Annotated in this window: 56 protein-coding genes, 1 pseudogene and 1 riboswitch (1 of these 58 running past the window's edge); of the genes and pseudogenes, 50 read left to right on the top strand and 7 right to left on the bottom strand. The window is 72.9% G+C overall.

Annotated elements, in window-relative coordinates:
* The 4 genes from aroB to nusB form a co-directional block, all read left to right on the top strand.
* A protein-coding gene (aroB, locus tag AB0F98_RS26870) for a 3-dehydroquinate synthase (protein WP_357740649.1) crosses the window boundary here: on the top strand, positions 1-247 show its 3' end. It extends 833 nt beyond the left edge of the window; 247 of the gene's 1080 nt are visible here — the last part of the coding sequence; the start codon falls outside the window, past its left edge; the stop codon is at positions 245-247.
* The gene (gene aroQ, locus AB0F98_RS26865) at positions 244-681 is read left to right on the top strand and encodes a type II 3-dehydroquinate dehydratase (protein ID WP_357740646.1); all 438 of its coding nucleotides are present in this window, start codon (positions 244-246) and stop codon (positions 679-681) included. The genes aroB and aroQ overlap by 4 nt, the downstream gene beginning before the upstream one ends.
* Positions 682-1196: 515 nt before the next feature.
* Positions 1197-1754 (top strand): elongation factor P, encoded by a 558-nt coding sequence (gene efp / locus AB0F98_RS26860; RefSeq protein ID WP_076472889.1) that lies wholly within the window; start codon positions 1197-1199, stop codon positions 1752-1754.
* 23 nt (positions 1755-1777) lie between these two features.
* The gene (gene nusB, locus AB0F98_RS26855) at positions 1778-2188 is read left to right on the top strand and encodes a transcription antitermination factor NusB (protein ID WP_357740769.1); all 411 of its coding nucleotides are present in this window, start codon (positions 1778-1780) and stop codon (positions 2186-2188) included.
* Positions 2189-2379: 191 nt separating this feature from the next.
* Here nusB and AB0F98_RS26850 read toward each other — a convergent pair whose 3' ends face one another.
* Entirely contained in the window at positions 2380-2868 is a 489-nt protein-coding gene (locus AB0F98_RS26850; protein WP_013285505.1) for a helix-turn-helix domain-containing protein, read from the bottom strand.
* Between the two features lie 288 nt (positions 2869-3156).
* On the opposite strand from AB0F98_RS26850, the gene pyrR reads away from it, so the two are divergent.
* The 17 genes from pyrR (at position 3157) to AB0F98_RS26765 (ending at position 24060) form a co-directional block, all read left to right on the top strand.
* Complete coding sequence (gene pyrR / locus AB0F98_RS26845) at positions 3157-3741, top strand: bifunctional pyr operon transcriptional regulator/uracil phosphoribosyltransferase PyrR (protein ID WP_357740642.1); 585 nt, start codon at positions 3157-3159, stop codon at positions 3739-3741.
* Entirely contained in the window at positions 3738-4700 is a 963-nt protein-coding gene (locus tag AB0F98_RS26840) for an aspartate carbamoyltransferase catalytic subunit (protein ID WP_357740639.1), read from the top strand. Before pyrR ends, AB0F98_RS26840 begins: the two co-directional genes overlap by 4 nt.
* Positions 4697-5974, top strand: a complete 1278-nt coding sequence (locus tag AB0F98_RS26835) for a dihydroorotase (RefSeq protein ID WP_357740637.1) — start codon at positions 4697-4699, stop codon at positions 5972-5974. Before AB0F98_RS26840 ends, AB0F98_RS26835 begins: the two co-directional genes overlap by 4 nt.
* 61 nt (positions 5975-6035) lie before the next feature.
* Positions 6036-7268: a glutamine-hydrolyzing carbamoyl-phosphate synthase small subunit gene (gene carA, locus AB0F98_RS26830; protein WP_357740766.1), complete on the top strand. Its 1233-nt coding sequence runs from the start codon at positions 6036-6038 to the stop codon at positions 7266-7268.
* Positions 7268-10639: a carbamoyl-phosphate synthase large subunit gene (carB, locus tag AB0F98_RS26825; protein WP_357740634.1), complete on the top strand. Its 3372-nt coding sequence runs from the start codon at positions 7268-7270 to the stop codon at positions 10637-10639. Before carA ends, carB begins: the two co-directional genes overlap by 1 nt.
* Before the next feature lie 127 nt (positions 10640-10766).
* Positions 10767-11798, top strand: a complete 1032-nt coding sequence (locus AB0F98_RS26820) for a quinone-dependent dihydroorotate dehydrogenase (protein WP_357740763.1) — start codon at positions 10767-10769, stop codon at positions 11796-11798.
* 821 nt (positions 11799-12619) lie between these two features.
* Positions 12620-13459 (top strand): orotidine-5'-phosphate decarboxylase, encoded by an 840-nt coding sequence (gene pyrF / locus AB0F98_RS26815; RefSeq protein WP_357740631.1) that lies wholly within the window; start codon positions 12620-12622, stop codon positions 13457-13459.
* 173 nt (positions 13460-13632) lie between these two features.
* Entirely contained in the window at positions 13633-13950 is a 318-nt protein-coding gene (gene mihF / locus AB0F98_RS26810) for an integration host factor, actinobacterial type (protein WP_007458370.1), read from the top strand.
* A gap of 25 nt (positions 13951-13975) precedes the next feature.
* Positions 13976-14509 carry a guanylate kinase gene (locus AB0F98_RS26805; RefSeq protein WP_357740628.1) on the top strand — a complete coding sequence of 178 codons (534 nt, stop codon included), beginning with the start codon at positions 13976-13978 and terminating at the stop codon, positions 14507-14509.
* A gap of 103 nt (positions 14510-14612) precedes the next feature.
* On the top strand, positions 14613-14879 hold the full coding sequence (gene rpoZ / locus AB0F98_RS26800) for a DNA-directed RNA polymerase subunit omega (RefSeq protein ID WP_013285517.1): 267 nt from the start codon (positions 14613-14615) through the stop codon (positions 14877-14879).
* Positions 14880-14894: 15 nt separating this feature from the next.
* Complete coding sequence (gene coaBC, locus AB0F98_RS26795; protein WP_357740625.1) at positions 14895-16103, top strand: bifunctional phosphopantothenoylcysteine decarboxylase/phosphopantothenate--cysteine ligase CoaBC; 1209 nt, start codon at positions 14895-14897, stop codon at positions 16101-16103.
* Positions 16104-16190: 87 nt separating this feature from the next.
* Positions 16191-17384 (top strand): methionine adenosyltransferase, encoded by a 1194-nt coding sequence (gene metK / locus AB0F98_RS26790; RefSeq protein WP_357740622.1) that lies wholly within the window; start codon positions 16191-16193, stop codon positions 17382-17384.
* Between the two features lie 59 nt (positions 17385-17443).
* On the top strand, positions 17444-19576 hold the full coding sequence (locus AB0F98_RS26785; RefSeq protein ID WP_357740619.1) for a primosome assembly protein PriA: 2133 nt from the start codon (positions 17444-17446) through the stop codon (positions 19574-19576).
* A 263-nt stretch (positions 19577-19839) separates the two neighbouring features.
* Positions 19840-20823, top strand: coding sequence for an AAA family ATPase (locus tag AB0F98_RS26780; RefSeq protein WP_357740616.1), 984 nt, complete (start codon positions 19840-19842; stop codon positions 20821-20823).
* A 192-nt stretch (positions 20824-21015) separates the two neighbouring features.
* On the top strand, positions 21016-21579 hold the full coding sequence (def, locus tag AB0F98_RS26775; protein ID WP_357740613.1) for a peptide deformylase: 564 nt from the start codon (positions 21016-21018) through the stop codon (positions 21577-21579).
* Positions 21580-21586: 7 nt separating this feature from the next.
* Positions 21587-22513, top strand: a complete 927-nt coding sequence (gene fmt / locus AB0F98_RS26770) for a methionyl-tRNA formyltransferase (RefSeq protein ID WP_076472874.1) — start codon at positions 21587-21589, stop codon at positions 22511-22513.
* A complete protein-coding gene (locus tag AB0F98_RS26765) occupies positions 22510-24060 on the top strand; it encodes a transcription antitermination factor NusB (RefSeq protein WP_357740610.1) in 1551 nt (516 codons plus the stop codon). The genes fmt and AB0F98_RS26765 overlap by 4 nt, the downstream gene beginning before the upstream one ends.
* A 178-nt stretch (positions 24061-24238) precedes the next feature.
* On the opposite strand, the gene AB0F98_RS26760 is transcribed toward AB0F98_RS26765, so the two are convergent.
* On the bottom strand, positions 24239-25126 hold the full coding sequence (locus AB0F98_RS26760; protein WP_357740607.1) for a septum formation family protein: 888 nt from the start codon (positions 25124-25126) through the stop codon (positions 24239-24241).
* Between the two features lie 208 nt (positions 25127-25334).
* A pseudogene (locus AB0F98_RS26755) lies at positions 25335-25445 on the bottom strand (hypothetical protein); the annotation flags it as partial.
* An 80-nt stretch (positions 25446-25525) separates the two neighbouring features.
* On the opposite strand from AB0F98_RS26755, the gene rpe reads away from it, so the two are divergent.
* The 27 genes from rpe (at position 25526) to argH (ending at position 50997) form a co-directional block, all read left to right on the top strand.
* Entirely contained in the window at positions 25526-26206 is a 681-nt protein-coding gene (gene rpe / locus AB0F98_RS26750; protein ID WP_076472938.1) for a ribulose-phosphate 3-epimerase, read from the top strand.
* Position 26207: 1 nt separating this feature from the next.
* A complete protein-coding gene (locus tag AB0F98_RS26745; RefSeq protein ID WP_357740604.1) occupies positions 26208-27164 on the top strand; it encodes a response regulator in 957 nt (318 codons plus the stop codon).
* Positions 27165-27244: 80 nt separating this feature from the next.
* Positions 27245-27416: riboswitch (FMN riboswitch) on the top strand.
* Positions 27417-27579: 163 nt separating this feature from the next.
* Positions 27580-28641: a bifunctional diaminohydroxyphosphoribosylaminopyrimidine deaminase/5-amino-6-(5-phosphoribosylamino)uracil reductase RibD gene (gene ribD / locus AB0F98_RS26740; protein ID WP_357740601.1), complete on the top strand. Its 1062-nt coding sequence runs from the start codon at positions 27580-27582 to the stop codon at positions 28639-28641.
* Between the two features lies 1 nt (position 28642).
* Complete coding sequence (locus tag AB0F98_RS26735; RefSeq protein WP_357740598.1) at positions 28643-29317, top strand: riboflavin synthase; 675 nt, start codon at positions 28643-28645, stop codon at positions 29315-29317.
* Positions 29317-29475: a hypothetical protein gene (locus tag AB0F98_RS26730; RefSeq protein ID WP_357740596.1), complete on the top strand. Its 159-nt coding sequence runs from the start codon at positions 29317-29319 to the stop codon at positions 29473-29475. The genes AB0F98_RS26735 and AB0F98_RS26730 overlap by 1 nt, the downstream gene beginning before the upstream one ends.
* Positions 29472-30734, top strand: coding sequence for a bifunctional 3,4-dihydroxy-2-butanone-4-phosphate synthase/GTP cyclohydrolase II (locus AB0F98_RS26725; RefSeq protein ID WP_357740593.1), 1263 nt, complete (start codon positions 29472-29474; stop codon positions 30732-30734). The genes AB0F98_RS26730 and AB0F98_RS26725 overlap by 4 nt, the downstream gene beginning before the upstream one ends.
* A 2-nt stretch (positions 30735-30736) precedes the next feature.
* The gene (gene ribH / locus AB0F98_RS26720; RefSeq protein WP_357740590.1) at positions 30737-31237 is read left to right on the top strand and encodes a 6,7-dimethyl-8-ribityllumazine synthase; all 501 of its coding nucleotides are present in this window, start codon (positions 30737-30739) and stop codon (positions 31235-31237) included.
* Positions 31238-31330: 93 nt separating this feature from the next.
* Complete coding sequence (locus tag AB0F98_RS26715) at positions 31331-32020, top strand: alpha/beta hydrolase (protein ID WP_357740587.1); 690 nt, start codon at positions 31331-31333, stop codon at positions 32018-32020.
* A 100-nt stretch (positions 32021-32120) separates the two neighbouring features.
* A complete protein-coding gene (locus AB0F98_RS26710; protein WP_120331238.1) occupies positions 32121-32384 on the top strand; it encodes a phosphoribosyl-ATP diphosphatase in 264 nt (87 codons plus the stop codon).
* Positions 32385-32430: 46 nt separating this feature from the next.
* Positions 32431-33276 carry an ATP phosphoribosyltransferase gene (gene hisG / locus AB0F98_RS26705; RefSeq protein ID WP_357740584.1) on the top strand — a complete coding sequence of 282 codons (846 nt, stop codon included), beginning with the start codon at positions 32431-32433 and terminating at the stop codon, positions 33274-33276.
* A gap of 200 nt (positions 33277-33476) precedes the next feature.
* The gene (locus tag AB0F98_RS26700) at positions 33477-34370 is read left to right on the top strand and encodes a DMT family transporter (RefSeq protein ID WP_357740581.1); all 894 of its coding nucleotides are present in this window, start codon (positions 33477-33479) and stop codon (positions 34368-34370) included.
* A 301-nt stretch (positions 34371-34671) separates the two neighbouring features.
* The gene (locus tag AB0F98_RS26695) at positions 34672-35145 is read left to right on the top strand and encodes a PH domain-containing protein (RefSeq protein WP_357740578.1); all 474 of its coding nucleotides are present in this window, start codon (positions 34672-34674) and stop codon (positions 35143-35145) included.
* 414 nt (positions 35146-35559) lie between these two features.
* Positions 35560-36192 (top strand): translation initiation factor IF-3, encoded by a 633-nt coding sequence (infC, locus tag AB0F98_RS26690; protein WP_076472863.1) that lies wholly within the window; start codon positions 35560-35562, stop codon positions 36190-36192.
* Between the two features lie 20 nt (positions 36193-36212).
* The gene (gene rpmI, locus AB0F98_RS26685) at positions 36213-36407 is read left to right on the top strand and encodes a 50S ribosomal protein L35 (RefSeq protein ID WP_007458415.1); all 195 of its coding nucleotides are present in this window, start codon (positions 36213-36215) and stop codon (positions 36405-36407) included.
* Between the two features lie 31 nt (positions 36408-36438).
* Positions 36439-36831: a 50S ribosomal protein L20 gene (gene rplT, locus AB0F98_RS26680; RefSeq protein ID WP_355149756.1), complete on the top strand. Its 393-nt coding sequence runs from the start codon at positions 36439-36441 to the stop codon at positions 36829-36831.
* Between the two features lie 69 nt (positions 36832-36900).
* Positions 36901-37749 (top strand): RNA methyltransferase, encoded by an 849-nt coding sequence (locus AB0F98_RS26675; RefSeq protein WP_357740574.1) that lies wholly within the window; start codon positions 36901-36903, stop codon positions 37747-37749.
* Between the two features lie 170 nt (positions 37750-37919).
* Positions 37920-38990, top strand: a complete 1071-nt coding sequence (gene pheS / locus AB0F98_RS26670; RefSeq protein ID WP_357740760.1) for a phenylalanine--tRNA ligase subunit alpha — start codon at positions 37920-37922, stop codon at positions 38988-38990.
* Positions 38991-39029: 39 nt separating this feature from the next.
* Positions 39030-41576, top strand: a complete 2547-nt coding sequence (gene pheT, locus AB0F98_RS26665) for a phenylalanine--tRNA ligase subunit beta (protein ID WP_357740571.1) — start codon at positions 39030-39032, stop codon at positions 41574-41576.
* Positions 41577-41580: 4 nt separating this feature from the next.
* On the top strand, positions 41581-42048 hold the full coding sequence (locus tag AB0F98_RS26660) for a S26 family signal peptidase (RefSeq protein ID WP_357740568.1): 468 nt from the start codon (positions 41581-41583) through the stop codon (positions 42046-42048).
* A 285-nt stretch (positions 42049-42333) separates the two neighbouring features.
* Positions 42334-43335 (top strand): N-acetyl-gamma-glutamyl-phosphate reductase, encoded by a 1002-nt coding sequence (gene argC / locus AB0F98_RS26655; RefSeq protein WP_357740565.1) that lies wholly within the window; start codon positions 42334-42336, stop codon positions 43333-43335.
* Positions 43332-44504, top strand: coding sequence for a bifunctional glutamate N-acetyltransferase/amino-acid acetyltransferase ArgJ (argJ, locus tag AB0F98_RS26650; RefSeq protein ID WP_357740562.1), 1173 nt, complete (start codon positions 43332-43334; stop codon positions 44502-44504). The genes argC and argJ overlap by 4 nt, the downstream gene beginning before the upstream one ends.
* Before the next feature lie 58 nt (positions 44505-44562).
* Positions 44563-45450 carry an acetylglutamate kinase gene (gene argB / locus AB0F98_RS26645; RefSeq protein ID WP_357740559.1) on the top strand — a complete coding sequence of 296 codons (888 nt, stop codon included), beginning with the start codon at positions 44563-44565 and terminating at the stop codon, positions 45448-45450.
* On the top strand, positions 45447-46703 hold the full coding sequence (locus tag AB0F98_RS26640; protein ID WP_357740556.1) for an acetylornithine transaminase: 1257 nt from the start codon (positions 45447-45449) through the stop codon (positions 46701-46703). Before argB ends, AB0F98_RS26640 begins: the two co-directional genes overlap by 4 nt.
* A complete protein-coding gene (gene argF, locus AB0F98_RS26635) occupies positions 46700-47677 on the top strand; it encodes an ornithine carbamoyltransferase (protein WP_357740554.1) in 978 nt (325 codons plus the stop codon). Before AB0F98_RS26640 ends, argF begins: the two co-directional genes overlap by 4 nt.
* Entirely contained in the window at positions 47674-48189 is a 516-nt protein-coding gene (locus AB0F98_RS26630; protein WP_357740552.1) for an arginine repressor, read from the top strand. Before argF ends, AB0F98_RS26630 begins: the two co-directional genes overlap by 4 nt.
* Positions 48186-49391 (top strand): argininosuccinate synthase, encoded by a 1206-nt coding sequence (locus AB0F98_RS26625; protein ID WP_357740550.1) that lies wholly within the window; start codon positions 48186-48188, stop codon positions 49389-49391. The genes AB0F98_RS26630 and AB0F98_RS26625 overlap by 4 nt, the downstream gene beginning before the upstream one ends.
* A gap of 142 nt (positions 49392-49533) precedes the next feature.
* Complete coding sequence (argH, locus tag AB0F98_RS26620) at positions 49534-50997, top strand: argininosuccinate lyase (protein ID WP_357740757.1); 1464 nt, start codon at positions 49534-49536, stop codon at positions 50995-50997.
* Positions 50998-51093: 96 nt separating this feature from the next.
* On the opposite strand, the gene AB0F98_RS26615 is transcribed toward argH, so the two are convergent.
* The 3 genes from AB0F98_RS26615 to AB0F98_RS26605 form a co-directional block, all read right to left on the bottom strand.
* The gene (locus AB0F98_RS26615) at positions 51094-51447 is read right to left on the bottom strand and encodes an MmcQ/YjbR family DNA-binding protein (RefSeq protein ID WP_357740548.1); all 354 of its coding nucleotides are present in this window, start codon (positions 51445-51447) and stop codon (positions 51094-51096) included.
* A gap of 247 nt (positions 51448-51694) precedes the next feature.
* Positions 51695-52114, bottom strand: coding sequence for a DNA-binding protein (locus AB0F98_RS26610; protein ID WP_357740546.1), 420 nt, complete (start codon positions 52112-52114; stop codon positions 51695-51697).
* A 267-nt stretch (positions 52115-52381) separates the two neighbouring features.
* Positions 52382-53002, bottom strand: coding sequence for a DNA-3-methyladenine glycosylase (locus tag AB0F98_RS26605; RefSeq protein WP_357740544.1), 621 nt, complete (start codon positions 53000-53002; stop codon positions 52382-52384).
* Positions 53003-53227: 225 nt separating this feature from the next.
* On the opposite strand from AB0F98_RS26605, the gene AB0F98_RS26600 reads away from it, so the two are divergent.
* Both AB0F98_RS26600 and AB0F98_RS26595 read left to right on the top strand, forming a co-directional pair.
* Positions 53228-54367, top strand: coding sequence for an LLM class flavin-dependent oxidoreductase (locus AB0F98_RS26600; protein ID WP_357740541.1), 1140 nt, complete (start codon positions 53228-53230; stop codon positions 54365-54367).
* The gene (locus tag AB0F98_RS26595; protein ID WP_355149792.1) at positions 54364-54987 is read left to right on the top strand and encodes an FMN reductase; all 624 of its coding nucleotides are present in this window, start codon (positions 54364-54366) and stop codon (positions 54985-54987) included. Before AB0F98_RS26600 ends, AB0F98_RS26595 begins: the two co-directional genes overlap by 4 nt.
* 52 nt (positions 54988-55039) lie before the next feature.
* On the opposite strand, the gene AB0F98_RS26590 is transcribed toward AB0F98_RS26595, so the two are convergent.
* Positions 55040-55918, bottom strand: a complete 879-nt coding sequence (locus tag AB0F98_RS26590; RefSeq protein WP_357740536.1) for a universal stress protein — start codon at positions 55916-55918, stop codon at positions 55040-55042.
* Positions 55919-56210 lie beyond the last annotated feature (292 nt).

Below are 56210 nucleotides of genomic sequence, written 5' to 3'. Positions count from 1 at the left end.
GCTCGCCGGCCGGCTCGACGAGCCCACCGCCCGTCGGCATCGTACGGCGATGGCCGCGCTCGGCCTGCCCACCAGCTACCCGGCGGACGCCTGGCCGCAGCTGCTGGCCGCGATGCGGGTAGACAAGAAGGCCCGGGGAAGTCGGCTGCGTTTCGTGGTGCTGGACGGCCTGGCCCGCCCGGCGATCCTGGAGGGCCCGGACGACGCCCTGCTGCACGCCGCGTACGCGGAGGTGGCGCAGCCGTGAAGGTGCACGTGCTGAACGGGCCGAACCTCGGCCGGCTGGGCACCCGTGAGCCAGACGTGTACGGGGCGAGCACCTACGCCGACCTCGTGGCGCTCTGCGAGTCGACCGGCCGGGAGCTCGGCCTCGACGTCACGGTGCGGCAGACCGACGCCGAGCACGAGCTGCTCGCCTGGCTGCACGCCGCCGCGGACGAGGGCGCCGCAGTGGTGCTCAACCCGGCGGCGTGGTCGCACTACTCGTACGCCGTCCGCGACGCCTGCGCGATGCTGCGCGGGCCGCTGATCGAGGTGCACATCTCCAACATCCACACTCGTGAGGAGTTCCGGCACCATTCGGTGGTCTCCGCGGTCGCGACCGGGGTGATCTGCGGGCTGGGCCTCGACGGCTACCGCCTGGCCCTGCAGCACCTGGCCACCAGCACCGCCACCCGCTGACGCCCTGCCCGGTCCCCGGCCCCTCCGGCCCGGCCCCTCCGGCCCGGCCCCTCCGGCCCCGGCCCGGCCCCTCCGGCCCCGGCCTGGCCCCTCCGGCCCACGCCCACCGTCGAGGCCGCAATTCACGCACCGCGACTACCATGCGCCGTCACTTTGAGTGACGATCGCTGCGCCGCCGACCCCATGCTTCGCCGCCTTTGCTCTGCACCCCTATCCGCACCACCCCGATGACCTGGTGCTCAGCCGGGCGGGGTCGTCCTGGTCGGTGGATGGGCTGTCACCGTCCGTTACTGGCGCGTCGGTGGGTGCAGAGCAAAGGGAGCGGTGGATGGTGCCGGGCGGCGTGCGGTAAAGCACCCAGAGTGACATTGATCACGGGGGACGGGACGGGCCGGGCCGGGTTGGGCGGGCCGGGAACCGCGAGCGCAGCCGCGGGACGGGTGGAGCGAGGCCCTGCCCTGGCGGGACTAGTAGACTTTGCAGGTCTGTCCGCCAATTGATGATCAAGGCAGGAAATGGCCACCACCAACGACCTGAAGAACGGCCTGGTACTCAACCTCGACGGAGAGCTCTGGTCCGTTGTCGAGTTCCAGCACGTCAAGCCTGGTAAGGGTGGTGCGTTCGTGCGCACCACGCTGAAGAACGTGCTCTCCGGCAAGGTGGTCGACAAGACCTTCAACGCGGGCACCAAGGTCGAGACGGCGACCGTCGACAAGCGCACGATGCAGTACCTCTACGCCGATGGCGAGGACTACGTCTTCATGGACCTGGAGACGTACGACCAGATCACCGTCCCGGGCGGCACCGTCGGCGAGGCGGCCAACTACCTGCTGCCCGAGGCCGAGGCGACCGTCGCCACCCACGAGAGCGTGCCGCTGTACATCGAGCTGCCGACCAGCGTCGTGCTCGAGGTCACCTACACCGAGCCGGGTCTGCAGGGTGACCGCTCCACGGGCGGTAACAAGCCGGCCACCGTCGAAACCGGGGCGACCGTCCAGGTGCCGCTGTTCATCACCACCGGCGAGAAGATCAAGGTCGACACTCGGGACGGCCGTTACCTCGGCCGCGCCTGATGGCCGAGGGTCCCAAGCAGCAGATGCCGGCGCGCCGCAAGGCGCGTAAGCGGGCACTGGACGTGCTCTTCGAGGCCGACCTGCGCGACCGCCCGCCCGTGGAGGTGCTGGCCGGCTACCTCGAGCGCATCGAACGGCCCCACCCGGAGCACCTGGGTTACGCGGTGGGGCTGGTCGAGGGGGTCGCCGACCACCTCGACCGGATCGACGAGCTGATCGCCAGCTACGCCGAGGGGTGGACGCTCGAGCGGATGCCCGCGGTCGACCGCAACCTCGCCCGGATCGCCGTCTACGAGTTGCTCTACCTCGACGAGATCGACGACGCCGTGGCGATCAGCGAGGCCGTCGAGCTGGCTCGGCAGATGTCGACCGACGACTCCCCGCGCTTCCTCAACGGGTTGCTCGGTCGGATCGCGGAGTACGCCACCCGCTGACCGTCTCCCGGCCGAGCGGTTCGAACCGGACCGTTCCGGCCGGGACGCCGTTCGGGCTCCACCGGACATCCGGCCGACGTGAACCCCGGAATCAGGCGCGGATTGGCGGAACAGCGTGCAACGCCGCACCGGACAGCGGAACAGAAAGGGCCCGTGCCGTACGGCACGGGCCCTTTCTGCTGGTCAGGCGATCAGGATGCGAAGAACGCCCGGGGGTCGGCGACGAGCACGCCGTGTTCGGTGAGCCGCTCGATCAGACCGGACGGCGAGGCGTCGTAGACGATCGCCAGCGCGCGCAGGTCGTCGGCGCGGATCGAGAGCACCCGCCCGTTGTAGTCGCCACGCTGCTGCTGGATGGCGCGCGCGTAGCGGGCGACGTAGGCCAGGTCCTCAGAGGCCTCGTCGTAGAGCCGCTCCAGGTCCAGCACGATCTTGCTGGTGGGCTCGTGACGGACCCCACTGCCGTCGGGCAGCAGTTCGGACACCGGCACGCGGTAGAAGTCGGCCAGCTCGGCCAGGCGGGACACCGTGACGGCCCGGTCACCGCGCTCGTACGAGCCGACCACCACGGCCTTCCACCGCCCGTTCGACTTCTCCTCCACCCCCTGCAGGGACAGCCCCTGCTGCTGGCGGATCGAGCGCAGGCGGGCGCCCAGAGACTTGGCGTATTCAGAGGGCATTCGGACACTCCCAGTGCTGCGGGGGTTCTCCCAGCTATTCGCTACGGAGCGTGACGGTACGGGGATTGCGACACCTGGTCAAGTGTTCGTGACCTTACCGTTGGGGAGCGTGCGGGAAGTCTTCGCCGTTCCGCCACGCTGACCCGGTGGTCAGTGGCCGGCGGTGGCCGGCCCGGTGACCACTGGTAACGTGGCGTGAAGCTTTCGCGTGGGCCGTCCGTGGCCGGCGACGAAGGTGTCCGACGTCCTTTAACGACCCGTCCCGTGAGGCGGGGAAGGAGGTCTGCCGTGGCCTGCCCACCGGCTGCCGAATCACCACCTGCGCGGCAACCCTCGGTGAAGGTGATCCTCGCCAGCGCCGACGTCCAGCGCGTGGTCGACCGCATCGCCCACCAGATCCTGGAGAAGACCCAGGGCGCCGCTGACACCGTCCTGCTCGGCATTCCCACCCGGGGTGCCCCGCTCGCACGACGGCTCGCCGCCCGGATCAGCACCTTCGAGGACGTGGCCGTGCCGGTCGGTGTGCTCGACATCACTCTCTACCGCGACGATCTGCGCCGGCACGCCACCCGCGCGATCGGCCCCACCCAGCTGCCGGCCGGCGGCATCGACGGCAAGCGGGTCATCCTCGTCGACGACGTGCTCTTCTCCGGCCGGACGGTCCGGGCCGCGCTCGACGCGCTCAACGACGTGGGCCGCCCGGCCTCGGTGCAGCTCGCCGTCCTGGTCGACCGCGGCCACCGGGAGTTGCCCATCCGCGCCGACTACGTGGGCAAGAACATCCCGACCTCACTGGCCGAGAGCGTCAAGGTGACGCTCGCCGAGACCGACGGCACGGACGGGGTCAAGCTCTACGGAGGTACCACCTCATGATCCGGCACCTGCTCTCCGGCGCCGACCTCGACGCCGCCACCGCGACCCGGATCCTGGACACCGCCGCCGAGATGGCCACGGTCGCCGGCCGCGAGGTCAAGAAGCTGCCCGCGCTGCGCGGGCGGACGGTGGTGAACCTCTTCTACGAGGACTCCACCCGGACCCGGATCTCGTTCGAGGCGGCCGCGAAGCGGCTCAGCGCCGACGTGATCAACTTTTCCGCCAAGGGCTCCAGCGTCGCCAAGGGGGAGAGCCTGAAGGACACGGCGCTCACCCTCCAGGCGATGGGCGCCGACGCGGTGGTCGTCCGGCACCCCGCCTCCGGTGCCCCGCACCGGCTGGCCGAGTGGGTCGACGGTTCGGTGGTCAACGCCGGCGACGGCACCCACGAGCACCCCACCCAGGCACTGCTCGACGCGTACACCATGCGCTCGCGGTTGGGGCGGCTCGCCGGGCTGTCCGTGACGGTCGTCGGCGACGTGCTGCACAGCCGGGTGGCCCGCTCCAACGTGCTGTTGCTCTCCACCCTCGGCGCGAAGGTGACCCTGGTCGGTCCGCCGACGCTGATCCCGGTCGACTGGGCGACCAGGGCGACCGGGGCGAACACCTCGGGCGGAGGCGCGGCGCAGGCACCCGACATCACCGTCTGCTACGACCTCGACGCGGTGCTGCCGACGTCGGACGTGGTGATGATGCTGCGGGTGCAGCGGGAGCGGATGAGCGACTCCTACTTCCCCTCCGCCCGCGAGTACGCCCGCCGCTACGGGCTGGACGGGCAGCGGATGCGCCGGCTGCCCGAGCACGCGATCGTCATGCACCCCGGACCGATGAACCGGGGCATGGAGATCACGCCCGAGGTGGCCGACTCGGCCCGCTCCACCATCGTCGAACAGGTCACCAACGGGGTCTCCGTCCGGATGGCCGTCCTCTATCTGCTGCTCGGGGGGAACAACGCATGACCGCGTACCTCATCAAGGAGGTCAGCCTGCTCGGCGCCGCGCCGACCGATCTGCTGATCCGCGACGGCGTGGTCGCCCGGACCGGCGCCGGCCTGGCGGCCGACGGCGCCACGGTGATCGACGCCGCCGGGCTGGTCGCCCTGCCCGGCCTGGTCGACCTGCACACCCACCTGCGCGAGCCCGGACGCGAGGACGCGGAGACGGTCGAGTCCGGCTCCCGCGCGGCGGCGCTCGGCGGGTACACGGCGGTCTGCGCGATGGCGAACACCTCCCCGGTCGCCGACACCGCCGGCGTCGTCGAGCAGGTCTGGCGGCTCGGCCGTGAGGCCGGCCTGGTCGACGTGCAACCGATCGGCGCGGTCACCGTCGGGCTGGCCGGGGAGCGCCTCGCCGAGCTCGGCGCCATGGCCGACTCCGCGGCCCGGGTGCGGATCTTCTCCGACGACGGGCACTGCGTGGCCGACCCGCGGCTGATGCGCCGCGCGTTGGAGTACGTCAAGGCGTTCGACGGGGTCATCGCCCAGCACGCCGAGGAGCCGCGCCTCACCGAGGGCGCGCAGATGCACGAGGGTGCGGTCTCGACGCGCCTCGGGCTCACCGGCTGGCCGGCCGTGGCCGAGGAGGCGATCATCGCGCGCGACGTGCTCCTCGCCGAGCACGTCGGGAGCCGCCTGCACGTCTGCCACGTCTCCACCGCCGGCAGCGTGGAGGTGCTGCGCCAGGCCAAGGCCCGCGGCGTACGGGTCACCGCCGAGGTGACCCCGCACCATCTGCTGCTTACCGACGTCCGGGCCGAGACGTACGACCCGGTCTACAAGGTCAACCCACCGCTGCGCACCGACGAGGACGTCACCGCGCTGCGCGCCGCGCTGGTGGACGGCGTGATCGACATCGTCGCCACCGACCACGCGCCGCACGCGGTGGAGGACAAGGAGTGCGAGTGGGCGTACGCCCGGCCGGGCATGCTCGGCCTGGAGACGGCGCTGTCGATCGCGCTGGAGGTGCTCGGCCCCCGCTGGGACCTGATCGCCGAGCGCATGTCCCGCACCCCGGCCCGGATCGCCGGGCTGGAGTCCCACGGGCTCGACCCGGCACCCGGTGTGCCGGCCAACCTCACCCTGGTCGACCCGGCGGCGCGCCGCGTGGTCGAGCCCGGTGAGCTGGCCAGTCTGAGCCGCAACACCCCGTACGCCGGCATGTCGCTGCCGGGTCGCGTCGTGGCGACCTTCCTGCGCGGTGAGCCGACGGTTCTGGACGGAAAGGCTGTCAAATGATCCGAGCGAGGAGTGCAGCGGAGCGGAGCCCCGCAGTCCGGATCGAGGGGAACGCGGCATGGTGAAGCGCAGGCCGGCGATCCTGGTTCTCGAGGATGGGCGGACGTTCCAGGGCGAGGCGTACGGCAGCGTCGGGGAGACCTTCGGCGAGGCGGTCTTCAACACCGGCATGACCGGCTACCAGGAGACCCTCACCGACCCCTCCTACCACCGTCAGGTGGTGGTGCAGACGGCGCCGCACATCGGCAACACCGGGGTCAACGGCGAGGACGACGAGTCGTCCCGGATCTGGGTCGCCGGGTACGTGGTGCGCGACCCGGCCCGGATCGGCTCCAACTGGCGGGCCAGCGGCGGGCTCGAGGACCGGCTCGCCGCCGAGGGTGTGGTCGGTATCGCGGGCGTGGACACTCGGGCGCTGACCCGGCACCTGCGTGAGCGCGGAGCGATGCGGGTCGGCATCTCCAGCGTCGAGGACGACCCGCGGGCGCTGCTGGCCCGGGTCCGCCAGGCTCCGGAGATGGTCGGCGCGGACCTCTCCGCCGAGGTGACCACCGCCGAGCGGTACGTGGTGCAGGCCGAGGGCGAGCACCGGTTCACGGTCGCCGCGCTGGACCTCGGCATCAAGCGCAACGTGCCGCGCCGGCTGGCGGCCCGCGGGGTCACCACGCACGTGCTGCCCGCCGCGTCCACCATCGACGAGCTGCTCGCGACCGGCGCGGACGCGGTCTTCTTCTCACCCGGGCCGGGTGACCCGGCGACCGCCGACGGTCCGGTGGCGCTCGCCCGCGAGGTGTTGAGCCGGCGGATCCCGCTCTTCGGCATCTGCTTCGGCAGCCAGATCCTCGGGCGGGCGCTCGGCTTCGGCACCTACAAGCTCGGTTACGGCCACCGGGGCATCAACCAGCCGGTGCTGGACCGGTCGACCGGCAAGGTCGAGGTCACCAGCCACAACCACGGCTTCGCGGTCGCCTGGCCGGGCCGCGAACAGGAGCTCAGCGCGGTGCAGGTGCCCGGAGCCGGGTCCGGCGCGGTGGTCCCCGACCAGGTGATCGACACCGAGTTCGGCGGAGTCGAGGTCTCGCACGTCTGCCTCAACGACAACGTGGTCGAGGGGCTGCGGGCCAAGGACGTGCCCGCGTTCACGGTGCAGTACCACCCGGAGGCGGCGGCGGGTCCGCACGACGCGGACTACCTCTTCGACCGCTTCGCCGAATTGATCGAGGGCCGTGCCCTCGGCCAGGGGCGCAGCGAGGGCCGTGGCCTCTACCGGAACCACAGCGAAGGCGGAAACTGATGCCCAAGCGGAGCGACCTGAAGCACATCCTGGTCATCGGCTCGGGGCCGATCGTCATCGGGCAGGCCTGCGAGTTCGACTACTCCGGCACCCAGGCGTGCCGGGTGCTGCGCAGCGAGGGGATCCGGGTCAGCCTGGTCAACTCGAACCCGGCCACGATCATGACCGACCCGGAGTTCGCCGACGCCACGTACGTCGAGCCGATCACCCCGGAGTTCGTCGAGCTGGTCATCGCCAAGGAACGTCCGGACGCGATCCTGCCGACCCTAGGCGGGCAGACCGCGCTGAACACCGCGGTCGCCCTGCACGAGGCCGGGGTGCTGGAGAAGTACGGCGTCGAGCTGATCGGGGCCAACATCGACGCGATCAACCGCGGCGAGGACCGGCAGCTGTTCAAGGACATCGTGGCGAAGGCGGGTGCCCGCCTCGGCTACGCGGACCCGTCGACGCTGGTGCCGCGTTCGCGTGTCTGCCACTCCATGGACGAGGTCCGGGAGACCGTCGCCGAGCTGGGCCTGCCCGTGGTGATCCGGCCGTCGTTCACGATGGGCGGCCTCGGCTCCGGTATGGCCCACACGCAGGAGGACCTGGAGCGCATCGCGGGCGACGGCCTGGCCGCGAGCCCGGTGCACGAGGTGCTCATCGAGGAGAGCGTGCTCGGCTGGAAGGAGTACGAGCTCGAACTCATGCGCGACCGCCACGACAACGTGGTGGTGGTCTGCTCGATCGAGAACGTCGACCCGATGGGCGTGCACACCGGCGACAGCGTCACCGTGGCCCCGGCCATGACGCTCACCGACCGGGAGTACCAGCGCCTGCGTGACCTCGGCATCGCCGTGCTGCGCGAGGTCGGGGTGGACACCGGTGGCTGCAACATCCAGTTCGCGGTGAACCCGGCCGACGGGCGGATCGTGGTCATCGAGATGAACCCGCGGGTGTCGCGCTCCTCGGCGTTGGCGTCCAAGGCGACCGGCTTCCCGATCGCGAAGATCGCCGCGAAGCTGGCCATCGGCTACACCCTGGACGAGATCCCCAACGACATCACGCTGAAGACCCCGGCGGCGTTCGAGCCGACGCTGGACTACGTGGTCGTCAAGATCCCGCGATTCGCGTTCGAGAAGTTCCCGGGCGCGGACGCGGAGCTGACCACCACCATGAAGTCGGTGGGCGAGGCGATGAGCCTCGGGCGCAACTTCACCGAGGCCCTGAACAAGGCGATGCGCTCGATGGAGACCAAGGCGGGCGGCTTCTGGACCGTGCCGGACCCGGTGGGGGCCACCAGGGAGAACACCCTCGCCGCGCTGCGTACGCCGCACGACGGGCGGCTCTACACCGTCGAGCGGGCACTGCGGCTGGGCGCCTCGATCGCCGAGGTGGCCGCCGCGTCCGGCGGGATCGACCCGTGGTTCCTGGACCAGATCGCCGGCCTGGTCGAGCTGCGTGCGGAGATCGTGGACGCGCCGGTGCTCGACGCCGAGCTGCTGCGCCGCGCGAAGCGGGCCGGCCTCTCCGACCGGCAGCTGGCCGCACTGCGTCCGGAACTGGCCGCCGAGGACGGGGTACGGACGCTGCGGCACCGGCTCGACATCCGGCCGGTGTACAAGACCGTGGACACCTGCGCGGCCGAGTTCGAGGCGACCACGCCGTACCACTACTCGTCGTACGACCTGGAGACCGAGGTGGTCGGGTCGGCGCGGCCGAAGGTGCTGATCCTCGGCTCCGGACCGAACCGGATCGGGCAGGGCATCGAGTTCGACTACTCCTGCGTGCACGCGGTCCAGGCGCTGCGTGCCGCCCCGGCGGGTGGTGCCGGCACCGGCGGCTACGAGACCGTCATGGTCAACTGCAACCCGGAGACCGTCTCCACCGACTACGACACCGCCGACCGGCTCTACTTCGAGCCGCTCACCTTCGAGGACGTGCTGGAGGTCTGGCACGCGGAGGACACCTCCGGCAAGGCGGCCGGCGGGCCGGGCGTGGTCGGCGTGATCGTGCAGCTGGGCGGGCAGACCCCGCTGGGGCTGGCGCAGCGGCTCAAGGACGCCGGAGTACCCGTGGTGGGCACCTCCCCGGAGTCGATCCACCTGGCCGAGGAGCGGGGGGCCTTCGGCGCCCTGCTGACCCGGGCCGGGCTGCGCGCGCCGTCGTACGGCATGGCGACCTCGTACGACGAGGCGAAGGCGATCGCCGACGAGATCGGCTACCCGGTGCTGGTCCGCCCGTCCTACGTGCTCGGCGGGCGCGGCATGGAGATCGTCTACGACGACGCGACGCTGCGCGGCTACATCGGACGGGCCACCGACATCTCGCCGAACCACCCGGTGCTGGTGGACCGGTTCCTCGACGACGCCGTCGAGATCGATGTGGACGCGCTCTGCGACGCCGACGGTGAGGTCTACCTCGGCGGTGTCATGGAGCACATCGAGGAGGCCGGCATCCACTCCGGAGACTCGTCCTGCACCCTGCCGCCGATCACCCTGGCCGGCTCGCACCTGGCCGAGGTCCGCCGGTACACGGAGTCGATCGCCCGGGGCATCGGCGTACGCGGCCTGCTGAACGTGCAGTACGCGCTCAAGGACGACGTGCTCTACGTGCTGGAGGCGAACCCGCGGGCCTCGCGTACCGTCCCGTTCGTCTCGAAGGCGACCGCCGTGCCGCTGGCCAAGGCGGCGGCCCGGATCGCGCTCGGCGCGACGATCGCCGAGTTGCGTGCCGAGGGGTTGCTCCCGGCGACCGGGGACGGCGGCACGATGCCGGCGGACGCGCCGATCGCGGTGAAGGAGGCGGTGCTGCCGTTCAAGCGGTTCCGGACGCCGACCGGAAAGGGCATCGACTCGCTGCTCGGCCCGGAGATGAAGTCCACCGGCGAGGTGATGGGCATCGACACGAACTTCGGGCACGCCTTCGCCAAGTCGCAGTCGGCCGCGTACGGCTCGCTGCCGACCGGGGGCCGGATCTTCGTCTCGGTGGCCAACCGGGACAAGCGCGCCATGATCTTCCCGATCAAGCGGCTGGCCGACCTGGGCTTCGAGATCGTCGCCACCACCGGCACGGCCGAGGTGCTGCGCCGCCACGGCATCGCGTGCGAGCAGATCCGCAAGCACTACGAGGCGGGTGAGGGCGAGGACGCGGTCTCGATGATCCTCGGCGGTGACGTGGCCCTGGTGTTGAACACCCCGCAGGGCTCCGGCGCGAGCGCCCGCTCCGACGGCTACGAGATCCGCAGCGCGGCGGTCACCGCGGACATCCCGTGCATCACCACGGTGCCCGGCGCGGCGGCCGCGGTGATGGGCATCGAGGCCCGCATCCGGGGCGACATGCGGGTCCGTCCCCTCCAGGAGCTGCACGCCGCCCTGCGGGCGGCCCAGTGACCCCACTGACCCCCGCACCCACCGCCCCTCCCCGGCCAGACCCGTTGATCATGAAGTTGTTGTCGCGACACGCCGCACCGGCGGGCGACAACTTCATGATCGACCGGATTCCGGGCGGTCGGGCATGGTGATGTTCGAGCGCGTCGTACGGCCCGTGCTGTTCCGGATCGGGGGCGGGGACGCCGAGGCCGCGCACGAGTGGACGCTGCGCCGGCTGGCCGTGGTGTCCCGCCGGCCGGCGTTGCTGGCGGCGATGCGGGCCCGGTACGCGGCACGCGCCCCGCGCACCGTGTTCGGGGTGGAGTTCCCCAACCCGGTCGGCCTGGCCGCCGGGATGGACAAGGACGGTGTGGCGCTGCCCGCATGGCCGGCGCTGGGGTTCGGCTTCGTCGAGGTCGGCACGGTGACGGCCCACGGCCAGCCGGGCAACCCGCGACCCCGGCTGTTCCGGCTGCGCGACAGCGAGGCGATCGTGAACCGGATGGGATTCAACAACTCCGGGGCCGAGGCGCTGGCCGCCGGCCTGGCGGCGTTGCCCCGGCCGCTCGGCGTGCCGTTGGGGATCTCGCTCGGTAAGTCCAAGGTGACCCCGCTGGACGAGGCCGTCGAGGACTACCTCGCCTCCTACCAGGCGCTGAAGGGGTACGGCGACTACTTCGCGGTCAACGTGTCCTCACCGAACACCCCGGGTCTGCGGTCCCTACAGGACCGGTCCCATCTGGACGCGCTGCTCGCCGCGTTGGTGGGGGAGAAGCCGGTGCTCGTGAAGATCGCCCCGGACCTCACCGAACCGGCGATCGCCGAACTGCTGGAGGTCTGCCTCGCGCGGGGCGCTGCCGGGGTGATCGCCACCAACACCACTCTCGCCCGGGGCGGTCTGGCCGACGCCGACCGGGCGCGAGGCGCGGAGACCGGCGGTCTCTCCGGGCGGCCGCTCGGGGCGCGGGCCCGGGAGGTGGTCTCCTTCGTGCATCGCGAGACGGGTGGACGGCTGCCGGTGATCGGGGTGGGCGGTGTCCTCGACCCGGACGACGCGGCGCGGATGTTCGACGCCGGCGCCAGCCTGGTCCAGCTCTACACCGGCTTCATCTACCGGGGCCCCGCCCTGGTCCGTGCCGCGGTGCGCGCGGCGACACCGGCGCGGCTGCCGGCTCGATGAGCGCGGGCGCGACGCCGGTGCCCCGCCGGGCAACCCCCGGACACCGGCTCGCGCCGTACGCTGCCCGGCCCGCGCCCCGCGGGGGTTGGCTCGTGCGGGGTGCGGGTCGGCTGGCGTCCAGCGGGCGCACACCGGGCGCGAGCCGACCCGCGCCCAGCGGGTGCCGCCTCGCGCCCGCACGGATCGGTCCGGGCGGCGTCCGGCCCGGCACCGTGATCGCCGCCGTGCCGGGCGGCGTGACGCCGGCTGTGCTTCCGGTCGGCAGAGCCGTTGCCGACCGCACCGGCGTCGTCGTCGTACGCCGTGCCCCGGCGGCCCGCCCTCGGGAGGCCCGCCGACGGAATGCACGACCCACGTCGACGCCCGGTTATCCGGCAACCGGCTCGCCCGCGTCGCCCGGCGGTACGCCGGGTGGGCGACGGCGCCGGCCGGCGGTCGAACGGCGGGGTGGCCGACGGCGGTGGTCGGCGGTCGGACGGCGGCATGGGCGATGGCCGGCGGTCGGCGGCGGGGCGGCGGGCGGGGGCCGCGGTGGCCGGCGAGCGGCTCCGGCAGCGCCCGTGCGAGGTCTTGTCCATGCCGGGCGGCCGCGCTTGCCGACCAGGGATCGCGCCCTCGTGAGGGCGGTGGCGGCCGGTCCGGCGGGCGCGGAGCGGACCGGACGTCCGCACGGGCCGGCGAACGGGTCGTGCGGGCCGCTCAAGCGGCCGTGGAGCAGCGTGGCCGGGCGGGGCGCGATGCGGGCCGCCGGGGCGGCGGAGAGGCGTACGCGGGCGGCATCGGGCCGTCCGTGGTGACCACGAGAGAGGGGAAGCAAGGGGATGGAGACCTTCGGCGCCCGGTTACACCGGGCCGTGGCGGAGCGGGGGCCGCTCTGCGTCGGAATCGATCCGCACCCCGGGCTGCTGGCCCGGTGGGGGCTGTCGGACGACGTGGACGGGCTCGACCGGTTCGCCCGGACCGTCGTTGACGCCCTCGGTGACCGGGTTGCGGTGGTCAAGCCTCAGTCGGCATTCTTCGAGCGATTCGGTGCCCGAGGTGTCGCGATTCTTGAGTCAACTATCCGACAGTTGCGGGATCGCGGCTCGCTCGTTCTCCTCGACATCAAGCGCGGCGACATCGGCTCGACCGTCCGCGCGTACGCCGAGGCGTACCTCGACCCATCCAGGCCGCTGTATGTCGACGCGGTGACCGCGAGCCCCTACCTGGGAGTAGGTTCGCTGGCTCCGATGTTCGAGCTCGCCGCCGAGCACGGCGGCGGCGTCTTCGTGCTCGCCCTCACCTCGAACCCGGAGGGACCCGAGGTGCAGCATGCCCGCACCTCCGACGGGCGGACCGTCGCGCAGACCGTGATCGACGAGATTTCCCAGCTCAACGCCGGTGCGGAGCCGCTCGGCAGCTTCGGGCTGGTGGTCGGGGCGACCATCGGCGACACCGGTCACGACCTGTCCCGCGTCGGCGGTCCGTTGCTCGCGCCGGGCCTCGGCGCGCAGGGCGCGACCGCCGCCGATCTGCGTACCGTCTTCGGCGCGAGCCTGCCCGCGGTGCTCCCGTCGTACTCCCGCGAGGTGTTGGGCGCGGGCCCGGACGTGGCCGCGCTGCGCGCCGCGGCGGACCGCGCGCTGGCCGCGTGCAAGGCCGTTCTACCCGTCGCGGGCTGACTGACGGCTCGGTCACTTTGCGATGATCATCGCGCGTCCACGTTGCCGAAACGTCCGGCGACCGCTAGTTTTCCCCGCGCTGGGAACCACGGACCCCTTGGTTCACAGCGACACCACGTTTCACAGTGCGGTGGTGCGTCCCGCCCGCCGCTATAGGGACCTGAGGAGAACTGGTGCCGCTCCCGTCACTGACCCCCGAGCAGCGCGCTGCCGCGCTGGAGAAGGCCGCGGAGATCCGCAAGGCCCGTGCTGAGCTGAAGGAGCAGCTCAAGCAGGGCAAGACCACCCTCGGAGCCGTTCTCGAGCGGGCCGAGTCCGACGACGTCGTGGGCAAGCTGAAGGTGTCGGCCGTCCTGCAGGCGATGCCGGGCATCGGCAAGATCCGGGCCACCCAGATCATGGAGAAGCTCAAGATCGCCGACAGCCGCCGCCTGCGGGGCCTCGGCGAGCAGCAGCGCAAGGCACTGCTTGGAGAGTTCGCCGCCAACTGAGTGCGGCAGCGTGTAGAAACAAGCAGTGAGCACGGAAGGCGCGGCGCGTCCGGCGGTTTGGCTCACTGTCCTGGCCGGCCCGTCGGGCATGGGCCGGGAGAGTGTCGTCGAGCTCGTCCGGGCGCGCTCGCCCGCTGTGTGGCGGCCGGTTCCGGCGACCACCCGACCCCGCCGCGACGGCGAGGTCGACGGGGTGGACCGGGTCTTCCTGACCCCCGCCGGGTTCGACCGGCTGATCGCCACGGGTGGCCTGCTGGAGTGGTCCCGGGCCGGCCCGTACCGGCGCGGCACTCCGTACGAACCACTGCGCTCCCGGCTCGCCGCCGGGCAGCTGGTGTTACTGCCGCTCGACATCCCGGGCGCTCTGGCCGTCCGGGAACGCCTCGCCGACACCCGGCTGGTACTGCTCGGCCCCCCGGGACACCGGCCGGATCCGGCCGTCGCCGCCGCCTTCGAACTCGCCCTCACGCACGACCTGACCGATCGCGTGGCAGATGAGCTGGTAGGCTTTCTCGGTTCTTCTTATCCGACTCCGGCCGGCCCGCGCGTGCGGGGCTAGGAGCCTCTCGCGCCGCGCGGACCGGAGTCGGCCGCGGTTCACGAGTCGGCCGCGGTCGCCAGTCCGCACCGCTTGCGCGGTTCGACAGACGCAGAGGTAATTCGTGGGATCCATCGCCACCAACCCCGAGGGCATCACCAACCCGCCGATCGACGAACTCCTCGAAAAGACGACGTCGAAGTACGCGCTCGTCATCTTCGCGGCCAAGCGGGCCCGTCAGGTCAACGCGTACTACAGCCAGCTCGGTGAGGGCCTGCTGGAGTACGTCGGCCCGCTGGTCGAGACCACCCCGCAGGAGAAGCCGCTCTCCATCGCCATGCGCGAGATCAACGCCGGGCTGCTCACCGCCGAGCCGACCGACCAGCCGTAGTACCACCGCACCGCGATGTCCGCCGAGATCATCCTCGGGGTCGGTGGCGGCATCGCCGCCTACAAGGCGTGTGAGCTGCTGCGGCTCTTCACCGAATCGGGCCACCGGGTCCGGGTCGTGCCGACCGCGTCGGCGCTCCGCTTCGTCGGGGCGCCGACCTGGGCGGCGCTCTCCGGGCAGCCGGTCGCCGACGACGTCTGGTCCGACGTGCACGAGGTGCCGCACGTGCGCCTCGGGCAGCACGCCGACCTCGTCGTGGTCGCGCCGGCCACGGCCGACCTGCTCGCCAAGGCCGCACACGGCCTCGCCGACGACCTGCTCACCAACACGTTGCTCACCGCTCGTTGCCCGGTGGTGCTGGCCCCGGCCATGCACACCGAGATGTGGGAGCACCCGGCCACCGTGGCCAACGTCGCCACGCTGCGCTCCCGGGGCGTCCTGGTCGTCGAACCGGCGGTCGGACGCCTGACCGGCGTCGACACCGGCAAGGGCCGCCTCCCCGATCCGGCCGAGATCTTCGCGGTCGCCCGCCGGGTGCTGGCGCGGGGCGTCGGCGCCCCCGCCGACCTGGCCGGGCGCCGGGTGGTGGTCACCGCCGGCGGCACCCGTGAGCCGCTGGATCCGGTCCGCTTCCTGGGCAACCGTTCCTCCGGCAAGCAGGGCTACGCGTTCGCCCGCACGGCGGTGGCCCGCGGTGCCCAGGTGACCCTGATCTCGGCCAACGTGTCGTTGCCCGACCCGGCGGGGGTCGATCTCGTCCGCGTGGGCACGACCGCGGAGCTGCGGGAGGCCACAATGAAGGCGGCCGCCGAGGCCGACGCGGTGGTGATGGCCGCGGCTCCGGCCGATTTCCGCCCGGCCGTCTACGCGCCTGGCAAAATCAAGAAGGCGGACGACGGCAGCGCGCCCACCATCGAGCTCGTCACCAACCCGGACATCGCCGCCGAGCTCGGCGAGCGCCGCCGGCCGGAGCAGGTGCTGGTGGTGTTCGCCGCGGAGACCGGTGACGCCGAGGCGAACGGCCGAGTCAAGCTGGCCCGGAAACGAGCCGACCTCATCGTCATCAACGAGGTGGGTACGGACAAGGTCTTCGGTGCCGACACCAACGCGGCGACCGTCATCGGCGCCGACGGATCGGTCACCCGGATGCCCGAACAGTCCAAGGGGGACCTCGCCGACGGCGTCTGGGACCTCGTCGTGACGCGGTTGCCCGGTCGCCCGTGAGGGTGGAATCGGACACGACCGACTCCGCCGCCACGGACCGTGGTGACTAGACTTCCGCCGAACGACTTCCACACGCTTAGGAGTGCCGTGACACGCCGCCTCTTCACGTCCGAATCGGTCACGGAAGGCCACCCGGACAAGATCGCCGACCAGATCAGCGACGGCATCCTCGACGCGTTGCTCACCCAGGACCCGCGCAGCCGGGTCGCGGTGGAGACCCTCATCACCACCGGCCAGGTGCACATCGCCGGTGAGGTCACCACCAAGGCGTACGCGGACATCCCGACCATCGTCCGCAAGACCATCCTCGACATCGGTTACGACTCGTCGAAGAAGGGCTTCGACGGCGCGTCGTGCGGAGTCAGCGTCTCCATCGGCGCCCAGTCGGAGGACATCGCGCAGGGCGTCGACAACGCCTTCGAGCTGCGTACCGGGGCGTCGGAGAGCGCGCTGGACGCGCAGGGCGCCGGTGACCAGGGCATGATGTTCGGCTTCGCCTGCTCCGAGACGCCGGAGCTGATGCCGCTGCCGATCGCCCTCGCCCACCGGCTGGCCCGCCGGCTGGCCGCGGTACGCAAGGACGGCACGATCCCGTACCTTCGGCCGGACGGCAAGACGCAGGTCACCATCGAGTACGAGGGGCTGCGCCCGGTCCGGCTGAACACCGTGGTGGTCTCCAGCCAGCACGCCGCGGACATCTCGCTGGAGTCGCTGCTCACCCCGGACATCCGCGAGCACGTCATCGCTCCGGAGCTGGAGAGCCTGGGCCTGGACACCGAGGGTTACCGGCTGCTGGTCAACCCGACCGGCCGGTTCGAGATCGGCGGCCCGATGGGCGACGCGGGCCTGACCGGCCGCAAGATCATCGTCGACACCTACGGCGGGTACGCCCGCCACGGCGGTGGGGCGTTCTCCGGCAAGGACCCCTCGAAGGTGGACCGTTCGGCCGCGTACGCGATGCGCTGGGTGGCCAAGAACGTCGTCGCCGCCGGCCTCGCCGAGCGCTGCGAGGCGCAGGTCGCGTACGCGATCGGCAAGGCGCACCCGGTCAGCCTCTTCATCGAGACGTTCGGCACCGAGACCGTGCCGGTGGCCTCGATCGAGAAGGCCGTCTCCGAGGTCTTCGACCTGCGCCCGGCCGCGATCATCCGAGACCTGGACCTGCTCCGCCCGATCTACCAGCAGACCGCGGCGTACGGCCACTTCGGCCGGGAGTTGCCGGCGCTGACCTGGGAGAGCACCGAGCGGGCCGCCGACCTCAAGTCGGCCGCAGGAGCCTGACCAGAACCACGCGCAACGACCGGCGACCCGCTGACGGGTCGCCGGTCGCACGCGTCTGCGTGGACGTCCCCCTGGCCCATCTGGACCGGCTCTTCGACTACCTGGTCCCGGCCGCGCTGGACCAGCAGGCGGTGCCGGGCACCCGGGTGAAGGTCCGCTTCGCCGGGCAACTGGTGGACGGCTGGCTCCTGGAACGGGTCGACAGTTCCGACCACCCCCGCCTGGCGTACCTGGAGAAGGTCGTCTCCCCGGAGCCGGTGCTGTCCCCGGAGGTGGCCCGACTGGCCCGGGCGGTCGCCGACCGGTACGCCGGAAGCCTCGCCGACGTGCTCCGACTCGCCGTACCGCCGCGGCATGCCCGGGTGGAGAAGGAGGCACGCCCGGAGCGCGCCGCCGGGCCGGAGACGACCCCGCCCGCCGGGCCGGAGACCGAGGCGGCCCCGGCCGTCACGCCGGTGCCGGCGGCGCGTGATCTCGGGGTGGCCCTGTCCGTGTCGGGCCTGCCCGCGCCCGTGTCGGCCCTACCCGCGCCCGCGCCCGTGTCGGCCCTGCCCGATGCCGAAGAGTCCGCGACCGGCCGGCCCGCTCCGGACGTGTCCGCGCCGGTCCCGCCCGCACAGCGCAGACCTCCTACGGAGCCCGGGCACGGCGGGTGGCGCGACTACCCGGCCGGTCCGGCCTACCTGCGGGCGCTGGCCGACGGGCGGGCGCCCCGGGCGGTCTGGTCCGCGCTGGCGGGGGAGGACTGGGCGACCCGCTACGCCGAGGCGGTCGCCGCGACCGTCGCCGGCGGCCGGGGCGCCGTGGTGGTGGTCGCCGACAACCGTGACCTCGACCGCCTCGACGCGGCGATGGGCGCCGTGCTCGGCCCGGGGCGGCACGTCTGTCTCTCGGCGGCGCTCGGCCCGGCCCGCCGTTACCGGGCCTTCCTCGCGGCACGGCGGGGCGACGTCCCGGTGGTGATCGGCACCCGGGCCGCGATGTTCGCCCCGGTCGAGCGGCTGGGCCTCGTCGCGATCTGGGACGACGGGGACGACCTGCACGCCGAACCACGGGCCCCGTACCCGCACACCCGCGAGGTGCTGCTCACCCGGGCCCAGCTGGCCGAGGCCGGTGCGCTGGTGGGCGGGTTCGCCCGCACGGCCGAGGCGCAGCTGCTGCTGGAGACCGGGTGGGCGCGGGAGGTGGTCGCCGACCGGGCCACCGTGCGGACGCGTACGCCCGCGATCGCGCCGACGGGCGACGACCCGCAGCTGGCCCGTGATCCCGGAGCGGCCACGGCGCGGCTGCCCAGCCTGGCCTGGACGGCGGCCCGGGAAGCGCTCCGTGCCGACCTGCCGGTGCTGGTGCAGGTGCCCCGCCGCGGCTACCTGCCCTCGCTCTCCTGCGCGCAGTGCCGCATGCCGGCCCGTTGCCCGCACTGCGCCGGTCCGCTCGCGCTGCCCTCCGCGACGGCCCCGCCCGCCTGCCGCTGGTGCGGCCGGGTCGCCGCCGCGTACGCCTGTCCCGAATGCGGTGGACGGCGGCTGCGGGCCGCGGTCACCGGCGCCCGGCGCACCGCCGAGGAGCTGGGACGGGCCTTTCCCGGCGTGCCGGTCCGCACGTCCGGTCGCGACGAGGTGCTCGCCACCGTGCCCGGCGGGGCGGGTCTGGTGATCGCCACGCCGGGCGCCGAACCGGTGGCCGAGGGCGGCTACGGGACGGTGCTGCTGCTCGACTCGTGGGCGCTGCTCACCCGGGCCGACCTGCGCGCCGGGGAGGAGGCGCTGCGGCGCTGGCTGACGGCGGCGGCGCTGGCCCGACCCGCCGGAGCCGGCGGCCGCGTGGTGGTGGTCGCCGACGGCGCGCTCGCGCCGGTGCAGGCGCTGCTGCGATGGGACGCCGGCTGGTTCGCGGCCCGCGAGTTGGCCGAGCGGCGCGAACTGGGCTTCCCGCCCGCCGTCCGGATGGCCAGCGTGACCGGGCTGCCCGCGGCCGTGGCCGACCTGCTCGACGAGGCGCGACTGCCCGACGAGGCGGAGGTGCTCGGTCCGGTCCCGGCCGACGGTGAGCGGGAACGGATGCTGGTGCGGGTGCCCCGCGCGCGGGCCGCCGCGCTGGCCGGCGCGTTGCACGCCGCCGTCGGCGCGCGCAGCGCCCGTAAGGCCGCCGACCCGGTCCGCCTCCAGGTCGATCCCCTCGACCTCTTCTGACCCCATCCGGTTCCTCCGCCTCCCGCTGGGGCACTTGTTCCCGGAAGGTGTGGCCGTTCGGCGCTGAACAGCCACGCTTTCTGGGAAGGTGCGCAGGAGGGTGGGCCAGGCAATGTCGCACGCCGCGTCCGGCGGGAGCCCGATTATTGGGTGGTAGCATCGCCCGTCATGCCGGGCGGACCATGGCACGACGATGGGGGAATGCGTCGAGGCCACGCCAGGACGATGAGTTCGAGTCTCCGGTGATCAGGGGTGGACCAGTCGTGACCGTTCGTCAGTCGATCGTCTTCAACGGTGACCTCGGCAGCGGAAAGAGCACCGTGTCGATCGAGATCGCCAAGCGGCTGGGCCTGCGCCGGGTCAGCGTCGGCGACCTGTACCGGCAGATGGCGCAGGAGCGGCAGATGACCGCCCTCCAGCTCAACCTGCACGCCGAGCTCGACCAGGCGGTCGACGGCTACGTCGACCAGCTCCAGCGGGACATCGCCGCCTCCGGTGAGAGCCTCGTCATGGACTCCCGCCTGGCCTGGCACTTCTTCACCGACGCGCTCAAGGTGCACATGATCACCGAGCCGGGCGAGGCCGCCCGCCGGGTGCTCGCCCGCCCGTCCGGGCCGGCGGAGAGCTACGCCTCGCAGGAGGAGGCCAAGGCCAAGCTCCGCGAGCGCAGCGAGAGCGAGCGGGGCCGGTTCATCATCCGCTACGGGGTGGACAAGGCGCGGCTGCGCAACTACGACCTCATCTGCGACACCACCCGGGCCACGCCCGAGGAGGTGATCGAGCACGTGATCGCGGCGTACGAGGGGACGCTCGGCGCCGACGTGCTGCGGGACGAGCCGCCGCTGCTGCTGCTCGATCCGGCCCGGGTCTACCCGACCGAGGACATCGCCACCCTGCGCGGACTCTGGGACTCGGAGTTCGTGGGCAAGGTTGCCGGTGCGGGCGACGAGGCGATGGAGCCGCTGCGGATCGGCTACACCGGTGAGTACTTCTTCGTGGTCGACGGGCACCGGCGGCTCAGCGCCGCACTACAGAGTGGCTTCAACCTCGTGCCCGCGCAGCTCGTCGCCGAGGTGGACGAGCCGGTCGTCGGCGGCATGAGCGCGGTGGAGTACTTCACCGCGCAGGTCAGCCCCGGCAAGGTCTACGACTGGGAGGCCGCGCACGGCATCGAGCTGCCGCTGCCCGAGCACGCCCTGCTCGGCGGGGACGCGGTGCTCGCCGGCGAGCCGGGCCACGGCGCCTGACCGGCGGAAGGCACGGCCGCCCGGCTCCCGCCGCGCCGGCCTGGATCGACGGATTCCCGCGTCCGACGCCGCCGGACGTGACGCTCTGCACACCCGCGCCGATCGATCACCGTACGCCGGCCGGGTCCGGCGGCGGCACTCCGTAGACTGGTACGGCCTCGATGATCGTCCCACCCTAAGGAGCCGTCCCGCGTGACCGTCCAGCCCATCCGTCTGTTCGGGGATCCGGTGCTGCGCACGCCGGCCGACCCGGTGGTCGACTTCGACGTCGAGCTGCGCCGGCTCATCGCCGACCTGACCGACACCATGCGTGAGCAGAACGGCGCCGGCCTGGCCGCGCCGCAGCTCGGGGTGGGTCTGCGGGTGTTCACCTTCGACGTCGACGACGTCCTCGGCCACCTGGTCAATCCGGTACTCGAGTTCCCCGACGAGGAGGAGCAGGACGGCCCGGAGGGCTGCCTCTCCATCCCCGGGCTCTACTTCGACACCAAGCGCCGGCAGAACGTGATCGCCAAGGGCTTCAACGGCTACGGCGACCCGATGCAGATCGTCGGCACCGGGCTGATGGCCCGCTGCGTGCAGCACGAGACCGACCACCTCGACGGCGTGCTCTTCGTCGACCGGCTCGACCAGGCCGGGCGCAAGGAGGCGATGAAGGCGATCCGCCAGGCGGAGTGGTACGACCCTGCCGCACCGCCGGTGGTCAAGCTCAACCCGCACGGCTCGGCCGGCAGCCCCTTCGGCCTGGGTGGGTGATCGTCCGATGCGTGTGATCTTCGCCGGCACACCGGCCGTCGCGGTCCCGTCAGTGGCCGCCGTCGCCGCCTCCCGGCACGAGTTGGTGGCCGTGGTCACCCGTCCCGACGCGCCCGCCGGGCGCGGGCGGGGCCTGTCCCGATCTCCGGTCGGGGCATGGGCGGACGAGCACGGCGTCGAAGTGCTCACGCCGGCCCGTCCCCGCGAGCCCGAGTTCCTGGCCCGTCTGCGCGAGCTCGCGCCGGACTGCGTGCCCGTGGTCGCGTACGGGGCGCTGGTTCCGCCGGCCGCGCTGGAGATCCCCCGGCACGGCTGGGTCAACCTGCATTTCTCCCTGCTGCCGGCCTGGCGTGGCGCGGCGCCCGTGCAGCACGCCGTGCTGCACGGCGACGAGCTGACCGGGGCCAGCGTCTTCCAGCTCGAGGAAGGGCTGGACACCGGACCGGTCTACGGCACGCTGACCGACGAGATCCGCCCGACCGACACCTCGGGTGACCTGCTCGATCGGCTCGCCGTTTCCGGATCGGGTCTGCTCGTCGCGGTGCTCGACGCGATCGAGGACGGCAGTGCCCGGGCCGAACCGCAGCCGGCCGACGGGGTCTCGCTGGCCCCGAAGCTGACCGTGGACGACGCCCGGGTGCGCTGGACCGACCCGGCCTTCGCGGTGGACCGGCGGGTCCGCGCCTGCACCCCGGCGCCCGGCCCGTGGAGCACGTTCCGCGGCGAGCGGATCAAGCTGGGCCCGGTCGTTCCGGTGCCGGACGCCCCCGCGCTCAAGCCCGGTGAGCTGCTTGTCGAGAAGTCGCGCGTGCTCGTCGGCACCGCCACCACCCCGGTACGGCTGGGCGAGGTGCGGGCCGCGGGCAAGCGGGCCATGCCAGCGACCGACTGGGCACGCGGTGCCCGGGTCGCGGCCGGAGAGGACCTAGCATGAGCAGCCCCGGACCGGTACGCGACGAGGGTTCGCCCGACGAGCGGTCGGACCTCCGCCCGGCCAGCCCCGGCGATGGCCAGTGGGGCGCACGCGGTCGACGTGACCGGCCCGCCGGCGGGCGACCGGCCCCGGGCGGGCGCTGGTCCGCGCGTGCCGGCACGGACCGGCGCGCCGGCCGCGGTGGCCGGCCGGCCGTGGACCGCCCGCGGCAGGCCGCGTACGAGGCGGTCGCCGCGGTGCACCGGGACGACGCGTTCGCCAACCTGGTCCTGCCGGCCATCCTCCGCGAGGAGGGGCTGGTCGGCCGGGACGCGGCGTTCGCCACCGAACTGACGTACGGCACGCTGCGCCACCTCGGCACCCTGGACGCGATCCTGACCGCGGCAGCCGGGCGGGACGTGCAGCGGATCGACCCGCCGGTGCGGGACGCGCTGCGCCTCGGGGCGTACCAGCTGCTGCACACCCGGGTGCCGGCGCACGCGGCGGTCTCCTCCACGGTCGACCTGGTCCGCATGGTCGGGCCGGGCGCCACCGGCTTCGCCAACGCGGTGCTGCGGGAGGTCGCCGAGCGGGACGCCGACGCCTGGGTGCAGCGGCTCGCACCGAGCATGGAGAGCGACCCGATCGGGCACCTGGCGCTCGCCTACAGCCACCCGCAGTGGGTGGTGCGGGCGTTCGCCGAGGCGCTGGGCGGTGACCTCGGTGAGACGACCCGGCTGCTGATCGAGGACAACGAGCGGCCGCCGGTGCACCTGTGCGCCCGCCCGGGGCGTGTCGACGCGGTGGAGCTGGCCGACGAGGTCGGTGGCGCGCCGGGCGCCTTCTCGCCGTACGCCGTGTACCTGAGCGGCGGCGCCCCCGGTGACCTGGCGGCGGTGGCCGACGGGCGGGCCCACGTGCAGGACGAGGGCTCCCAGCTGGTGGCGACCGCGTTGACGCTCGCGCCGCTGGACGGCCCGGACGGTCGCTGGCTCGACCTCTGCGCCGGGCCGGGCGGCAAGGCCGGCCTGCTCGGCGCCATCGCCGCCGAGCGCGGTGCCCGGTTGACCGCCGTCGAGGTGGCCGAGCACCGGGCCCGGCTGGTCGCCCAGGCCACCCGGGATCTGCCGGTGACCGTGCTGCACACGGACGGCCGTACCGTCGGGCAGGACCCGAAGCTGCCGGAGGAGCACTTCGACCGGGTCCTGGTCGACGCTCCCTGCACCGGCCTGGGTTCGTTGCGGCGTCGCCCGGAGTCCCGCTGGCGCCGGCAACCGTCGGATCTCTCCGCGCTGACCCGGCTGCAGCGCGAGCTGCTCGGGGCGGCGCTGCGTGCGGTACGCCCCGGCGGCGTCGTCGCCTACGTCACCTGCTCGCCGCACACGGTGGAGACGCACGTGACGGTGACCGAGGCGGCCCGCCGTTCCGGTGTCCCGGTCGACTTCGTCGACGCCCGCCCGCTGCTGCCGGCCGGCATGCCGGGGCTGGGTGACGGCCCGACCGTGCAGTTGTGGCCGCACCGGCACGGCACCGACGCGATGTTCCTGGCCGTCCTCCGCCGCGGCTGACCCGCCGCGCACCTCCACGGCGGCTCCGCCGCCGCCTCTCTCCCGGCGCGCACCTGCACGGCGCGCACACCTGCACGGCGCGCACCCGGCGCGCACTTTCACGGAAAGAGTGGCCTCCGCATCCGCGAAGGCCACTCTTTCCGTGAAATAGGCCGGTGCCGGGTGGGGACGGCAGCGGTCAGCGGACCGGGAGGCCCTTGTTGCCGGCGCCCTTCATCGAGCGGGTGAGGGCGCGGTCACTGACCCAGAGGAAGCACTGCACGCCACGGTTGCCGTTCTTCCAGGCTTCCTCGAACGGGTGGTAGAAGATCGTCCCGGCCCGATACTGCATGTCGGAGTCGTTCGGCACCTTGACGTACGAGGCGATCAGCTTCCGGCACGCCTTGTGCGCGTTGAGGGTGGTGCCGGTGAACTCGTCGTAGCTGATGTCCGGCGCCTGGTAGACGCCGACGAACTCGGCGTGGTGCTTGGCGGTGCAGGCCTTCGGGACCATCTCCTCGATCTCCTCCTTGACCAGCTTCGGGTCGAAGCAGCCGTACGCCAGCTTGGAGGTGCCCTTCAGGGCGCCTCGCAGGCTCCCCGAGCGGACGTCGATGTCAGGCTTGTCGAGGCTCGCGATCTCGCTGACGTCGCACCGGAACCACCGGGCCCCGCCGGTCCACGCATCGGGTGACGGGAAGACCACGTCGACGTTGAGCCGGCCGGAGCGCCAGTCGGCGCCGACCGCCTTGTTGACCTCCCGGTCGCATTCGGTGCGGGCGGCGCGCATGCCCACCGAGCCGGTCGGTGGCGGCGTGCTCCGCTTCGCGCCCGCACCGGTGAGCGTGCCGACGTGCAGCGTCTCCGTCCGGTGCGACTCGCCGCACTCGACGGGGTTGTAGGCGCTGAGATAGCCGACGTCCTGGATGGCGAGGTGGCAGACTCCCGGCTCGGGGACGAACGCCTCGGCCGCGGCGAACGTGGGCCAGTCATCGGTGAGTTCCGTGTCGAGACCGGCCGGGGCGCACCCGGCGAGTCCCAGTACCGCCACCGTGCTCACCACGGCCGCCGTCCACCACCGTCGCATCCGCCGACCTCCCCGCCGACCGTGGTCACACCCACCGGCGATCATCGACCGGTTGCGCCACGGCGCAGGAGCATACGGCACCGGCACTCAGATCGCTGGTGATCCCTGTGGCCCCACCCCGCGCATCGACCGGGTGAGCCGATCGGCGCGCCGCGCAGACTGGCGGCGCGGATGGTCGGGCGGGTGTTGTCGATGCTGTTGGTACCGCTCAGCGGAACCAGCGGGCGCCGCCCGTGCACGCCGCCTCGGACGGGAGTGCGACGTTCGGCGTCACCCGGGCGGCGTGCCAGTGGCCGCCGAGCACCTCCCGCGCCCGCTGGTCGCACTCGGCCCGCGCTCCGCGCGGCGCCGGGGAGCCGTGCTGGCGGTGGGCGGCCGCGGCGTTCGTACACTTGCCCGGTGACCGTACCGCCGCCGATCGTCGCGCCGAGCATCCTCGCCGCCGATTTCGCCCACCTCGCCGATGAGGTCCGTGCCGTCGAGGGTGCCGCCGACTGGCTGCACGTCGACGTCATGGACAACCACTTCGTGCCGAACCTGACCATCGGGCTGCCGGTGGTGCAGAGCCTCCGGGCGGCCACCGAACTGCCGTTCGACGTACACCTGATGATCGAGGATCCGCGACGGTGGGCACCCGGCTACGCCGACGCCGGGGCGTACAACGTCACCTTCCACGCCGAGGCGTGCGACGACCCGGTGGCGCTGGCCAAGGACCTGCGCTCGGCCGGGGCGAAGGCCGGGCTGGCGATCGACCGGGACACCCCGATCGAGCCGTACCTCGACCTGCTGCCGAGTTTCGACACCCTGCTGATCATGACGATCAAGGCCGGTTTCGGCGGGCAGCGTTTCATTCCGCAACTGCTGGAGAAGGTGCGCGCCGCCCGCCGGCACGTCGCCGCCGGGCACCTGGAACTGCGCATCGAGGTCGACGGCGGGATCGCCGCCGACACCATCGAGCAGGCCGCCGCGGCCGGGGCCGACGCCTTCGTGGCCGGCACCGCGGTCTACGGCGCCGACGATCCCGCCGAGGCCGTACGCCGGCTGCGGGCCCTCGCGGAACGCGCGACCTCCGGGGCCTGACGTGGACACGGCGGAGGAGCGACCGGACGTCATCCTCGTCGTCGACGATGACGAGGACATCGCACGCTTCGTCGAGTTCAACCTCCGGTTGCACGGCTTCGAGGTGATCCACGCCGCGGACGGCCAGGAGGCGCTCGAGGTGATCGAGCGGCAGCGGCCGGACCTCGCGGTGGTCGACCTGATGATGCCCCGGATCGACGGGCTCGAGCTGACCCGGCGGCTGCGCGCCGACCCGATGACCTCGGCGCTGCCGGTGATCATGCTGACGGCCAAGGGGATGACCGTCGACAAGGTGCACGGCCTCAGCGCGGGCGCCGACGACTACCTGGTCAAGCCGTTCGACACCGCCGAGCTGGTGGCCCGGGTCAGCTCCACCCTGCGCCGCAACAAGGAGTTCCGCGAGGTCTCGCCGCTGACCGGCCTGCCGGGAAACAGCCGGATCCGGCGGGAGATCTCCGACCGGGTACGCAGCGGCGCCGACTACGCCGTCGGATACATCGACATCGACCGGTTCAAGAGCGTCAACGACCGGTACGGCTTCGTCCGTGGCGACGACTTCATCTCGGCCCTGGCGCGCAGCGTGCACCGGGCAGTGGTCTCCGTCGGGCTGCCGCCGGCGTTCCTCGGTCACGTCGGCGGCGACGACTTCGTCATCGTTTGCGCCCCGGACCAGATCCGGCCGCTGACCTCGCAGGCCGTGGTGGATTTCGAGAAGGCGGCCGACTCGCTCTACGACCCGATCGACCGGGAGCGTGGCTACGTCGAGCTCAAGGACCGGCGGGGCAACATCCGCCGGGCCGCGCTGGTCACCCTCTCGATCGGCGTCTCCCTCTCCGACGCCGGCAGACGCTTCACCGACCCGCTCGAGGTCATCGCGGTCGCCAGCGAGATGAAGTCGGTGGCCAAGAGCCAACCCGGGTCGTACGTGGCGGTCGACCGGCGCCGTGGGGTCACCTGAGCCGGCCCAGCCCGGTGTGAACTACCTCGCGCAGGTGGCGGCGGCAGCCGCTCGGCGTGTAAGACTTCCCTGTACCCACCACGCGCTGGCGGGACTCGGTGAAATTCCGAACCGGCGGTGATCCACGGCGAGACCGTGGTCAGCCCGCGACCCGGTCGGCTCTGCCGCCCGGTGGACCTGGTGTGAATCCAGGGCCGACGGTTGGGAGCGGGACATCCCGCCCCCAGACAGTCCGGATGGGAGACAGCGCGCGGGACGGACGGGTGTGCCCGGCCGCCGATCTCGGCGTGCCGTGTCACCCCTGCGGGTCGGCTGCGCCGTACCCGGATCTCCGCCGCCGCACGCCCGCGGCCCGATGCCGCCTCCCGACCCCGCCCGCGCGCCAACGGCGAGCGAGAAGGCAGGGACAAGGCGAATGGCGAGCGTCTCCGTCGACGAGGCGATGCGTCGTGCGATCGAACTCGGTGCGCGTGGACTCGGCACCACCAGCCCCAATCCGGTGGTCGGGTGCGTGCTGCTCGACGCGGACGGCGAGGTCGTCGGTGAAGGTTTCCACGCGTACGCGGGCGGCCCGCACGCCGAGATCGTCGCGCTCGCGCAGGCCGGCGAACGCGCCCGGGGCGGCACCGCGGTGGTCACGCTGGAGCCCTGCGACCACACCGGTCGCACCGGCCCCTGCAGTCTCGCGCTCATCCAGGCCGGGGTCGCCCGGGTGGTGATCGCCGTGCCCGATCCGAACCCGGTGGCCTCGGGCGGCGCCGCCACCCTGCGCGCCGCCGGCGTCCGGGTCGACCTGGGCGTACGCACCAACGAGGCGGAGGCCGGCAACATCGCCTGGCTGACCTCGATGCGCCGGGGCTGGCCGTACGTGACCTGGAAGTACGCCGCGACGCTGGACGGGCGGTCGGCGGCGGCCGACGGCACCAGCATGTGGATCACCTCGGAGGCCGCCCGGATCGACGTGCACGCGCTGCGTGGCACCGTCGACGCGGTCGTCGCCGGGGTGGGCACCGTACTCGCCGACGATCCCCGGCTCACCGCCCGGAACCTGCGCGACGGCAGCCTCGCCATCCGCCAGCCACTGCGGGTGGTGGTGGACAGCGAGGGACGTACCCCCGCCGACGCCCGGGTCCGCGACGGCGCGGCCCGGACCTGGATCGCCACCGTGGCGGAGGTCGGCGCCGGCAAGGACGGCCGGGTCGACCTGCCGGCGCTCCTCGCCGAGCTGCACCAGCGCGGCGTGCGGGCGGTCCTGCTGGAGGGCGGTCCCCGGCTGGCCGGTGCGTTCCTGGCGCAGGGGCTGGTCGACAAGATCGTCGGTTACGTCGCGCCCCGGCTGCTCGGCGCCGGACCGGCCGCGCTCATCGACGCGGGTGTGACGACCATCGCTGAGGCCATCGATCTTGAGTTGATCGACGTTACGCAGATCGGTCCGGATCTACGGATCACCGCGCTGCCCCGTAAGAGGGAGGGCTGACATGTTCACCGGCATCGTCGAAGAGCTGGGTGAGGTGGTCGCTGTGACGGCGACCGCGGGCGACTCGGCGCTGGTCGCCGTCCGCGGCCCGCTGGTCACCGAGGACGCCCGCCACGGTGACTCCATCTCCGTCAACGGCGTCTGCCTGACGGTCGTCGACGTCGACGAGGGAGTCTTCACGGCGGACGTGATGGGTGAGACCCTGCGCCGCTCCGCGCTCGGCACGCTGCGCCCCGGCGCCCCGCTGAACCTGGAGCGGGCCGCGACGCTGGGCAGCCGGCTCGGTGGGCACCTGGTGCAGGGGCACGTCGACGGAGTCGGCGAGGTGCTCTCCCGGGAGCCGGCGGAGCAGTGGGAGACGGTCCGTTTCCGGCTTCCCGCGCACCTGTCCCGGTACGTGGTGGAGAAGGGCTCGATCACGGTCGACGGTGTGTCCCTGACCGTGGCCGCCGTCGGCCCGGACTGGTTCTCGGTGGGGCTGATCCCCACGACGCTGAAGCTCACCACCCTCGGCGCACGCCAGGTGGGCGACCCGGTGAACCTCGAGGTGGACGTGGTGGCCAAGTACGTCGAGCGACTGCTCGGCGACCGGTTGGCCGCCGGCGAGCCCGCGACGCTGCCCGGCGTCTCGATCACCGGCCCCGACGGGGTCGGCTCACCCGGCAAGGTCGGCTGATGAGCGCGCGGGGTTCGCTGCTCGACGCGCGGGCGGCCGAGTACCGCAACTACGGCGCGTTCTGCGTCTGGGGCTTCGCCAGCCGGTGGCGTACGTCGCAGGCGCTGCGGCCGGTCCGCTCTTCGATCCCGTCCACCTACCCGGAGGCCGTGGCATGACCACCTTTGGCACCATCGAGCAGGCGATCGCGGACATCGCCGCGGGGCGGCCCGTCGTCGTGGTAGACGACGCCGACCGCGAGAACGAGGGCGATCTGATCTTCGCGGCCGAGCTGGCCACTCCGGAGCTGGTCGCGTTCATGGTCCGGCACACGTCCGGTTTCATCTGCGTACCGCTCGTCGAGAGCGAGGCCGACCGACTCGACCTGCCGCCGATGCACCACACCAACCAGGACCGGCGGGGCACCGCGTACACGGTGACCGTGGACGCCCGGGAGGGGGTCACCACCGGCATCTCGGCGGCCGACCGGGCACACACGATCCGGCTGCTCGCCAACCCGAGCACCGGGCCGGCCGACCTGGCCCGGCCGGGGCACGTGGTGCCGCTGCGGGCCCGGCAGGGCGGGGTGCTGCGCCGTCCCGGGCACACCGAGGCGGCCATCGACCTCACCCGGTTGGCCGGCCTGCACCCGGCCGGCGTGCTCTGCGAGATGGTCAACGACGACGGCACCATGATGCGGGTGCCGGACCTGGAGAAGTTCTCCGCCGAGCACTCGCTGACGATGATCACCATCGCCGACCTGATCGCGTACCGGCGGCGGACGGAGAAGCAGATCGAGCAGGTCGCCGACGCGCGGATGCCGACCCGGCACGGGGTCTTCCGGGCGATCGGGTACCGCAGCACGCACGACGCGGCCGAGCACGTCGCGATGGTGTACGGCGAGATCGGCGACGGGCAGGACGTCGTGGTCCGGGTGCACTCCGAGTGCCTCACCGGAGACGTCTTCGGCTCGCTGCGCTGCGACTGCGGTCCGCAGCTCGACGCCGCGCTGGCCCGGGTCGCCCGGGAGGGACGCGGAGTGGTGCTCTACATGCGCGGCCACGAGGGGCGGGGCATCGGACTGCTGCACAAGCTTCAGGCCTACCAGCTTCAGGACCTGGGCCGGGACACCGTGGACGCCAACCTGGACCTCGGCCTGCCGGCCGACGCCCGGGACTACGGCACCGGCGCGCAGATTCTCTACGACCTCGGGGTGCGGTCCATGCGGCTGCTCACCAACAACCCGGCGAAGCGGGCCGGGCTGGAGGGGTACGGCCTGACGATCACCGGCCGGGAACCGCTGCCGGTGCGTCCCCACCCGGAGAACGTGCGGTACCTGCGTACCAAGCGGGACCGGATGGGACACCTGTTGGAGTTGGACGACGTCACGGAGGCACCGGTCGGCAAGGTGCCTGCCGGTGACGAGATCGGAGCATAGACATGGCGGGATTCGGGGAGCCCACGACGGCGCCCGTCGACGCGGCCGGAATGACGGTGGGTGTGGTCGCCGCGCGTTGGCACGGCGAGTTGACCGACCACATGGTCGAACGGGCGGTCGCCGCCGCCGAGGCGTGCGGTGCCCGCGCGGTGGTCGCCCGGGTCGCCGGGTCGGTCGAGATCCCGGTGGTGGCTCAGGCCATGGCGCGGCGCTTCGACGTGGTGGTCGCGCTCGGCGTGGTGATCCGCGGCGCCACCGCCCACTTCGAGTACGTCTCCCGTTCGGTCACCGACGGGCTGACCCGGGTCGCGCTCGACGAGGGCAAGCCGGTCGCGCACGGTGTGCTCACCGTGGAGAACCTGGAGCAGGCCCGGGACCGGGCCGGCCTGCCCGGCTCGGCGGAGGACAAGGGCTGGGCGGCCACCGTCGCCGCGCTCGACGCGGCGCTGGCCGTCCGGTCGGTCGGCGCCGCCAACGGCCACCGGGTCGGTTTCACGGGCTGACCGGCCCGGCAACGCGCGTGCGGCGGCCTCGGGGGAACGATCACCCGGGGCCGCCGCTCGTCGCGTCCCGGTCGGCTCTGCCAGACTCGCGGGATGAGCCGGATCGAGTACGCCCGGCTGCCCGCCCTGCGGGTGGCGTACCGCGTCTGGGGCCCGGCCGACGGGCGGGCACTGGTCGCGCTGCACGGCGGTGGGACGACCGGCGCGACCTGGTCCGGGCTGGCCGGCGCACTCGACGGCGTCCGGACGTACGCCCCGGACCTGCGCGGTTTCGGGGCGACCGACCGTCCCGGCCGGTACGGGCTGGAGTTGATGCGCGACGACCTGCTGGCCTTCCTCGACACCGTCTCACTGCCCCGGGTCACGGTGCTCGGGCACTCCTCCGGCGCGGTGGCAGCCTACCTGCTCGCGCAGGCGCACCCGGAGCGGGTCGCCGCGCTGGTGCTGGCGGAGCCGCCACCACCGGTGCCGCTGGGCCTGCGGCTGCCCGACCGTCCCGCCGTGGACCCGCCGTACGACTGGGCGGCCCGGACGGCGGTGGTGGCCGAGTTGAACGACCCGCCTCCCGAGTGGTGGGAGAGGTTGACGCAGATCACGTCGCCGACGCTGCTGGTCTCCGGCGGGGCCACCAGCCATCTGCCGCAGCGTGAGCTGGCTCGGATGGCCGGCCGGATTCCCACCGCCCGGCTGGTCCGGATCGACGGCGGGCACGCGGTGCACACCGCCCGCCCGGCTGAGTTCCGCGAAGTGGTGCGGGATTTCCTCGCGTCGACGGCGGGCTGACACCGGACAGGTCCGAGCCGCCGGGCGCGGGGACGTCAGGAAAACGCCGTGCGTCGACCCGGGGCACGCCAACGGTTCGGGAAGCTGGAACAATCGCGGCGTGAAGACGTTCGAGGAGTTGTTCGCCGAGCTGCAGGCCAAGGCCGCCGCCGGCACTCCCGGCTCGGGCACCGTCGCCGCGCTCGAGCGGGGCGTGCACTTCATCGGCAAGAAGGTCGTCGAGGAGGCGGCCGAGTCGTGGATGGCCGCCGAGCACGAGGGCCGGGAGCGGGCCGCCGAGGAGATCTCCCAGCTGCTCTACCAGACCCAGGTGCTGATGCTCGCCACCGGTCTCGAACTGAAGGACGTCTACCGACATCTGTGAGTGCGTCCCGTCGTCGACCGGAACCGACTGCTAGGAGCACTCCGTCATGCTGCGTGTCGCCATTCCCAACAAGGGCACCCTCGCCGAGCCGGCCGCCCAGATGCTGCGCGAGGCGGGCTACCGCCAGCGCACCGACCCGAAGGACCTGGTCTGCCGGGACGAGCCCAACGACATCGAGTTCTTCTACCTGCGCCCGAAGGACATCGCCACCTACGTCGGCTCCGGTGACCTGGACCTCGGCATCACCGGCCGGGACCTGCTCATCGACTCGGGCGCGGTGGCCGAGGAGGTGATGGACCTCGCCTTCGGCCAGGCCACCTTCCGGTTCGCCGCCCGCCCCGAGGACATCGACTCCGTGCAGGACCTGGGCGGGCACCGGGTCGCCACCGCGTACCCGGGGCTGGTCCAGCGGCACCTCAGCGAGCTGGACGTGAAGGCCGACGTGATCCGGCTCGACGGCGCGGTGGAGAACGCCGTACGGCTGGGGGTCGCCGACGTGGTGGCGGACGTGGTCGAGACCGGTGCGACCCTGCGCCAGGCCGGCCTCGTCGTCTTCGGCGAGCCGCTGCTGCGCTCGTCGGCGGTGCTCGTACGCCAAGCCGGCGCCGCCGCGCACCCGCAGGCCGAGCAGCTGCTGCGCCGTCTGCACGGGGTGCTGGTGGCCCGCCGCTACGTGATGCTCGCGTACGACGTGCCGGCCGGTCTGCTGGACCGGGCGAGCTCGCTCACCCCGGGCATCGAATCGCCGACCGTGTCACCGTTGCACCGGGAGGGCTGGGTCGCGGTGCAGGCGATGGTGCTCCGCGACGACGTACACCGGATCATGGACGAGCTCTACGAGCTCGGCGCCCGGGCGATCCTCGTCACCAACATCCACGCCTGTCGGCTGTGACCGCGACGCCTCCGGCGGCCCTGCCGGAGCCGACCCCGTCCTGGCCGGCACCCGGCGCGGCGTCGCCGCCGGCGCAGCCCGGTCCACGGTCGCCCGGTCCGGAGCCCGTGCCGCCGGCCGGGTCCGGTTCGGCACCGGCCGTCCCGGGCGTCGCGTCGTCGCGACCGGTCCCGCCGGCCACGAGGCCGCTGCCGGTGTGGGTGGCCCTCTCCCTCGTGGCCGTCGCCGGTGTCGCGTCGGCGGCGCAGGGCGCGGCCAACGGTGAGTTGGGCGTCCGGGTCGGCGCGCCGACCCTTGCCGCGGTGGTCAACAACCTCGGCGGCACCCTGCTGGTGGCGCTCGGGTTGGTGGTCCTGCCGTCGATGCGTACCGGGCTCGCCGCGCTGCGCCGGGCGCGGCTGCCCTGGTGGTCCTACCTGGGTGGGTTGGGGGGCGCGGCGATCGTGGTGCTCGGCGCGTACGTGGTGCCCGTGCTCGGCGTCGCCGTCTTCACCATCGCCCAGGTCGCCGGCGGAAGCCTGGGCGGGTTGGCGGTGGACCGGGCCGGCCTCGCCCCGGTCGGCCGGCTGGCGCTCACCGGGCCCCGGATCGCCGGCGGGCTGCTCGGCGTGGCGGCGGTGGCGCTGGCCCAGGTCGGTCAGCCGGTGGGGGAGCTGGCCGTCGGGCTGGTCCTGCTCGCGGTCGCCGGTGGGGTCGGGGTGGCGCTGCAGTCCGCGTTGAACGGTCGGGTCTCCGCGGCCGGCTCAGCCGCCGCCGGCGTGGCGGTCAACTTCGTGGTCAGCACGCCGGCGGTGCTGCTGGTGGCGGCCGTCGCCGGCGCGCTCACCGCACCGCCCGCCAGCTGGCCGGACGCCTGGTACCTCTACACGGGCGGCCTGCTGGGCGTGGGCATCGTGGCCGGCCTGGTGGTCGGGGTCCGCTCTGCGGGGGTGCTGCGCACCGGACTGGCCCTGGTGGCCGGTCAGCTCGGCGGGGCGTTGCTGCTGGACGAGTTCCTGCCCGGCGGCCCCGGCGCCAAGCCCGCCGTGCTGGTCGGGGCCGGGCTGACCCTGCTCGCGGTCGTCGTCGCAGGTCGCCGCACCCGCCGGCGCTGAGGCCGCGGTAGCCGTCGCCGAGGTCTGTTGCGTGGCCGAGCCGTCCTCGTCGCGGCCCTGTCGAGCGGCCCCGGATCTGAGCCCTACGCGTCGCCGAGCCCGGTTTCGCTCCCCCTTCCGATCGTCGTACGTCGGCCGGGGCGGCCGTCCTCCCGGCCGTCGCCGGCGGCTGAGCCGGCCGTCGTGCCGTCCCATCGTCCCGGCAACCGCGCCGGCTCGCACCGGCCACCGTCCGGGCCGTCGTGGGCGTGGGCAGCGTGGCGGCGGCGGACGTGCCGGAGGCGGGTGGCAGACTGGTGGGGTGAGCGAACCCGAGCTGATCCGTCTGCGGCCCCGGCGCATCCGGGTGATCTGCTGGGCATCCGCGGCCGTCCTGCTGATGGTCTTCTCCGTGGTGGCGACTTCCCTGCACGGCCCGACCGGGGACGGCTACGGCACCTTCCAGCGTGGCGACCAGCTCGCCATGGTCGGTCTCGGCATCTTCGGCGCGCTCGGCATCCTGCTGTTCACCCGCCCCCGGGTGGAGGCCGACGCGCGGGGTGTCCGGGTGCGCAACCTGGTCGGGTCGTACGAGCTGCCGTGGGAGGTCGTACGCGGCATCCGCTTCGACCGGGGCGCGCCCTGGGCCAGCCTGGAGCTGCACGACGACGACCTGATGCCGATGGTCGCCCTCCAGGCCGCCGACAAGGAGCTGGCCGTCGAGGGGGTACGGGCGTTGCGTCGCCTGCACCAGGCACACCTGGCCCGCCTGACCCAGAGCGCCCCCAACCACTAGCCCCTTCCCCACCCCCACGGGCGATGGCCACTCTTTCCCGGAAAGAGTGGCCATTCTGCGCGGAATGGGCGCTCTTTCCGGGAAAGAGTGGGGGGTCCGCGGGGTGGTTTGGGTGGAGGTGTGGGGAGGGTGTAGTGTTGTCGAGTCGACCAGGCTGTCCGCATAGATCGGGCGGTCATGAAAGTGGAGCGCCTGCTCCCACCCGAGTCGCCGCGACGGTGGCCGGGTCCGGTCACCGGTTCCGGGCATGTCCCGGCGCCGGATGCGCGATCATTTGATCGTGCCGACCGGTCGAGCAGGCCCTGGCATCTGCCGGGGCCTTCTGCTTTCCGGGTCGGCTCCCGCCCGGGAGCCGCAGGGTCGGCACCTAGCAAATACTCGACTCGAGGAGGCCCCATCAGCGTCGAACCACGCGTGAACGAGCAGATCCGGGCACGTGAGGTCCGACTGGTCGGCCCCGAGGGTGAGCAGGTGGGCATCGTCCCACTGGAGCGCGCCCTTCAGCTGGCCGCGGACGTCGATCTGGACCTGGTCGAGGTTGCGCCGATGGCGCGCCCGCCGGTGTGCAAGCTCATGGACTTCGGCAAGTTCAAGTACGAGAGCGCACTGAAGGCGCGCGAAGCGCGGCGTAACCAGCAGCAGACCGTCATCAAGGAGATGAAGCTCCGGCCGAAGATCGATCCGCACGACTACGAGACCAAGAAGGGTCACGTGGTGCGGTTCCTCAAGGCCGGCGACAAGGTCAAGGTGACGATCATGTTCCGCGGTCGCGAGCAGAGTCGGCCGGAGCTGGGTTACCGGCTCCTGCGTCGGCTCGAGTCGGAGATCTCGGAGCTGGGGTACGTCGAGGCCGCTCCGAAGCAGGACGGCCGAAACATGATCATGGTGCTCGCGCCGCACCGCGCCACCAAGGCAGCCGCGGTCGCCGCGACCGCCTCCCGTGGCGGCGCGCCCCGGGAGCGGGCCGAAGGGTCTGCCACCCCCGAGGCCGGCGAGACCGCAGCAGCCGGTGAGACCGGCGCAGTCGCCGACAACAGCGGCGAGTAACAGGGGAGAAGACGTTCCACATGCCGAAGATGAAGAGCCACACGGGTATGGGCAAGCGGGTCAAGGTGACCGGCAAGGGCAAGATCGTTGCCCAGCAGGCCGGCCTCCGGCACAACCTGGAGAAGAAGCCCTCCACCCAGACCCGCCGGCTGACCGGCACCGTCGTGCTGGCCAAGGCCGACGTGAAGCGCATCAAGAAGCTGCTCGGCCGCTGACGCGCGCCACCCGACGTAAGAAGGAGTTGAGATGGCACGGGTCAAGCGGGCTGTGAACGCCCAGAAGAAGCGCCGTACCCTGCTGGAGACCGCGAGCGGCTACCGCGGTCAGCGCTCCCGCCTCTACCGCAAGGCCAAGGAGCAGGTGCTGCACTCGATGCAGTACTCCTACCGGGACCGTCGCGACCGCAAGGGCGACTTCCGGCAGCTCTGGATCCAGCGGATCAACGCGGGCGCCCGCGCCAACGGGATGACCTACAACCGCCTGATCCAGGGCCTCAAGCTGGCCGGCATCGAGGTCGACCGGAAGATCCTGGCCGACCTGGCCGTCAACGACGCCGCCGCGTTCGCGGCGATCGTCGAGGTGGCCCGGGCCGCGGTCGCGGCCGAGGGCACCGGCGGTGCGGCGGCTCAGGCCGCCTGATCCCCTGCGTCTGAGGCGCCCCTCGTCGACCCCGACGGGGGGCGCCTCGCTGCAAGGATCGAGGAGAAGATGCTCTTCACCCCGCGTACGCCCCGGGTGGTCGCCGCCCGCCGGCTGCACCGGCGCCGCGACCGCGAAGCCACCGGCCGCTTCCTCGCCGAGGGCCCGCAGGCCGTGCGCGAGGCGCTCGCCGTTCCCGGCGTGGTCACCGAGCTGTTCGGCACCCCGGCCGCCCTCGACCGGTACGCCGAGTTGGCGGCCCTGGCCGCCGGCGGCGACGTGCCGGTCTCCGAGGTGACCGACGACGCGCTCGTCGCGCTCGCCGAGACGGTGGCCCCGCAGGGCCTGGTGGCCGTCTGCCGGCACCTCGACGTGCCGCTGGACCGGGCCCTCGACCGTCGGCCCGGGCTGGTCGCGGTGCTCGCCGAGATCCGCGACCCGGGTAACGCCGGCACGGTGCTGCGCACCGCCGACGCGGCGGGGGCCGGCACTGTGGTGTTCGCCGGGGACGCCGTCGACCCGTACAACGGCAAGTGCGTGCGCGCCTCCGCGGGCAGCCTGTTCCACGTCGACGTGGTCCGCGCCGACGATCCGGTCGAGGTGGTCGCCGTGTTGCGTGCCGCCGGGTTCGCGGTGCTCGCCACCACCGGCTACGGCGAGGAGGACCTCGACGACCTGGCCGACGCGGGCCGGCTTGCCGTGCCCACCGCCTGGCTGTTCGGCTCCGAGGCGCACGGGCTGCCGCAGGCACTCACCGAGGCCGCCGACGCCCGGGTCCGGGTGCCGCTGCACGGGCGCGCCGAGAGCCTGAACCTGGCTGCGGCTGCGGCCGTCTGCCTGTACTCTTCAGCGAAAGCACAGCGCCGACCGGGCTCCGGTCGCGCGGACGTCACGACCGGGGAGACCAGCCGTCCATGAACGCGCCACGGCGTTCGTTTAGCCAGCCCGCCGGTGCCGGCGGGCGGCGGGCCTGACACCTGCTCCCTGCGTAACTCCCACCGGCGGGCTGCGGCGAAGCCGCGCGTCCGTAGACTCGCTTAGCCACCCCCCGGAGGGTCGGCGCCGCCGTGAGGGAGTACCCGTACGCCATGACCTACCGCAACGATCCGTACGACCCGAAGCAGGTCGCCCTGCTCGACCCCGCCGCGCTTGTCGCGGCCGTGGCCGACGCCGAGAAGGCGTTCATCGCCGCCACCGATCCCGATGCGTTGACCGCGCTTCGCCCGGCGCATCTCGGTGACCGGGCGCCGGTGTCCCTGGCCCGCCGGGAGATCGGCGCGCTGCCGCCGGCCGCCAAGTCCGACGCAGGTAAGCGGGTCAACGAGGCCCGCCGTGCGATCGAGACCGCGTACGCGGCCCGGGCCGAGGCGCTGGAGCGCGAGCACGCCGAGCGGGTGCTGGTCGCCGAGCGCGTCGACGTGACGCTGCCGTACGACCGGCGGCCCCGCGGCGCGCGGCACCCGCTGAGCACGCTGATGGAGCAGATCAGCGACCTGTTCGTCGGGATGGGCTACGAGGTGGCCGAGGGGCCCGAGGTCGAGCTGGAGTGGGTCAACTTCGACGCGCTCAACATCCCCGCCGACCACCCGGCGCGCGGGCTGATGGACACGTTCTACGTCGACCCCGCGGACCGCTCGGGCCTGGTGCTGCGTACGCACACGTCGAACGTGCAGACCCGGACGATGCTCAGCCGTAAGCCGCCGATCTACGTGATCTGCCCCGGCCGGGTCTACCGCACCGACGAGGTGGACGCCACCCACAGCCCCGTCTTCCACCAGGCGGAGGGCCTGGTGGTGGACAAGGGCATCACCATGGCCCACCTGCGCGGCACGCTCGACCACTTCGCCAAGGCGATCTTCGGCCCGGACGCGAAGACCCGGTGGCGGCCGCACTACTTCCCGTTCACGGAGCCGTCGGCCGAGTTCGACGTGTGGTTCCCGGAGCACCGCGACGGCCCGCAGTGGGTCGAGTGGGGCGGCTGCGGGATGGTCAATCCCCGGGTGCTGCGCGCCTGCGGAATCGACCCGGAGGTCTACTCGGGCTTCGCGTTCGGCATGGGCATCGACCGGACCCTGATGGTCCGGCACGGAGTCAGCGACATCCGCCACCTCTTCGAGGGCGACGTCCGGTTCAGCCGGGCGCTCGGGACCGAGGCGTAGGCGATGCGGGCACGAGTTACGGAGACGGTGGTCTGAGTCATGCGAGTTTCTGTCAGCTGGCTGCGGGAGTACGTCGACCTCCCCGCCGACCTGTCCACCGGTGACCTGACGCAGGCCCTGGTCGACCTCGGCATCGAGGTCGACTCGGTGACCGACCTGCGGGAGAACGTCACCGGGTCGCTGGTGGTCGGTGAGGTTCTGGAGATCGAGGAGCTGACCGGTTTCAAGAAGCCGATCCGGTTCGTCCGGGTCGACGTCGGGGCCGCGAACGGCACCGGTGAGCCGCAGGAGATCGTCTGCGGTGCGCGCAACTTCGCCCCCGGTGACCGGGTGGTCGTCATCCTCCCCGGCGGGGTGCTGCCCGGTGGCTTCGCCATCGGCTCGCGCAAGACGTACGGGCGGGTCTCCAACGGCATGATCTGCTCGGTCCGTGAGCTGGGCATCGGCGACGACCACGACGGCATCCTGGTGCTGCCGAAGGAGAGCCCGGCCAAGCCCGGCGACGACGCCCGGCCGGTGGTCGGCCTCGACGAGGTCGTGCTCGAGCTGGAGATCACCCCGGACCGGGGGTACGCGCTGAGCCTGCGCGGTCTGGCCCGCGAACTGTCACACGCGTTCGGGGTGCCGTTCCGCGACCCGGGCCTGGCGCCCGCGCCCGGCGGCACGCCCCAGCCCGCGTACCCGGTCCAGGTGCGGGACACGGTGGGCTGCGACCGGTTCGCCGCCCGGCTGGTCCGCGGCGTCGACCCGAGCGCGCCCACGCCCGCCTGGATGCAGCGGCGGCTCACCACCGCCGGCATCCGGAGCATCTCGCTGCCGGTCGACATCACCAACTACGTGATGCTCGAGTTGGGCCAGCCGATGCACGCCTTCGACGCCGACCGGATCACCGGGCCGCTGGTGGTCCGCCGCGCCGAGGCGGGGGAGAAGCTGACCACCCTGGACGGTGTCGACCGTGTCCTCGCCGCCGAGGACATGGTGATCTGCGACGACAGTGGGCCGATCTCGCTCGCCGCGGTGATGGGTGGCGAGACCAGCGAGGTCGTCAGCGGCACGACCGACGTGCTGTTCGAGGCCGCCCACTGGGACCCGGTGATGGTGGGACGCACGGCCCGCCGACACAAGCTGTTCAGCGAGGCCGCCAAGCGGTGGGAGCGGGGCGTCGACCCGGCCCTGCCGCTGGTCGCCCTGGAGCGGGCGGTACGGCTGCTCACCGAGCACGGCGGCGGCACCGTGAGCGACGAGATCCTGGACCTCAACCACGTGGCCCCGCGTACCCCGATCACCCTGGCGGCGGACCTGCCGACCCGGCGGATCGGCGTCGACTACCCGCCGGCGCGGGTGGTGGCCCTGCTGGAGCAGGTCGGCTGCACGGTGGCGCAGGGCGCCGACCGGCTCGCCGAGGACCCGGGCTCGGTCGGTGTGGTCGCCGGCGCCGGGGTGGCGCTCACCGTCACCCCGCCGAGCTGGCGTCCCGACCTCACCGACCCCGCCGACCTGGTCGAGGAGGTGGTACGCCTCGACGGGTACGACAAGGTGCCGTCGGTGCTGCCGGTGGCGCCGGCCGGCCGCGGCCTGACCTGGCAGCAGCGCCGGCGCCGGACGATCGCCCGGGCGCTGGCCGACCGCGGGTACGTCGAGGTGCTCGCCCACCCGTTCGTCTCGCCGGAGCTTCCCGACCTGCTCGGCCTGCCGGCCGACGACCCGCGCCGACCCGCGGTGCGGCTGGCCAACCCGCTCTCCGACGAGGAGCCGATGCTGCGCACGACGCTGCTCGGCCCGCTGCTCGGTGTGCTCAAGCGCAACCTCGGCCGGGGCCACCGCGATCTCGCGCTCTACGAGATCGGGGCGGTCTTCCACCCGCGACCCGGCGTGGGCAGCCCGCCGGCGATGGGGGTGGACCGGCGGCCGACCGACGCGGAGTTCGCCGCCGCCGACGCGGTGGTGCCCGCGCAGCCCCGGCACCTCGCCGCGGTGCTGGCCGGCGAGATCGAGCTGTCCGGCTGGTGGGGCGACGGACGCGCGGCCGGGTGGGCGGACGCGGTCGAGGCCGGGCGGACGGTGCTGGCCGCCGCCGGCATCCCGACCGATCGGGTCGAGGTGCGGGCCGCCGAGTACGCGCCGTGGCATCCGGGTCGCTGCGCCGAGCTGCTGGTCGACGGCATCGTCGTCGGGCACGCCGGCGAGCTGCACCCGACGGTGGTCGCGGCGCTGGAACTGCCCCGCCGTACCAGCGCCGTGGAGCTGAACCTCGACCTGCTGCCCGCCGCGCCGGTGCTGTCGGCCCCGGCGGTGTCCGGTTTCCCGCCGGCGCTGATCGACGTGGCGCTGGTGGTGGACGGGTCGGTGCCGGCGGCGCAGGTGCAGCAGGCACTCGTCGAAGGTGCCGGCGAGCTGCTGGAGGACGTACGTCTCTTCGACGTCTACACCTCCGACCAGCTCGGGCCGGAGCGTAAGTCGTTGGCGTACAAGCTCACCTTCCGGGCGCTGGACCGCACGCTCACGGTGGAGGAGGCGGTGGCCGCCCGGGACGCGGCGGTGGCGGTGGCCGCCGAGCGTTTCGGCGCCACCCTGCGCGGCGCCTGATCCGGTGCCGGTGATCGGTTGGGTGGTGGTGGCCGTCGTGTTCGTGGCGGCCACCACCGGCCTGCTCTGGGCCCGCCGGCACCTGATTCTGGTCTCGGTGGTGGGTCACAGCATGGAACCGACGCTGCGCCCCGGCGACCGGGTGCTGGCCCGGCGGGTGCCGCTGGCCGAGGTCCGATCCGGTGACGTGGTCGTGGTGGTGGCGCCGTCGGCGATGACCGCCGGTCACCCCACCCGGCCCGGTGACGGAGAGCCCGGCCTGCTCATCAAGCGGGCGTACGCGGTACCCGGCGACCCGGTGCCGGTGGACCGGGTACCGCTGCTCGGGCAGCGCCCGGAGCGGGAGGTGCCGCCGGGGCACCTGGTCGTACTCGGGGACAACCCGCCGTTCAGCCACGACTCGCGGGAGTGGGGTTACCTCGCGGAGCCGGACGTGCTCGGGGTGGTCGTCCGGCCGCGCCTACGGCCCTGACCGGGGCGGACGTCGTGGAGTTCGAGATCGCGCTTGGCCGTGCGGGACTGAACGCCGCTGACCGGGCGGCACCGAGTCGGCCTTCGGGCTCTGCCGGCTGATCCGCCCGGCGAACCTCGGCTCGGGAACGCGCGACCAGTCCGTTCGCACAAGTCGGCCCGACGACTCCGGCGACAGATGGGAGCGCTCCCACCAGCTGTGTAATTCTCATGCAGTGGACTGCATGAACTTGCGGTCCGAGATCACCGCTGCTAGGTTTGACTGCATAGTCATGCGGAGGTGAGTATGGGGATCCGAGTTGCGGTCGGGGGAGCGAGCGGCTACGCCGGCGGCGAGCTGCTGCGCCTGATCGCCGGGCACCCGGAGTTCGAGCTGGTCGCCGCCACCGCGCACAGCCAGGCCGGGCACCGGGTCGACGTGGTGCATCCGCAGCTGGCCGGGCTCGACCTGGTGCTCGGCGCGTCGGGACCGGAAGCCCTCGCGGACGCGGACCTGGTCTTCCTGGCCCTGCCGCACGGCGAGTCGGCCGCGCTCGCCGCTCAGCTGCCGGCCGAGGTGCGCATCGTCGACCTCGGCGCCGACCACCGGCTGGCCGACCCGTACCAGTGGGCGCAGTACTACGGCGGCACGCACGCCGGCCAGTGGACCTACGGCCTGCCGGAGCTGCCCGGGCAGCGCGAGCTGATCGCCTCCTCGACGCGGGTGGCCAACACCGGCTGCTACGCCGCCGCCATCAGCCTGGCGCTCGCCCCGCTGATCGCCGCCGGCGCCGCCCGGCCGGACGACGTGGTCGTGGTCGCCGCCTCGGGTACCTCCGGCGCGGGCCGGGGCGCCAAGGCGCACCTGCTGGCCAGCGAGGTGATGGGCGACCTGTCGCCCTACCGGGTCGGCACCCACCAGCACGTGCCCGAGATCAAGCAGGCGACCCGCGCGACGGGCCTCTCCCTCACCCCGGTGCTCGCCCCGATGCCGCGTGGCATCCTCGCCACGGTCACCGCGGTGCCCGCCCGCGGGGTCGACCCGCAGGCGGTGCTCGCCGAGGCGTACGCCGAAGCGCCGTTCGTGCACGTGCTCCCCGAGGGGCGCTGGCCGCACACGGCCGCCACGCTCGGCTCCAACTCCTGCCACCTGCAGGCCACCGTCGACGTCGACTCCCGCCGCTTGATCGTGGTGAGCGCGCTCGACAACCTCGGCAAGGGCGCGGCCGGTCAGGCCGTGCAGAACGCCAACCTGATGTTCGGCCTGCCGGAGACCACCGGCCTGTCGGTGTACGGGGTGGCGCCATGAGTGTCACCGCTCCGCAGGGATTCCGGGCGGCGGGTGTGGCCGCCGGGCTCAAGGCCAGCGGCGCCGCGGACGTGGCGCTGGTGGTCAACGACGGTCCGGACGCGGCCGTCGCCGGTGTCTTCACCGCCAACCGGGTGAAGGCCGCGCCGGTGCTCTGGACCCAGCAGGTCGTACGCGGCGGGCCCGTCCGCGCCGTCGTGCTCAACTCGGGTGGCGCGAACGCCTGCACCGGCCCGGCCGGGTTCCAGGACACCCACGCCACCGCCGAGCACGTCGCCGCCGCCCTCACCGCCGCCGAGCCGGCCCTGGACCTCGGGGCGGGTGAGGTGGCGGTCTGCTCGACCGGCCTGATCGGTGAGCGGCTGCCGATGACCGCGCTGCTCGCCGGAGTGGACGACGCCGTACGAACGCTGTCGCCGGCCGGCGGCGCCCCCGCCGCCGAGGCGATCATGACGACGGACACCCGGCCGAAGACGACGGTGACGCAGGGCGCCGGATGGACCGTGGGCGGAATGGCCAAGGGCGCGGGCATGCTCGCTCCGGCCCTGGCGACCATGTTGTGCGTCGTCACCACCGATGCCGTCGCCGACTCCGAGACGCTCGCCATCGCGCTGCGTGAGGCGTGCCGGGTGACGTTCGACCGGATCGACTCCGACGGCTGCATGTCCACCAACGACACCGTGTTGTTGCTGGCCAGCGGCGCGTCCGGGGTCACGCCCGCCCCGGGCGAGCTGACCGCCGCGGTCACCGCCGCCTGCCACGACCTGGCACAGCAGCTCATCGCCGACGCGGAGGGCGCCACCAAGCAGATCGCCATCGAGGTGGTCGGCGCGGCGAGCGAGGACGACGCGGTCGAGGTGGGCCGCGCGGTGGCCCGCAACAACCTGGTCAAGACCGCGCTGTTCGGCAACGACCCGAACTGGGGACGGATCCTCGCCGCCGTCGGCACCACCGAGGCCGCGTTCGAACCGGACAGAATCGACGTCGCGGTCAACGGGGTCTGGGTGTGCCGCGACGGCGCCGCCGCCGAGGACCGCTCGAAGGTCGACCTCACCGGGCGGGACGTGACCATCCGGATCGACCTGCGCTCCGGGACCGCCGTGGCCACCGTCTGGACCAACGACCTCTCCCACGCGTACGTCCACGAGAACTCGGCCTACTCGTCATGAGCGCGAGCAACGCGGCGGAGCGGAGTCCCGCGGTCGCGAACGGAAGGCGGGCAGGAGCATGACCCTCTCCGCCGACCTCACCCGTTCCCAGGCCAAGGCAGCCACGCTGATCGAGGCGCTGCCCTGGCTGGCCCGCTTCTCCGGCTCGACCGTCGTGATCAAGTACGGCGGCAACGCCATGGTCGATCCCGAGCTGCAGCGCGCCTTCGCGGCCGACATGGTCTTCCTGCGCTACGTCGGCCTGAAGCCGGTCGTCGTGCACGGCGGCGGACCGCAGATCTCGGCCATGCTCGGCCGGCTCGGCATCGTCAGCGAGTTCCGCGGCGGACTGCGGGTCACCACCCCCGAGGCGATGCAGGTCGTCCGGATGGTGCTGGTCGGTCAGGTCGGGCGGGAACTGGTCGGGCTGATCAACGCGCACGGCCCGTTCGCGGTCGGACTCTCCGGCGAGGACGCGGGACTGTTCACGGCGGTGCGCCGCCCGGCGTACGTGGACGGCGAACCGGTCGACGTCGGCCAGGTGGGTGACGTGGAGTCGGTCGACGTCTCCGCGGTCACCGACCTCATAGCGGCCGGGCGGATCCCGGTGATCTCGACCGTCGCGCCGGACGCCGACGGGGTGCTGCACAACCTCAACGCGGACACCGCCGCCGCCGCGCTCGCGATCGCGCTGGAGGCCCGCAAGCTGGTCGTGCTCACCGACGTCGCCGGCCTCTACGCGAACTGGCCGGACACCACGAGCCTGATCTCCGAGATCGACGCCGACGATCTGGCGAAGCTGCTGCCCACACTCGAGTCGGGGATGGTGCCCAAGATGGAGGCCTGCCTGCGGGCGGTGCGCGGGGGAGTGCCCGCCGCGCACGTCGTCGACGGCAGGGTCGCCCACTCCACGTTGCTGGAGGTCTTCACCTCGGAAGGGTTCGGAACGATGGTGATCGAGTCATGAGCACGCTGGTGCAGCGGTGGAGCCAGTCCATGATGGACAACTACGGCACTCCGCCGCTGGCCCTGGTCGCGGGCTCCGGCGCCGTCGTGGTCGACGAGGACGGCCGGGAGTACGTCGACCTGGTCGGCGGTATCGCGGTCAACGCCCTCGGCCACGCCCACCCCGCCGTGGTCGCTGCCGTGTCGAAGCAGGTCGCGACACTCGGTCACGTCTCCAACCTCTACGTCGCCGAGCCGCCGGTCGCCCTGGCCGAGCTGCTGCTCGCGCTCGCCGGCCGCCCCGGCCGGGTCTTCTTCGCCAACTCGGGCGCGGAGGCAAACGAGGCGGCGTTCAAGATCTCCCGGATGACCGGTCGTACCCATATGGTCGCCACGTCGGGCGGCTTCCACGGCCGGACCATGGGCGCCCTCGCGCTCACCGGGCAGCCGGCCAAGACCGACCCGTTCCGCCCGCTGCCCGGCGAGGTCACCCACGTCGGGTACGGCGACGTGGCCGCGCTGGAGGCGGCCGTCACCGACGCCACCGCGATGGTGATCCTGGAGCCCATCCAGGGTGAGAGCGGCGTCGTCGTGCCGCCGGCCGGCTACCTCGCCGCGGCCCGGCGGATCACCGCGCGGCACGGCGCGCTGCTGGTGCTCGACGAGGTGCAGACCGGCATCGGGCGTACCGGGCACTGGTTCGCCCACCAGGCCGAGAGCGTGGAACCGGACCTGGTCACGCTGGCCAAGGGCCTCGGCGGTGGGCTGCCGCTCGGTGCCACGCTGGCCTTCGGCCGCGCGGCCGAGCTGCTCACCCCCGGCTCGCACGGCACCACGTTCGGCGGCAACCCGGTCAGCTGCGCCGCCGCGCTCGCGGTGGTGAGCACCATCGCGCACGAGGGCCTGCTCGACCACGTCAAGCGGGTCGGCGAGCGACTGCGCCGGGGTGTCGAGGCGCTCGGTCACCCGCTCGTCTCCGGCGTACGCGGAGCCGGCCTGCTGCTCGGCGTGGTGCTCACCGCGCCGGTGTCGCGGGTGCTCGCCGAGGCGCTGCGCGAGGCCGGTTTCCTGGTGAACCCGGTGCAGCCGGACGTGCTCCGGCTCGCCCCGCCGCTGATCCTCACCGCGGAACAGGTGGACGCGTTCCTGGCGGCCCTTCCCGCCGCCCTCGACACCACCGCGCCCGCCGCCGCCACGGACCGGTCCCCGTCCGGGGTCGCCCCCTCGACGGTTTCCCCGATGACCACCACGACCGCCCCGGAGACGACGGCATGATCCGGCACTTCCTGCGTGACGACGACCTGAGCCCCGCCGAGCAGGCGACGGTGCTGGAGCTCGCCGCCCGGATGAAGGCGGACCGGTTCCGGTACCAGCCGCTGACCGGGCCCCGTTCGGTGGCGGTGCTCTTCGACAAGCAGAGCCTGCGTACCCGGACCTCCTTCGACGTCGGCATCGCCGAGCTGGGCGGTCACCCGCTCATCGTGGACACACAGGGCACCCACTTCGGCCGGGGCGAGACCCTCGCCGACGCCGCCCGGGTGCTCTCCCGCTACGTCACGGCGATCGTGATGCGCACCTACGGCGACGATCGCATCGCCGAGATCGCCGTCGGGGCGAGCGTGCCGGTGGTCAACGCGCTCACCGACGGCTACCACCCGTGCCAGCTCCTGGCCGACCTGCTCACCGTCCGGGAACGCTTCGGCGGCACCGCCGGCCGGACCCTCGCGTACGTCGGCGACGCAGCCAACAACATGGCCAACTCGTACCTGCTCGCGGGGGCGACCGCCGGCATGCACGTACGGGTGGCCGGGCCGGTCGGGTTCTCCGCCGATCCGGTGGTGGTGGCCCGGGCCGCGGAGATCGCGGTCGGCACCGGCGGTTCGGTGAGTGTGCTGACCGACCCGGCCGAGGCGGTCAAGGGGGCCGACGTGATCGCCACCGACACCTGGACCTCGATGGGGCAGGAGGACGACGGGCTGGACCGCAACACGCCGTTCCTGCCGTACCAGGTCAACGCCGAGCTGCTCGCGCAGGCGGCGCCGGGCGCGATCGTGCTGCACTGCCTGCCCGCGCACCGGGGCGAGGAGATCACCGACGAGGTGCTCGACGGCCCGCAGAGCGCGGTCTTCGATCAGGCGGAGAATCGGCTGCACGCCCAGAAGGCGCTGCTCACGTTCCTCATCGAGGCCACGCCCCCGGCCCCGGACGCGGCGGCGCCCGACGCCACCGTGACCAGGGAGACCACATGACCGCCCCGCTGACTCGCGCCGCCCGGCACGCCCGCATCGTCGAGCTGATCCGGGACAAGGCGATCCACTCGCAGCCCGAGCTGGCCGACCTGCTCGCCGGTGACGGCATCCAGGTCACCCAGGCCACCCTCTCCCGGGACCTGAAGGAACTCGGCGCGGCGACCGTGCGCGGCGGCGACGGACGTGGCGTCTACGTGATCCCGGAGGACGGCCACCGGCCGCTGCGTGACGCCGAGGCCGCCCCGGCCCGCCTGGTGCGGCTGCTGCACGAGCTGCTCAACGGGGTCGACTCCAGCGGCAACATCGCCGTGCTGCGGACCCCGCCGGGCGCAGCGCACTACCTGGCCAGCGCGTTGGACCGAGCGGGCCTGCCCGAGGTCGTCGGCACGATCGCCGGCGACGACACCATCCTCGTCGTGGCCCGCGAGGCCGACGGTGGAGCCGTGCTCGGCGAGAAACTCGCCGGCTGGGCCCGCCGCGAAGAGAACGTTGAAGGGAGCAACACACCATGACCGAGCGGGTCGTCCTGGCGTACTCCGGGGGTCTGGACACCTCCGTCGCCATTCCGTACCTGGCCGAGCAGACCGGCGCCGAGGTGATCGCGGTCGCGGTCGACGTCGGCCAGGGCGGCGAGGACATGAACGTCATCCGGCAGCGGGCCCTGGACTGCGGCGCCGTGGAGTCCGAGGTGGTGGACGCGCGCGACGAGTTCGCCGCCGAGTACTGCCTGCCGGCTATCCGCGCCAACGCCCTCTACATGGACCGTTACCCGCTGGTCTCCGCGTTGTCCCGGCCGCTGATCGTCAAGCACCTGGTGACCGCGGCGCGCAAGCACGGCGGCACGATCGTGTCGCACGGCTGCACCGGCAAGGGCAACGACCAGGTCCGCTTCGAGGTCGGCCTGGGCGCGCTCGCACCCGACCTGAGGATCATCGCTCCGGCCCGGGACTACGCCTGGACCCGGGACAAGGCGATCGCGTTCGCCGAGGAGAAGGGGCTGCCGATCGACGTGTCGGCCAAGTCGCCGTACTCCATCGACCAGAACCTGTTCGGCCGCGCGGTGGAGACCGGCTTCCTGGAGGACATCTGGAACGGGCCGATCGAGGACCTGTACTCCTACACGGCCGACCCGAGCGAGCCTCGCGACGCCGACGAGGTCGTCATCACGTTCGACGCGGGTGTGCCGGTCGCCGTGGACGGTGAGACGGTCACGCCGTACCAGGCGATCCTGGAGCTGAATCGGCGGGCGGGCGCGCAGGGTGTTGGCCGGCTCGACATGGTCGAGGACCGTCTGGTGGGCATCAAGAGCCGTGAGGTGTACGAGGCGCCGGGCGCGATCGCGCTGATCACGGCTCACCAGGAGCTGGAGAACGTGACCGTCGAGCGGGACCTGGCCCGGTTCAAGCGCGGTGTCGACCAGCGTTGGGGCGAGCTCGTCTACGACGGCCTCTGGTTCTCCCCGCTGAAGCGGTCGCTGGACGCGTTCATCGACGACGCCCAGCGGCACGTCACCGGCGAGGTGCGGCTGACCCTGCACGGCGGTCGGGCCACCGTCACCGGCCGGCGCTCCGAGGCCAGCCTGTACGACTTCGGCATGGCCACCTACGACACCGGCGACACGTTCGACCAGTCCCTCGCCAAGGGTTTCGTGCAGCTGTGGGGTCTGCCCAGCCGGATGGCCGCGGCCCGGGACGCCCGGCTCGGCGAACGGTGAGCACTGCGAACGCGAGGAGTGAGCGAGCGCAGCGAGTGAGCCCCGCAGTCGGGAGGCGGGAGGTGAGCACTGCGAACGCGAGGAGTGAGCGAGCGCAGCGAGTGAGCCCCGCAGTCGGGAGCGAAAGGTGAGCACTGCCACAATGGGTCCGGTGGACGACAAGAGCCTGACCGAGAACAGCGCCGCCACGAATCGGACGAGCCTGTGGGGCGGCCGGTTCGCCGGCGGCCCCGCGGAGGCCCTGGCCCGGCTGTCGGTGAGCGTGCAGTTCGACTGGCGGCTGGCCCCGTACGACATCGCCGGCTCTCGGGCGCACGCCCGGGTCCTGGCCGGCGCCGGCCTGCTCGACCCGGAGGAACTGGGGAAGATCCTCGCGGCGCTGGACGACCTGGAGGCGGCCTGCGCCTCGGGGCAGTTCCGCCCGACGGTGGACGACGAGGACGTGCACACCGCGCTGGAGCGCGGCCTGTTGGAGCGGCTCGGCAGCCTGGGCGGGAAGCTTCGCGCCGGCCGGTCGCGCAACGACCAGGTCGCCACCGATCTGCGGCTCTACCTGCGCGACCACGCGCGGGGCGTGGCCGCCCGGCTGGTGGAGCTGGCGGAGGCGTTGGTCGAGCAGGCCGAGCGGCACGTGGACACGGCCGCTCCCGGCATGACGCACCTTCAGCACGCGCAGCCGGTCACCTTCGGCCACTGGCTGCTCGCCCACGTTCAGCCGCTGCTGCGGGATCTGGAGCGGATGCGCGACTGGGACGAGCGGGCCGCGATCAGCCCGCTCGGCGCGGGCGCGCTCGCCGGCTCGGGTCTGCCGCTGGATCCGGTGGCGGTCTCCAAGGAGCTGGGCTTCCGCACGTCGTTCGCCAACTCGATGGACGCGGTCGCCGACCGGGACTTCGTCGCCGAGTTCCTCTTCGTCACCGCGATGATCGGGGTGCACCTGTCCCGCCTCGGCGAGGAGGTGGTGCTCTGGACGTCGCACGAGTTCGGCTGGGTGGAGCTGGACGACGCGTTCGCCACCGGCTCCTCGATCATGCCGCAGAAGAAGAACGCGGACATCGCTGAGCTGGCCCGCGGTAAGTCCGGCCGGCTGGTCGGCGGGCTGATGAGCGTGCTCACCATGCTCAAGGGCCTGCCGATGACCTACGACCGGGACATGCAGGAGGACAAGGAGCCGGCCTTCGACGCGGTCGACACGCTTGAGCTGCTGCTGCCGGCCCTCGCGGGGATGATCTCCACGATGACGGTACGGGTCGACCGGCTGGTCGCCGCCGCTCCGGTGGGGTATTCGCTGGCCACCGAGGTCGCCGACTGGCTCGTCCGCAGGGGCGTGCCGTTCCGCGACGCGCATGAGATCACCGGGCGGCTGGTCGCGCTCTGTGTGGCCCGCGACTGCGCGCTGGACGAGGTCTCCGACGCCGACCTGGCCGCGGTCAGCGAGCATCTCGACCCGTCGGTGCGTGACGTGCTCTCCGTCCGTTCGGCGCTCGCCGCCCGGACCACGCCCGGCTCCACCGGCCCCGGGCCGGTGGCGGACCAGCTGGCCACCGCTGCCGACAAGCTGGCCGGCTGGCGGGAGTGGGCCGCCGAGCGGGTCGTTCCCCGCTGAGCCCGGCTGCCCGGATCCGCATGACATCAGGGAAGCTGCCGCCTCAGCGTTCGCCGGGACGGCAGCTTCCCTGAATCCGCTCGGCGCCGGGGCCGTTCAGCCGGTGGGCCGTTCCCGCTTCGGCAGCTTCGCCACCACCGCGTCGTACGACGCGTCGACCGCCTCGATCAGCTCCTCGTCGTCGATCCCGCCGTCGAGCCGGAGAGTGTTCCAGCCGGACCGTCCGATGTAGGGCATCACCCGGGCGTCCGCCGGGTGTCGGTGCAGCCATTCGTCGGCCGCCTCCCGGCTCGGGCCGCACTTCACGCCCACAGTGGGGTCGGTCTTGAGAGAGCCGAGGAACGCGAAGATCCGGCTGCCCACCTTGACCACCTCGTCGTCCTCCCACGGCTGGTCCAGCCAGGCACCGGGCTTCGCCAGGCAGTACGCCAGCATCTCCTCGCGTCGCATCACGCTCTCCTGTCGGGTCGGCTCCCACTGCGGTCTTGATGGAACCTGGCCTGCAAGTGCCGGCTGAAGGTCCGGGCGTACCAGGATCCGCCGCCCTTAAGGCCTGTTTCATAAGGCTCGGCCGAGCGAGCCGAGGCCCCGGCGGCGGTCCGGCAAGGCGGAGGTTCGTCCGGACACCGGTGTTGTACCCGGACGGCCGACAACGCGCCGGTCCTCACCTGGCCGGGCACGGTCTATGAAACAGGCCTTAGTCGGCGGTGCGCGCGGTGAGGCGGTCGTAGCGCTGCTGCGCGGCCTGCGCGCTGCCCAGGCCGAGCCCGAAGGCGATCGCCTGCCAGGTCATTCCGCGGCCGCGGGCCGCCTGCAAGAGGCCGGTCTCCAGCACGTCCACCTCTGTCCGGACGTGCGGGATCAGGGTGAGCGCGGCCATCAGGTCGGCCTGGTCGACCGGTTCCTCACCCGGTTCCAGTTCCGCCCCGCCCGCGAGCGCCATCACCAGGGTCGCCGATTCGTAGGCGTCCGGGACGTCGGGGTGGGCGTACCGCCGGCGGCGGGCGTCGGTGCCCGCATGCCGTTCCGCGATGCGCAGCAGCGCCGCGTAGTTGCGGTGGGCGCGAGCCTGGGCAGCGTCCGGGGCGGTGAACGGATCGTTGTTCAACGTGGCCATGCCGTCCATTGGACCCCTAGTAACACTTCCTTGTCAACAGCTTGTTGAAGATCGAGGGTCCGAGGCAGTCCAGGGCCAGCCACGTTTTCCGAGCAGCCGATGCCGGCGGACTTCCTCTCCGCAGACCTCCCGTTCCGGGCGGCCGTCCAGGTGTCGCCGGAGGTGGGGCCACCACCCGCAACCGCGGGCGGCGCAGCGGAGACGCGTCGGCGATGCTGTGCTGGGCGTGGCGGCCGGCCGGGCCGACCCGATCGCGGAACCGGCAGCTCAGACCGGCAGGACGGGCCGGCGGCGGCGCGGGACGTGGCGCCGGTACGGGCTCACACTCTCCTCGCCCACCAGCCAGAACCGCCAGGGTGTGTCGTGTGCCGCAGCGACTCCGACGCGCGGTCCGGCGGCGATCAGGGACGGGTCGACGGGCACCGGCGGCGGGGTCAGGAGCATCGGCCCGGAGCCGTCCAGGGCCGACGTGCCGTTGGCGTCGCGGCCGAGTCCGAGCGCCGTGACGAGCCGTGCCGGACCGCGAGCGAGGTCACGATCCGGGGCGTTGCCGCGGCGCTCCCGGGCGATCTCCAGCCCTTCGGTCACCGCTCCGGCGCGCAGCAGGACGGCGGCGGCCTCACCCTCACGGCCGCACACGATGTTCATGCACCAGTGCATACCGAACACGAAGTACACGTAGACGTGTCCCGCCGGTCCGAACATGACCTCGTTGCGTGGCGTCGGCCCCCGGTGGGCGTGTGAGGCCGGATCCTCGCCGGTGCCGGCGTACGCCTCGACCTCGGTGAGCCGGATCCGGACGCCGTTGGCCGACACGGTCCAGCCGAGCAGGGTTCGGGCGGTCGTCTCGACCTGTGCGGCAGGTGCCTGGAGCCAGGGGTACGTCATCGTGGGGCAAGGGTACCGGGGGAGTCGCCGCGCGAGATTCGGCGGTGCTGGCGGGCAGCGTGAGTGGCTTCGAGCGGGGTAGTCCTTGGCCGCCGCAAGGACCCGCGACCGGTGGGGTGACGGCCACCACCATGGTGGTCCATTGTTGGAATTATTGAGTCGTCAAGTATGTTGTCGGGTGCGTAACGGCCGCCGGGCCGCGGCCAACAACCCGAGGAGCATGTCATGCAGTTCGGAGTCTTCACCGTCGGTGACGTAACTGTCGACCCGACCAACGGTCGGGAGCCGACCGAGCATGAGCGGATCAAGGCGATGGTGGCCATCGCGTTGAAGGCCGAAGAGGTGGGGCTCGACGTGTTCGCCACGGGCGAGCACCACAACCCGCCGTTCGTGCCCTCGTCGCCGACGACCATCCTCGGTTACATCGCGGCGCGTACCGAGCGGCTGATGCTCTCCACCGCGACCACGCTGATCACCACCAACGACCCGGTGAAGATCGCGGAGGACTACGCGATGCTGCAGCACCTGTCCGACGGTCGGGTCGACCTGATGATGGGCCGCGGCAACACCGGCCCGGTCTACCCGTGGTTCGGCCAGGACATCCGCAACGGCATCCCGCTCGCCATCGAGAACTACGACCTGCTGCACCGGCTGTGGCGGGAGGACGTGGTCGACTGGAAGGGACGCTTCCGCAGCCCGCTGCAGTCGTTCACCTCGACGCCTCGCCCGCTCGACGGCGTACCGCCGTTCGTGTGGCACGGCTCGATCCGCAGCCCCGAGATCGCCGAGCAGGCCGCGTACTACGGTGACGGCTTCTTCCACAACCACATCTTCTGGCCGAAGGAGCACACCCAGCGGCTGGTCAACCTCTACCGGCAGCGCTTCGAGCACTACGGCCACGGCTCCGCCGACCAGGCCATCGTCGGCCTCGGCGGACAGGTCTTCATGCGGAAGAACTCGCAGGACGCGGTACGTGAGTTCCGGCCGTACTTCGACAACGCCCCGGTCTACGGGCACGGGCCGTCGCTCGAGGAGTTCACCACGGAGACCCCGCTGACCGTCGGCAGCCCGCAGCAGGTGATCGACCGCACGCTGTCCTTCCGCGACTACGTGGGCGACTACCAGCGTCAGCTCTTCCTCATCGACCACGCCGGGTTGCCGCTGAAGACCGTGCTGGAGCAGCTCGACATCCTCGGCGAGGAGGTCATCCCCGTGCTGCGCAAGGAGTTCGACTCGCTGCGTCCGGCGCACGTGCCGGAGGCGCCCACCCACGCCTCGCTCGTCGCCAAGGCGGGCGGAGCCAAGGACAGCACCGTCCACGCCGTCGACGACGTGACGGGCAAGGCGCCGGAGGCGAACCGATGACCCAGCGCACCCTCGCTGTGGTCTCGGCCGGCCTCAGCCAGCCGTCCTCGACCCGACTGCTCGCCGACCAGCTCGCCGCCGCCACGCGCGACGAGCTGGTCGGCCGGGGCGAGACCGCCGAACTGCGTCACGTCGTCCTGCGCGAGCACGCCCACGACGTGACGAACCACCTGATCACCGGTTTTCCGTCCGAGTCGCTGCGTGCGGTGCTCGACACGGTGACCGGCGCCGACGGAGTGATCGCGGTCACGCCGATCTTCAACGCGTCCTACAACGGGCTGTTCAAGTCCTTCTTCGATCTGATCGAGGCGGACGCGTTGACGGACCGACCGGTGCTGATCGCCGCGACCGGCGGCACCGCCCGGCACTCACTGGCCATGGAGCACGCGATGCGACCGCTTTTCGCCTACCTGCACGCGGTGGTGGTGCCGACATCGGTCTTCGCCGCCCCGGAGGACTGGGCGAGCGGGACGGCCGACGCCGCGCTGCGGTCCCGGATCGAGCGGGCCGCCGCCGAACTCGCCGAGCAGGTGCACCGGCGGCCGGTGTCCACCGGGCCGTCCGACCCGTTCGCGCTGACGACCAGCTTCGAGGAGCTGCTCAACCGGCGCGAACCCTGACCCCGGGGCCGCGCCGCCGACGGGTACGTCGAGGGCGGCCACGCGACGCTCGTCAGCCCGCCCGTCGATACGGGTGGGCGACGAGCACCGGGCAGTGGGCGTGCTGCACCAGCGCCTGGCTCACCGAGCCGAGCAGCATGCCGGTGAAGCCGCCCCGGCCCTGGGTGCCCACCACCACCAGCGCCGCGTCCCGGCTCGCCTCGATCAGCGCCTGCTCGGCCGACGCCGCACGGACCGTCCGGCCAGTGACGGCCAGGTCGGGGTGCTCGGCCCGGGCCGCGGCGACGGCGGCGACCAGCGGCTCCTCTTCCGGGGACGTCGCCCCGCCCGCCCGCCGGGTCTGCGCCCCCACCGCATCGGCACGCTCACCTGTCGCCACGTGCACGAGCACCAGCTCGGCGCCGCGCCGGACGGCCTCCTCGGTGGCATAGCGGACCGCCAACGACGCGGACTCCGATCCGTCGACGCCGACGAGCACCGGGCCCAGCACGGGCACCGGCCCGTCGGCCGGGCGTACCACCAGCACCGGGCAGTGCGCGTGCGCGACGACCTGCGCGCCCACCGAGCCGAGCAGCAGACCGGTGAAGCCGCCCAGGCCCCGGCTGCCCACCACCACCAGTTCCGCGTGGTGGGACTCCTCGACGAGGGCTGCGGCCGGGCCACCGGCCACCTGCCGTACCTCGACGTGCAGCCCAGGCCGGTCGCCGGCCAGCTCCGCCGCCGTCCGCTCCAACATCTGCTGCGCGGCCCCGGTCGGCGCCGGCACACCCAGGTCGTACGGATTGAGCGGCACCCCGTAGCCGAGCGGATGCAGGTACCCGTGCACCAGGTGCAGCGGAAGCTGCCGCCGCGCCGCCGCACGGGCCGCCTCCTCGGCCGCGACGAGGCTCGCCGGAGATCCGTCCACTCCCACCACGACGGGTCGGTTCATTCGGCCTCCCAACGCTCGACCAGGTCATTGTCGGCGTGGTCGTACCCGCCCGCGGGATTTCCCACCCGTCCGGCGCCGGTGCCGGGCAAGTCGCACCCGCGACACGCCGGACCTGCACCGACCCGCCGAGAGCAGCCACGGTCGCCGGCCACCGCACGCCGAGCGGGCGCGGCCACGACGACAAGCGGCCGTGGGGGGGGGCGCGGCGGGGGGGGCGGGCCGGGGGCCCCCCCGGCGCGCGGGAGCACCCCCCCCCCCCCCGCCCCCCCCCACGCCGCGGCCGGGGCGCACG

Origin of the sequence: Micromonospora sp. NPDC023737 (genome assembly GCF_040639715.1) — a bacterium.
GTDB lineage: Bacteria > Actinomycetota > Actinomycetes > Mycobacteriales > Micromonosporaceae > Micromonospora.
This window is presented reverse-complemented; position numbering and strand designations above follow the sequence as displayed.

Bases quoted from the DNA above. Each gene is read 5' to 3' on its own strand.
- AB0F98_RS26675 (WP_357740574.1), top strand. From the start codon at position 36,901: ATGCTCTTCACCCCGCGTACGCCCCGGGTGGTCGCCGCCCGCCGGCTG.
- AB0F98_RS26605 (WP_357740544.1), bottom strand. From the start codon at position 53,002: ATGACGTACCCCTGGCTCCAGGCACCTGCCGCACAGGTCGAGACGACC.
- AB0F98_RS26850 (WP_013285505.1), bottom strand. From the start codon at position 2,868: ATGCCCTCTGAATACGCCAAGTCTCTGGGCGCCCGCCTGCGCTCGATC.
- pheT (WP_357740571.1), top strand. From the start codon at position 39,030: ATGCGAGTTTCTGTCAGCTGGCTGCGGGAGTACGTCGACCTCCCCGCC.
- pyrF (WP_357740631.1), top strand. From the start codon at position 12,620: ATGGAGACCTTCGGCGCCCGGTTACACCGGGCCGTGGCGGAGCGGGGG.
- carB (WP_357740634.1), top strand. From the start codon at position 7,268: ATGCCCAAGCGGAGCGACCTGAAGCACATCCTGGTCATCGGCTCGGGG.
- AB0F98_RS26615 (WP_357740548.1), bottom strand. From the start codon at position 51,447: ATGCGACGCGAGGAGATGCTGGCGTACTGCCTGGCGAAGCCCGGTGCC.
- AB0F98_RS26760 (WP_357740607.1), bottom strand. From the start codon at position 25,126: ATGCGACGGTGGTGGACGGCGGCCGTGGTGAGCACGGTGGCGGTACTG.
- argF (WP_357740554.1), top strand. From the start codon at position 46,700: ATGATCCGGCACTTCCTGCGTGACGACGACCTGAGCCCCGCCGAGCAG.
- ribH (WP_357740590.1), top strand. From the start codon at position 30,737: ATGGCGGGATTCGGGGAGCCCACGACGGCGCCCGTCGACGCGGCCGGA.
- AB0F98_RS26835 (WP_357740637.1), top strand. From the start codon at position 4,697: ATGACCGCGTACCTCATCAAGGAGGTCAGCCTGCTCGGCGCCGCGCCG.
- AB0F98_RS26625 (WP_357740550.1), top strand. From the start codon at position 48,186: ATGACCGAGCGGGTCGTCCTGGCGTACTCCGGGGGTCTGGACACCTCC.
- argB (WP_357740559.1), top strand. From the start codon at position 44,563: ATGACCCTCTCCGCCGACCTCACCCGTTCCCAGGCCAAGGCAGCCACG.
- fmt (WP_076472874.1), top strand. From the start codon at position 21,587: ATGCGTGTGATCTTCGCCGGCACACCGGCCGTCGCGGTCCCGTCAGTG.
- argC (WP_357740565.1), top strand. From the start codon at position 42,334: ATGGGGATCCGAGTTGCGGTCGGGGGAGCGAGCGGCTACGCCGGCGGC.
- AB0F98_RS26610 (WP_357740546.1), bottom strand. From the start codon at position 52,114: ATGGCCACGTTGAACAACGATCCGTTCACCGCCCCGGACGCTGCCCAG.
- AB0F98_RS26725 (WP_357740593.1), top strand. From the start codon at position 29,472: ATGACCACCTTTGGCACCATCGAGCAGGCGATCGCGGACATCGCCGCG.
- ribD (WP_357740601.1), top strand. From the start codon at position 27,580: ATGGCGAGCGTCTCCGTCGACGAGGCGATGCGTCGTGCGATCGAACTC.
- AB0F98_RS26630 (WP_357740552.1), top strand. From the start codon at position 47,674: ATGACCGCCCCGCTGACTCGCGCCGCCCGGCACGCCCGCATCGTCGAG.
- AB0F98_RS26765 (WP_357740610.1), top strand. From the start codon at position 22,510: ATGAGCAGCCCCGGACCGGTACGCGACGAGGGTTCGCCCGACGAGCGG.
- rpmI (WP_007458415.1), top strand. From the start codon at position 36,213: ATGCCGAAGATGAAGAGCCACACGGGTATGGGCAAGCGGGTCAAGGTG.
- argH (WP_357740757.1), top strand. From the start codon at position 49,534: ATGGGTCCGGTGGACGACAAGAGCCTGACCGAGAACAGCGCCGCCACG.
- AB0F98_RS26600 (WP_357740541.1), top strand. From the start codon at position 53,228: ATGCAGTTCGGAGTCTTCACCGTCGGTGACGTAACTGTCGACCCGACC.
- hisG (WP_357740584.1), top strand. From the start codon at position 32,431: ATGCTGCGTGTCGCCATTCCCAACAAGGGCACCCTCGCCGAGCCGGCC.
- nusB (WP_357740769.1), top strand. From the start codon at position 1,778: ATGCCGGCGCGCCGCAAGGCGCGTAAGCGGGCACTGGACGTGCTCTTC.
- pheS (WP_357740760.1), top strand. From the start codon at position 37,920: ATGACCTACCGCAACGATCCGTACGACCCGAAGCAGGTCGCCCTGCTC.
- coaBC (WP_357740625.1), top strand. From the start codon at position 14,895: ATGTCCGCCGAGATCATCCTCGGGGTCGGTGGCGGCATCGCCGCCTAC.
- AB0F98_RS26590 (WP_357740536.1), bottom strand. From the start codon at position 55,918: ATGAACCGACCCGTCGTGGTGGGAGTGGACGGATCTCCGGCGAGCCTC.
- AB0F98_RS26640 (WP_357740556.1), top strand. From the start codon at position 45,447: ATGAGCACGCTGGTGCAGCGGTGGAGCCAGTCCATGATGGACAACTAC.
- AB0F98_RS26735 (WP_357740598.1), top strand. From the start codon at position 28,643: ATGTTCACCGGCATCGTCGAAGAGCTGGGTGAGGTGGTCGCTGTGACG.
- rplT (WP_355149756.1), top strand. From the start codon at position 36,439: ATGGCACGGGTCAAGCGGGCTGTGAACGCCCAGAAGAAGCGCCGTACC.
- argJ (WP_357740562.1), top strand. From the start codon at position 43,332: ATGAGTGTCACCGCTCCGCAGGGATTCCGGGCGGCGGGTGTGGCCGCC.
- AB0F98_RS26730 (WP_357740596.1), top strand. From the start codon at position 29,317: ATGAGCGCGCGGGGTTCGCTGCTCGACGCGCGGGCGGCCGAGTACCGC.
- AB0F98_RS26595 (WP_355149792.1), top strand. From the start codon at position 54,364: ATGACCCAGCGCACCCTCGCTGTGGTCTCGGCCGGCCTCAGCCAGCCG.
- AB0F98_RS26840 (WP_357740639.1), top strand. From the start codon at position 3,738: ATGATCCGGCACCTGCTCTCCGGCGCCGACCTCGACGCCGCCACCGCG.
- AB0F98_RS26715 (WP_357740587.1), top strand. From the start codon at position 31,331: ATGAGCCGGATCGAGTACGCCCGGCTGCCCGCCCTGCGGGTGGCGTAC.
- efp (WP_076472889.1), top strand. From the start codon at position 1,197: ATGGCCACCACCAACGACCTGAAGAACGGCCTGGTACTCAACCTCGAC.